The 55794-nt window shown below is 65.6% G+C and carries 49 protein-coding genes and 7 tRNA genes (1 of these 56 only partly in view); 28 read left to right on the forward strand and 28 right to left on the reverse strand.

What is annotated here, in order from left to right:
- Nucleotides 1-186: 186 nt before the first annotated feature.
- The 7 genes from F624_RS0127545 to F624_RS0127575 all read right to left on the reverse strand — a co-directional run bounded on the left by F624_RS0127545 (nucleotide 187) and on the right by F624_RS0127575 (nucleotide 9747).
- A tRNA-Thr gene (locus tag F624_RS0127545) sits at nucleotides 187-262 on the reverse strand.
- Nucleotides 263-274: 12 nt separating this feature from the next.
- Nucleotides 275-1282, reverse strand: a complete 1008-nt coding sequence (locus tag F624_RS0127550; protein WP_019577615.1) for a class 1 fructose-bisphosphatase — start codon at nucleotides 1280-1282, stop codon at nucleotides 275-277.
- Nucleotides 1283-1296: 14 nt separating this feature from the next.
- Nucleotides 1297-3984: an aminopeptidase N gene (gene pepN / locus F624_RS0127555; RefSeq protein ID WP_084679741.1), complete on the reverse strand. Its 2688-nt coding sequence runs from the start codon at nucleotides 3982-3984 to the stop codon at nucleotides 1297-1299.
- A gap of 47 nt (nucleotides 3985-4031) precedes the next feature.
- Nucleotides 4032-5136 (reverse strand): peptide chain release factor 2 gene (prfB, locus tag F624_RS0127560; protein ID WP_157443660.1). Its coding sequence is split into 2 segments (ribosomal slippage): nucleotides 4032-5054 and nucleotides 5056-5136, totalling 1104 coding nucleotides; the frame shifts between segments, so codons are not numbered across the junction.
- 185 nt (nucleotides 5137-5321) lie between these two features.
- Nucleotides 5322-6983, reverse strand: coding sequence for an L-lactate permease (locus F624_RS0127565; RefSeq protein WP_031256493.1), 1662 nt, complete (start codon nucleotides 6981-6983; stop codon nucleotides 5322-5324).
- Nucleotides 6984-7164: 181 nt separating this feature from the next.
- Nucleotides 7165-8709, reverse strand: a complete 1545-nt coding sequence (locus F624_RS0127570) for a methyl-accepting chemotaxis protein (RefSeq protein WP_019577619.1) — start codon at nucleotides 8707-8709, stop codon at nucleotides 7165-7167.
- A 123-nt stretch (nucleotides 8710-8832) separates the two neighbouring features.
- A complete protein-coding gene (locus F624_RS0127575) occupies nucleotides 8833-9747 on the reverse strand; it encodes an alpha/beta fold hydrolase (protein ID WP_019577620.1) in 915 nt (304 codons plus the stop codon).
- 198 nt (nucleotides 9748-9945) lie between these two features.
- On the opposite strand from F624_RS0127575, the gene F624_RS0127585 reads away from it, so the two are divergent.
- A complete protein-coding gene (locus F624_RS0127585) occupies nucleotides 9946-11007 on the forward strand; it encodes an aldo/keto reductase (protein ID WP_019577621.1) in 1062 nt (353 codons plus the stop codon).
- 47 nt (nucleotides 11008-11054) lie between these two features.
- On the opposite strand, the gene F624_RS0127590 is transcribed toward F624_RS0127585, so the two are convergent.
- From F624_RS0127590 to F624_RS0127600, 3 genes are all read right to left on the reverse strand, one after another.
- Nucleotides 11055-12485, reverse strand: a complete 1431-nt coding sequence (locus F624_RS0127590) for a M20 family metallopeptidase (RefSeq protein ID WP_019577622.1) — start codon at nucleotides 12483-12485, stop codon at nucleotides 11055-11057.
- Between the two features lie 64 nt (nucleotides 12486-12549).
- On the reverse strand, nucleotides 12550-13263 hold the full coding sequence (locus tag F624_RS0127595; protein WP_019577623.1) for a DUF6198 family protein: 714 nt from the start codon (nucleotides 13261-13263) through the stop codon (nucleotides 12550-12552).
- A gap of 180 nt (nucleotides 13264-13443) precedes the next feature.
- Nucleotides 13444-14424, reverse strand: a complete 981-nt coding sequence (locus F624_RS0127600) for a Bug family tripartite tricarboxylate transporter substrate binding protein (RefSeq protein ID WP_019577624.1) — start codon at nucleotides 14422-14424, stop codon at nucleotides 13444-13446.
- Nucleotides 14425-14604: 180 nt separating this feature from the next.
- Here F624_RS0127600 and F624_RS0127605 point away from each other — a divergent pair, with 180 nt between their 5' ends.
- The 3 genes from F624_RS0127605 (at nucleotide 14605) to plsY (ending at nucleotide 16801) form a co-directional block, all read left to right on the forward strand.
- Nucleotides 14605-15555, forward strand: a complete 951-nt coding sequence (locus tag F624_RS0127605) for a LysR family transcriptional regulator (RefSeq protein WP_043426888.1) — start codon at nucleotides 14605-14607, stop codon at nucleotides 15553-15555.
- 47 nt (nucleotides 15556-15602) lie between these two features.
- Nucleotides 15603-16094 carry a Cys-tRNA(Pro) deacylase gene (gene ybaK / locus F624_RS0127610; protein WP_019577626.1) on the forward strand — a complete coding sequence of 164 codons (492 nt, stop codon included), beginning with the start codon at nucleotides 15603-15605 and terminating at the stop codon, nucleotides 16092-16094.
- Nucleotides 16095-16168: 74 nt separating this feature from the next.
- The gene (gene plsY, locus F624_RS0127615) at nucleotides 16169-16801 is read left to right on the forward strand and encodes a glycerol-3-phosphate 1-O-acyltransferase PlsY (RefSeq protein ID WP_019577627.1); all 633 of its coding nucleotides are present in this window, start codon (nucleotides 16169-16171) and stop codon (nucleotides 16799-16801) included.
- A 45-nt stretch (nucleotides 16802-16846) separates the two neighbouring features.
- Here plsY and F624_RS0127620 read toward each other — a convergent pair whose 3' ends face one another.
- From F624_RS0127620 to F624_RS0127630, 3 genes are read right to left on the reverse strand one after another with little or no spacing between them, the layout of a single operon-like run.
- Nucleotides 16847-17839, reverse strand: a complete 993-nt coding sequence (locus F624_RS0127620; RefSeq protein WP_019577628.1) for an HD-GYP domain-containing protein — start codon at nucleotides 17837-17839, stop codon at nucleotides 16847-16849.
- Complete coding sequence (locus F624_RS0127625; RefSeq protein ID WP_019577629.1) at nucleotides 17836-18510, reverse strand: TIGR02281 family clan AA aspartic protease; 675 nt, start codon at nucleotides 18508-18510, stop codon at nucleotides 17836-17838. Before F624_RS0127625 ends, F624_RS0127620 begins: the two co-directional genes overlap by 4 nt.
- Nucleotides 18511-18535: 25 nt before the next feature.
- The gene (locus F624_RS0127630) at nucleotides 18536-19021 is read right to left on the reverse strand and encodes a YajQ family cyclic di-GMP-binding protein (protein ID WP_019577630.1); all 486 of its coding nucleotides are present in this window, start codon (nucleotides 19019-19021) and stop codon (nucleotides 18536-18538) included.
- 37 nt (nucleotides 19022-19058) lie between these two features.
- Here F624_RS0127630 and murB point away from each other — a divergent pair, with 37 nt between their 5' ends.
- On the forward strand, nucleotides 19059-20132 hold the full coding sequence (gene murB / locus F624_RS0127635) for a UDP-N-acetylmuramate dehydrogenase (protein WP_019577631.1): 1074 nt from the start codon (nucleotides 19059-19061) through the stop codon (nucleotides 20130-20132).
- A 32-nt stretch (nucleotides 20133-20164) separates the two neighbouring features.
- Here murB and F624_RS0127640 read toward each other — a convergent pair whose 3' ends face one another.
- From F624_RS0127640 to F624_RS0127675, 8 genes are all read right to left on the reverse strand, one after another.
- Nucleotides 20165-20530, reverse strand: coding sequence for a response regulator (locus tag F624_RS0127640; protein WP_019577632.1), 366 nt, complete (start codon nucleotides 20528-20530; stop codon nucleotides 20165-20167).
- Between the two features lie 18 nt (nucleotides 20531-20548).
- A complete protein-coding gene (locus tag F624_RS0127645; RefSeq protein ID WP_019577633.1) occupies nucleotides 20549-21106 on the reverse strand; it encodes a hypothetical protein in 558 nt (185 codons plus the stop codon).
- Complete coding sequence (locus F624_RS0127650) at nucleotides 21103-21840, reverse strand: methyl-accepting chemotaxis protein (RefSeq protein ID WP_019577634.1); 738 nt, start codon at nucleotides 21838-21840, stop codon at nucleotides 21103-21105. Before F624_RS0127650 ends, F624_RS0127645 begins: the two co-directional genes overlap by 4 nt.
- 19 nt (nucleotides 21841-21859) lie before the next feature.
- Complete coding sequence (locus tag F624_RS0127655; protein WP_019577635.1) at nucleotides 21860-24211, reverse strand: ATP-binding protein; 2352 nt, start codon at nucleotides 24209-24211, stop codon at nucleotides 21860-21862.
- Nucleotides 24212-24619: 408 nt separating this feature from the next.
- On the reverse strand, nucleotides 24620-25957 hold the full coding sequence (argG, locus tag F624_RS0127660) for an argininosuccinate synthase (RefSeq protein WP_019577636.1): 1338 nt from the start codon (nucleotides 25955-25957) through the stop codon (nucleotides 24620-24622).
- Nucleotides 25958-25977: 20 nt separating this feature from the next.
- The gene (ppnP, locus tag F624_RS0127665; protein WP_019577637.1) at nucleotides 25978-26295 is read right to left on the reverse strand and encodes a pyrimidine/purine nucleoside phosphorylase; all 318 of its coding nucleotides are present in this window, start codon (nucleotides 26293-26295) and stop codon (nucleotides 25978-25980) included.
- A 154-nt stretch (nucleotides 26296-26449) separates the two neighbouring features.
- Nucleotides 26450-27022: a glycine zipper 2TM domain-containing protein gene (locus F624_RS0127670; RefSeq protein WP_019577638.1), complete on the reverse strand. Its 573-nt coding sequence runs from the start codon at nucleotides 27020-27022 to the stop codon at nucleotides 26450-26452.
- Between the two features lie 132 nt (nucleotides 27023-27154).
- Nucleotides 27155-27526 (reverse strand): ArsC family reductase, encoded by a 372-nt coding sequence (locus F624_RS0127675; RefSeq protein WP_019577639.1) that lies wholly within the window; start codon nucleotides 27524-27526, stop codon nucleotides 27155-27157.
- Between the two features lie 48 nt (nucleotides 27527-27574).
- On the opposite strand from F624_RS0127675, the gene folC reads away from it, so the two are divergent.
- The 11 genes from folC to F624_RS0127730 all read left to right on the forward strand — a co-directional run bounded on the left by folC (nucleotide 27575) and on the right by F624_RS0127730 (nucleotide 34115).
- Nucleotides 27575-28900, forward strand: a complete 1326-nt coding sequence (folC, locus tag F624_RS0127680) for a bifunctional tetrahydrofolate synthase/dihydrofolate synthase (protein ID WP_019577640.1) — start codon at nucleotides 27575-27577, stop codon at nucleotides 28898-28900.
- Between the two features lie 12 nt (nucleotides 28901-28912).
- Nucleotides 28913-29836, forward strand: a complete 924-nt coding sequence (locus F624_RS0127685) for an SPOR domain-containing protein (RefSeq protein ID WP_019577641.1) — start codon at nucleotides 28913-28915, stop codon at nucleotides 29834-29836.
- A gap of 29 nt (nucleotides 29837-29865) precedes the next feature.
- Nucleotides 29866-30351, forward strand: coding sequence for a CvpA family protein (locus F624_RS0127690; protein ID WP_027475891.1), 486 nt, complete (start codon nucleotides 29866-29868; stop codon nucleotides 30349-30351).
- Between the two features lie 13 nt (nucleotides 30352-30364).
- On the forward strand, nucleotides 30365-31870 hold the full coding sequence (gene purF / locus F624_RS0127695; RefSeq protein ID WP_019577643.1) for an amidophosphoribosyltransferase: 1506 nt from the start codon (nucleotides 30365-30367) through the stop codon (nucleotides 31868-31870).
- A gap of 76 nt (nucleotides 31871-31946) precedes the next feature.
- On the forward strand, nucleotides 31947-33353 hold the full coding sequence (gene gltX, locus F624_RS0127700) for a glutamate--tRNA ligase (protein WP_019577644.1): 1407 nt from the start codon (nucleotides 31947-31949) through the stop codon (nucleotides 33351-33353).
- A gap of 96 nt (nucleotides 33354-33449) precedes the next feature.
- Nucleotides 33450-33525, forward strand: a tRNA-Ala gene (locus F624_RS0127705).
- A 35-nt stretch (nucleotides 33526-33560) separates the two neighbouring features.
- Nucleotides 33561-33636: transfer RNA gene (locus F624_RS0127710), tRNA-Glu, on the forward strand.
- Between the two features lie 47 nt (nucleotides 33637-33683).
- Nucleotides 33684-33760 (forward strand) — tRNA-Asp (locus F624_RS0127715).
- Between the two features lie 57 nt (nucleotides 33761-33817).
- Nucleotides 33818-33893: transfer RNA gene (locus F624_RS0127720), tRNA-Ala, on the forward strand.
- A gap of 21 nt (nucleotides 33894-33914) precedes the next feature.
- Nucleotides 33915-33990: transfer RNA gene (locus F624_RS0127725), tRNA-Glu, on the forward strand.
- A 48-nt stretch (nucleotides 33991-34038) separates the two neighbouring features.
- Nucleotides 34039-34115, forward strand: a tRNA-Asp gene (locus F624_RS0127730).
- 165 nt (nucleotides 34116-34280) lie between these two features.
- Here F624_RS0127730 and F624_RS0127735 read toward each other — a convergent pair.
- Entirely contained in the window at nucleotides 34281-35039 is a 759-nt protein-coding gene (locus tag F624_RS0127735; protein ID WP_019577645.1) for a 3-hydroxyacyl-CoA dehydrogenase, read from the reverse strand.
- Between the two features lie 191 nt (nucleotides 35040-35230).
- Here F624_RS0127735 and F624_RS32915 point away from each other — a divergent pair, with 191 nt between their 5' ends.
- Complete coding sequence (locus F624_RS32915) at nucleotides 35231-36184, forward strand: patatin-like phospholipase family protein (protein ID WP_031256498.1); 954 nt, start codon at nucleotides 35231-35233, stop codon at nucleotides 36182-36184.
- A 169-nt stretch (nucleotides 36185-36353) separates the two neighbouring features.
- Here F624_RS32915 and F624_RS0127745 read toward each other — a convergent pair whose 3' ends face one another.
- Nucleotides 36354-36908: a phasin family protein gene (locus F624_RS0127745; RefSeq protein WP_019577647.1), complete on the reverse strand. Its 555-nt coding sequence runs from the start codon at nucleotides 36906-36908 to the stop codon at nucleotides 36354-36356.
- Nucleotides 36909-37087: 179 nt separating this feature from the next.
- Here F624_RS0127745 and F624_RS0127750 point away from each other — a divergent pair, with 179 nt between their 5' ends.
- The 6 genes from F624_RS0127750 to F624_RS0127775 all read left to right on the forward strand — a co-directional run bounded on the left by F624_RS0127750 (nucleotide 37088) and on the right by F624_RS0127775 (nucleotide 43500).
- Nucleotides 37088-38017 carry a histone deacetylase family protein gene (locus tag F624_RS0127750; protein ID WP_019577648.1) on the forward strand — a complete coding sequence of 310 codons (930 nt, stop codon included), beginning with the start codon at nucleotides 37088-37090 and terminating at the stop codon, nucleotides 38015-38017.
- Nucleotides 38014-38475: an acyl-CoA thioesterase gene (locus F624_RS0127755; RefSeq protein ID WP_019577649.1), complete on the forward strand. Its 462-nt coding sequence runs from the start codon at nucleotides 38014-38016 to the stop codon at nucleotides 38473-38475. Before F624_RS0127750 ends, F624_RS0127755 begins: the two co-directional genes overlap by 4 nt.
- 216 nt (nucleotides 38476-38691) lie before the next feature.
- Complete coding sequence (pncB, locus tag F624_RS0127760; RefSeq protein ID WP_019577650.1) at nucleotides 38692-39861, forward strand: nicotinate phosphoribosyltransferase; 1170 nt, start codon at nucleotides 38692-38694, stop codon at nucleotides 39859-39861.
- Nucleotides 39862-39954: 93 nt separating this feature from the next.
- On the forward strand, nucleotides 39955-40938 hold the full coding sequence (locus F624_RS0127765) for a 2-hydroxyacid dehydrogenase (protein WP_031256501.1): 984 nt from the start codon (nucleotides 39955-39957) through the stop codon (nucleotides 40936-40938).
- A gap of 19 nt (nucleotides 40939-40957) precedes the next feature.
- A complete protein-coding gene (locus tag F624_RS0127770) occupies nucleotides 40958-42340 on the forward strand; it encodes a DNA recombination protein RmuC (RefSeq protein ID WP_019577652.1) in 1383 nt (460 codons plus the stop codon).
- Entirely contained in the window at nucleotides 42337-43500 is a 1164-nt protein-coding gene (locus tag F624_RS0127775) for an MFS transporter (protein ID WP_019577653.1), read from the forward strand. The genes F624_RS0127770 and F624_RS0127775 overlap by 4 nt, the downstream gene beginning before the upstream one ends.
- Nucleotides 43501-43553: 53 nt before the next feature.
- On the opposite strand, the gene F624_RS0127780 is transcribed toward F624_RS0127775, so the two are convergent.
- The gene (locus F624_RS0127780) at nucleotides 43554-44417 is read right to left on the reverse strand and encodes an LOG family protein (protein ID WP_019577654.1); all 864 of its coding nucleotides are present in this window, start codon (nucleotides 44415-44417) and stop codon (nucleotides 43554-43556) included.
- A gap of 97 nt (nucleotides 44418-44514) precedes the next feature.
- On the opposite strand from F624_RS0127780, the gene F624_RS0127785 reads away from it, so the two are divergent.
- Complete coding sequence (locus F624_RS0127785) at nucleotides 44515-45768, forward strand: MFS transporter (protein WP_157443661.1); 1254 nt, start codon at nucleotides 44515-44517, stop codon at nucleotides 45766-45768.
- A 35-nt stretch (nucleotides 45769-45803) separates the two neighbouring features.
- Nucleotides 45804-46754, forward strand: coding sequence for a M14 family metallopeptidase (locus F624_RS0127790; RefSeq protein WP_019577656.1), 951 nt, complete (start codon nucleotides 45804-45806; stop codon nucleotides 46752-46754).
- A gap of 10 nt (nucleotides 46755-46764) precedes the next feature.
- Here F624_RS0127790 and F624_RS0127795 read toward each other — a convergent pair whose 3' ends face one another.
- From F624_RS0127795 to F624_RS0127810, 4 genes are all read right to left on the reverse strand, one after another.
- A complete protein-coding gene (locus F624_RS0127795) occupies nucleotides 46765-48411 on the reverse strand; it encodes a methyl-accepting chemotaxis protein (RefSeq protein ID WP_019577657.1) in 1647 nt (548 codons plus the stop codon).
- A gap of 154 nt (nucleotides 48412-48565) precedes the next feature.
- Nucleotides 48566-49876 carry a TRAP transporter large permease gene (locus F624_RS0127800; protein WP_031256503.1) on the reverse strand — a complete coding sequence of 437 codons (1311 nt, stop codon included), beginning with the start codon at nucleotides 49874-49876 and terminating at the stop codon, nucleotides 48566-48568.
- A gap of 30 nt (nucleotides 49877-49906) precedes the next feature.
- Nucleotides 49907-50440 carry a TRAP transporter small permease gene (locus F624_RS0127805; RefSeq protein ID WP_031256505.1) on the reverse strand — a complete coding sequence of 178 codons (534 nt, stop codon included), beginning with the start codon at nucleotides 50438-50440 and terminating at the stop codon, nucleotides 49907-49909.
- Nucleotides 50440-51432: a TRAP transporter substrate-binding protein gene (locus F624_RS0127810; protein WP_019577660.1), complete on the reverse strand. Its 993-nt coding sequence runs from the start codon at nucleotides 51430-51432 to the stop codon at nucleotides 50440-50442. Before F624_RS0127810 ends, F624_RS0127805 begins: the two co-directional genes overlap by 1 nt.
- Before the next feature lie 147 nt (nucleotides 51433-51579).
- On the opposite strand from F624_RS0127810, the gene F624_RS0127815 reads away from it, so the two are divergent.
- The 3 genes in view from F624_RS0127815 to F624_RS0127825 are tightly spaced (at most 5 nt apart) and all read left to right on the forward strand, a layout consistent with a single transcriptional unit that may run on beyond the window.
- The gene (locus F624_RS0127815; RefSeq protein ID WP_019577661.1) at nucleotides 51580-52128 is read left to right on the forward strand and encodes a winged helix DNA-binding protein; all 549 of its coding nucleotides are present in this window, start codon (nucleotides 51580-51582) and stop codon (nucleotides 52126-52128) included.
- 5 nt (nucleotides 52129-52133) lie between these two features.
- Nucleotides 52134-52865 carry an aspartate/glutamate racemase family protein gene (locus F624_RS0127820; RefSeq protein WP_043426883.1) on the forward strand — a complete coding sequence of 244 codons (732 nt, stop codon included), beginning with the start codon at nucleotides 52134-52136 and terminating at the stop codon, nucleotides 52863-52865.
- 2 nt (nucleotides 52866-52867) lie between these two features.
- A protein-coding gene (locus F624_RS0127825; protein ID WP_019577663.1) for a hydantoinase B/oxoprolinase family protein crosses the window boundary here: on the forward strand, nucleotides 52868-55794 show its 5' portion. It continues 766 nt past the right edge of the window; only the first 2927 of its 3693 coding nucleotides appear in the window; the start codon lies at nucleotides 52868-52870; the stop codon falls past the right edge of the window.

Genomic DNA, 55794 nt, shown 5'->3' on the forward strand with positions numbered 1-55794 from the left:
TGACCCCTTGACCCCTTGACCCCTTGACCCCTTGACCCCTTGACCCCTTGACCCCTTGACCCCTTGACCCCTTGACCCCTTGACCCCTTAACCCCCCCTTGACCCCGTGTTGCCCTGCGCCCCCCATGGTGCCGCAGCAGCCGCCAAGAAAAAAGCCCTGACTCTTGCGAATCAGGGCTTTTCATTTGGTGCCGGAGAGATGAATCGAACACCCGACCTTCTCATTACGAATGAGCTGCTCTACCGACTGAGCTACACCGGCGTTAGCCCGCCATTATAGCGGGGTATGGTAGCTGGTGATGCGGTCGACCTCATTTTTTGAGCCCAGGATGACGCTCACGCGTTCATGCAACTGGCTGGGCTGGATGTCGAGGATGCGTTGGCGGCCGTTGGTGGCGGCGCCGCCGGCCTGTTCGACCAGCCAGCTCATGGGGTTGGCCTCGTACATCAGGCGCAGCTTGCCGGGCTTGTTGGGTTCGCGCTTGTCCCAGGGGTACATGAAGACGCCGCCGCGGGTCAGGATGCGGTGCACATCGGCCACCATGCTGGCGATCCAGCGCATGTTGAAATCCTTGCCGCGCGGGCCTTCCTTGCCTTGCAGGCATTCGTCGATGTAGCGCTTCACGGGTTCGTCCCAGTGGCGCATGTTGCTCATGTTGATCGCGAATTCCTTGGTGTCGGCGGGGATGCGCACGTTTTCCTGGGTCAGCACGAAAGAGCCTTGTTCGCGGTCCAGGGTGAACATGCTCACGCCGTCACCCACGGTCAGTACCAGGGTGGTCTGGGGGCCGTAGACGCAGTAGCCGGCCGCCACCTGCTGGGCGCCGGCCTGCAGGAAGTCCTGCTCGGTCACGCCGGGCGAGCCCTCGGGCTTCTTGAGCACGCTGAAGATGGTGCCGATGCTGACATTGACGTCGATGTTGCTCGAGCCGTCGAGCGGATCGAACAGCAGCAGGTACTCGCCCTGCGGGTAGCGGTTGGGCACCAGGTAGATGCTGTCCATCTCTTCGGAGGCCATGGCCGCCAGGTGGCCACCCCATTCGTTGGCTTCGATCAGGACTTCGTTGGCGATGATGTCGAGCTTCTTCTGCACTTCGCCTTGCACGTTCTCGCTTTCGGCGCTGCCGAGCACGCCGCCCAGGGCGCCCTTGTTGACGGCCTGGCTGATGCTCTTGCAGGCGCGGGCCACCACTTCAAGCAGCAGGCGCAGTTGCGAGGGGATGTGACCGTCGACGCGTTGCTGCTCGACGAGGAAGCGGGTCAGGCTGATTTTCGATGCCATGTTGATTTCTCTCCTTAATCGGCGAGGGCGCGGGTGACAACCTCGCGCACATCGTTGCTGAGTTCGGCCTTGGAGGCCACGCGGGCGATGGCTTCGCGGGCGGCGCTGCGGTAGGGCTCGGCCAGTTTCTTCCAGCGGTCCAGGGCGCGGGCCAGGCGGGCGGCCACTTGCGGGTTGATGGCGTCCAGTTCGATCACGCGGTCCGCCCAGAAGACATAGCCCGCCGCATCGCTGCGGTGGAAGGCGCCGGGGTTGGCGCTGCAGTAGCTGAAGATCACGCTGCGTGCGCGGTTGGGGTTGCGCAGGTTGAAGTCGGGGTGACCCATCAACTGGCGCACGGCACCCAGCACGTTGCCGCCGCGGTCGGGGGCGCCAGCCTGCAGCGAGAACCACTTGTCGATGACCAGGGCCTCGTTCTTGAACAAGGCATGGAAGCGTGCCAGGGCCGGCACGGCCAGTTCGTGGCCGCTGATGACGAGTGCGCTCAGGGCGTTGAAGCGGTCGGTCATGTTGCCCGCGTCCTTGAAGCGCTGCAGGGCCTTGCCGGGCCAGACGGTGTCACCGCTGTGGCGAGCGGCCAGGCACAGCATGGTCAGCGCCAGGCCGGCCAGGGCCCGCTTGCCCGACGATTCGGGGTCGGGGCGGTAGCCGCCGGTGTCGCGGTTGACCTCCCAGGCCTGCTGCCAGTCGGCCTGCAGGGCGCGTGCCAGTTGCTCGCGCATGGCTTCGCGCACGGCATGGATGCGTTGCGGGTCGACCACGTCCAGCTGTTCGGCCAGGTAGGTCTCGGACGGCAGCGTCAGCACCAGTTCCTTGAAGGCGGCATCGAGGTGGGGGTCGGCCAGCACCTGGCGCATGGCGCGCAGGTAGGCGTCGTCCAGCACCTCGGTGCCAGGGGCTTCTGCGGCGGTGATGGCCTTGATGGCGCGGGCCAGGGCCAGGCGTTGACCGGCTTCCCAGCGGTTGAAGGCATCGCTGTCGTGGGCCAGCAGGGTCAGCAGTTCGTCGTCGCTGTAGGCGTAGTCGAGCACCACCGGGGCCGAGAAGTCGCGCAGCAGCGAGGGCACGGGGGCGCTGTCGACGTTGATGAAGGTCAGTGTCTCGCTGGGCTGGCTCAGCACAAAGGTGCGCGTGCCGGTTTCGGCCTGCGGCCAGTGGGCCAGTTGCAGGGGCAGTTCGCGGCCCTGGGTGTCGAGCAGGCCCAGGTTCAGCGGAATCACAAAGGGTTCCTTCAGGGCCTGGCCCGGGGTGGGGGCGCAGTGCTGGCTCAGCGTCAGCGTGTAGGTGTGGGCCTCGGCGTCGTAGCGGCCGATGGCCTGGACGCGCGGGGTGCCGGCCTGGCTGTACCAGTGCTTGAACTGGGGCAGGCGCTGGGCCAGTTCCGAGCCCGGGTTGGCGTCGGCAATCGCCTGGGCGAAGGCGTCGCAGGTGACAGCCTGGCCGTCATGGCGCTCAAAGTACAGCTTCATGCCCTTGGCAAAGCCTTCGCGGCCCACCAGGGTCTGCATCATGCGCACCACCTCGGCACCTTTTTCGTAGATGGTGACGGTGTAGAAGTTGTTGATTTCGATGTAGCTGTCGGGTCGCACGGGGTGGGCCATGGGGCCGGCGTCCTCGGGGAACTGCGCGGTGCGCAGCACGCGCACGTCTTCGATGCGCTTGACGGCGCGGGCCGAGGGGCTGCCCGCCAGATCCTGGCTGAACTCCTGGTCGCGGAAGACGGTCAGGCCTTCCTTCAGGCTGAGCTGGAACCAGTCCTGGCAGGTGACGCGGTTGCCGGTCCAGTTGTGGAAGTACTCATGCCCGACCACGCTTTCGATGTTGCTGAAGTCGGCATCGGTGGCGGTGGCCTGGTTGGCCAGAACATACTTGGTGTTGAAGATGTTCAGGCCCTTGTTCTCCATGGCGCCCATGTTGAAGTCGCTGGTGGCGACGATCATGAAGCGTTCCAGGTCGAGCGGCAGGCCGAAGCGGGCCTCGTCCCAGGCCACGCTGGCCATCAGCGAGTTCATGGCGTGCTCGGTCTTGTCGAGGTCGCCAGGGCGCACAAACACCTGCAGCAGGTGGTCGTGGCCGGCACGCGAGCGGATGCGCTGCTCGCGCGCCACCAGCTTGCCTGCCACCAGGGCGAACAGGTAGCAAGGCTTCTTGTGCGGGTCGACCCACTTGGCGAAGTGGCGGCCTTCTTCAAGCTCGCCTTGCTCGACCAGGTTGCCGTTGGACAGCAGCACCGGGTACTTGGCCTTGTCGGCGCGCAGGGTGACGGTGTAGCTGGCCATCACATCCGGGCGGTCCAGGAAGTAGGTGATGCGGCGGAAGCCCTCGGCCTCGCACTGGGTGAAGAACGAGTCGTTGCTGACGTACAGGCCCATCAGCTTGGTGTTCTTGGCCGGGTTGCAGGTGGTGAAGATCTCCAGGTCGAAGGCGTCCGGGCCTTCGGGCAGGTTCTCCAGCACCAACTGGTTGCCGTCCATCTTGAACGAGGTGCCCTGGCCATTGACCAGCACGCGTGCCAGGTTGAGCTCTTCGCCGTCCAGGCGCAGGGCCTGGGCCGCCACCTCGGTGTTGCGGCGCAGGCGCATCTTGTTGAGCACGCGGGTCTTGGCCGGATCCAGGTCGAACGTCAGTTCAACCGTGTCGATCCAGTACGCGGGAGCGGTGTAGTCTGCACGGTGGATGGCCGTGGCTTGTCCTTCTCGCATCATGTGTTTCTTCCTGTGGGCCGGGGTGCCGGCTGGGGCTGGTGGGGTCAGACGCCTTGCTTGAGCGAGGCTTCGATGAAAGCATCCAGGTCGCCGTCCAGCACCTTCTGGGTGTTGGAGATTTCGACGTTGGTGCGCAGGTCCTTGATGCGGCTCTGGTCCAGCACATACGAGCGGATCTGGTGGCCCCAGCCCACATCGGTCTTGCTGTCTTCGAGCTTTTGTTGTTCTTCCTGGCGCTTGCGCATCTCGTGGTCATACAGGCGCGAGCGCAGGCGCTTCCAGGCCACGTCGCGGTTGCTGTGCTGGCTGCGGCCGTCCTGGCACTGCACCACGATGCCGGTGGGGATGTGGGTCAGGCGCACGGCCGAATCGGTCTTGTTGATGTGCTGACCGCCCGCGCCACTGGCGCGGAAGGTGTCGGTGCGCACATCGGCCGGGTTGATGTCGATCTCGATCGAGTCATCGATTTCGGGGTACACGAAGACGCTGGCAAAGCTGGTGTGGCGGCCGCCCGATGAGTCGAACGGGCTCTTGCGCACCAGGCGGTGCACGCCGGTTTCGGTGCGCAGCAGGCCGAAGGCGTATTCGCCCTCCACCTTGATGGTGGCGCTCTTGATGCCGGCCACATCGCCCGGGGTTTCGTCTTCCACGGTGGCCTTGAAGCCCTTGCGCTCGGCGTACTTCAGGTACTGGCGCAGCAGCATGCTGGCCCAGTCGCAGGCCTCGGTGCCGCCGGCGCCGGCCTGCAGGTCGAGGAAGCAGGGGCTGGGGTCGGCCGGCTGGTTGAACATGCGGCGGAACTCAAGCTGCTCGATGCTCTGGGTCAGGTGGGCGCACTCGGCCTCGATGGTCTCCAGACCGGCCTCGTCGCCTTCTTCCTTGCTCATGTCGTAGAGCTCGGTGTTGTCGGCCAGTTCGCTGCTCAGGCGGTCCAGCACCAGGACGACGTCGTCCAGGGCTTTTTTCTCTTTGCCGAGTTCCTGGGCCTTCTTGGGGTCGTTCCAGACGTTGGGGTCTTCGAGCGAGGCGGTTACCGTGCGCAGGCGTTCAGCTTTGGCAGGGTAGTCAAAGATACCTCCGTAACTCTTCGGTGCGCTGGCTCAGGTCTGCCAGGGTGGTGCCGATGAGGTTGACGCGTTCTGCTTCCATGATTTTTATCCTGTGAGTGTTCGGGGGCATGCCGCGAGGTGGCTCCGGGCGCCAGTGGCTGGGCATGCAAACCCTGCATTTTCTCACGGGTCGTGACAAGACTCCCGGGTGGCCTGTTTCTGGCCCAAATAAAAAAGGACCGCCGAAGCGGTCCTGGAGCAGGCTTGGGGCCCAGGCCCCTGGGCTCAGTGGATCACCATGAGGGTGAAGGGCGGCACATAGGCCTGCAGCGTCACGAACAGACCCACCAGGCAGGCCAGCGCCACCGAGTGGAAGAACACATAGCGCAGGATGTCGCCTTCGTGGTCGAACCAGCGGGTGGCCGTGGAGGCCACGACGATGGATTGGGCGTCGATCATCTTGCCCATCACGCCGCCGGAGCTGTTGGCTGCGCCCATCAGGTTGGGCGACAGGCCCAGCTGTTCGGCGGCCACTTTCTGCATGCCGCCAAACAGCACGTTGGCTGCGGTGTCGGAGCCGGTCAGAGCCACGCCCAGCCAGCCCATCAGGGTGCCGAAGAAGGGGTAGAACACGCCGGTGGCGGCAAAGGCCAGGCCCAGGGTGGTGTCCACGCCCGAGTAGCGGGTGAGCGTGCCCAGGGCCAGCATCAGCACGATGGTCAGCAGCGAGTAGCGCACCAGCCAGATGGTCTTGCCGTACGACTTGATCAGGGCCGGCAGGCCGTAGCCCATCACCAGGCCGCCGATCAGGGCCGACAGCAGGATGCCGCTGCCGGTGGCCGACAACAGGTTCAGCACGTACTCGGCGCTTTCGGCCGTGGGCTTGGGCACCACGGGCGGCATTTTCTCGATCAACTTGTGCAGGCCCTCGATGGCGAACTTCGGGGCGAAGAGGCTGTTCAGATAGGTCTTGGTGACCGGCAGGCCCCAGACGAACACAAAACCGGTCAGGATGACCCACGGCGTCCAGGCCTTGACCACTTCCGAGGTGGGGTGCTTGATCGGGGCCACGGGCTTCTGGGCCTGGCCGCCGGTGCTTTCGTGGCCCTTGAGCGAGACCGAGGTCCAGATCTGGGCCGGCCTCCAGAACTTCAGGAAGGTGACCAGCGCCACCATCGAGCAGATGGCGGCGATCACGTCCACCAGTTCGGGGCCCATGTAGTTGGACACCAGGAACTGCGGGATGGCAAAGCTCAGGCCAGTCACCAGCAGGGCGGGCCAGATCTGCTTCATGCCCTTCCAGCCGGCAAAGGCCCAGATCAGCCAGAACGGCACCAGCAGCGAGAAGAAGGGCAATTGGCGGCCGATCATGGCCGACACCGCGGCCAGGTCGTAGTCGTGCACCTTGGCCAGGGTGATCACCGGGGTGCCCAGGGCGCCGTAGGCCACCGGGGCGGTGTTGGCAATCAGGCTCAGGCCCGAGGCGGCCAGCGGCGAGAAGCCCAGGCCGATCAGGATGGCGGCCGTCACGGCCACCGGGGTGCCGAAGCCGGCCGCCCCTTCAAAGAAGGCGCCAAAGGCAAAGGCGATCAGCAGCAGTTGCAGGCGGCGGTCTTCGGTGATGCCGGCAATCGAATCCTGCAGCACCTTGAAGCTGCCGTTTTGCTCGGTCAACTGGTGCAGGAAAATGATGTTCAGCACGATCCAGCCGATGGGCAGCAAGCCGGTCAGGCCACCCAGAAACGCCGCCTTGCCGGCCATCTCGGCGGGCATGCCGAAGGCGAACACGGCGATGGCCAATGCGCTGAGCAGGCCCAGGCCGGCGGCAATGTGGGCCTTCAGGTGCAGAAAGCCCAGTCCGACCAGCATCACCACGACCGGCACCGCGGCCAGCAGGGTGGACAGGACCATGCTGCCTGTCGGGTTGTAAACCTGTTGCCAAACCATTTTTGTCTCCTGTTGTTGATGGGGCGGCGTCACTTTATCGAGACCGTCTGGGTTGTGGCTGTCGAGAAGCTGTCACAAAGGCTCAGATTGACTGAAAAATTTTCAAGCGGATGTTGCAGAAATTTTTGAAGACCGTTTTTGGTGTTTTCTGGGGTAAATGAAGAAAGTTGCCGTCATTTTGTCAACCGGGTATCACCTGAGTTCGGGTCTTGAAGAAGGCCACGGAGTTCACCAGGGCCACGGCTTGCTGCTTCAGGCTTTGCGCCGCGGCCGCCCCTTGCTCCACCAGGGCCGCGTTCTGTTGCGTGGTCTGGTCGAGTTGCTGCACGGCCTGGCCGATCTGGGCCACGCCCAGGCTTTGTTCCTTGCTGGCGGCGCTGATCTGGGCCACCAGCCGGGTCACGTCGGCGATGGCGCTGACCACCTCGGTCATGGTCGTGCCCGCCAGGCCGGCCACCTGGGCGCCTTGCTCCACCTGTTCATGGCTGGTCTGGATGAGTTGCTTGATCTCGCGTGCAGCGGCCGCGCTGCGCTGGGCCAGCACCCGCACCTCGCCGGCCACCACGGCGAAGCCCCGGCCCTGCTCACCGGCCCGGGCGGCCTCCACGGCCGCATTGAGCGCCAGGATGTTGGTCTGAAAGGCGATGCCGTCGATCACGCCGGTGATGTCGGCAATCCGGTGGGCGCTTTGCTGCATCTGCAGCACCGAGTTCACCACCGACTGCACCGCGCCGCCGGCCCGTTGCGCCGTGTCGGAGGCCTGGTTGGCCAGGGCATCGGCGCGCAGCGCGTGGTCGGCGTTGTGTTCCACCGTGGCCGCCATCTCCTCCATCGAGGCCGAGGTCTGCTCCAGCGCCGAGGCCTGCTGCTCGGTGCGCAGGCTCAGGTCGTTGTTGCCGGCGGCAATTTCGGCACTGGCATGGGCCACCCCCTCGGCCCCCGAGCGCACGGTGCTGACCACCTGGGACAGGCGGGTCTGCATGTCGGACATGGCCTGCAGCAGTTCGGCCACTTCGTCGCGGCCTGTGGCCCGCAGGGGCAGGCTCAGATCGCCATCGGCCACGGCCCGGGTGACCTGCACCGCGCGCCCCAGCGGGCGGGTGACTGAACGGCTGAACAACAGCGCACCCACGGCACTCAGCAGGCACACCAGCCCCATGACCGACAGGCTGATCCAGGTGCTGGCGCGGGCGTGGCTGGCCGCTGCCTCGCCTGATTCTTCGCTGGCGCGCCGGATCAGGGCCGTGGCCTGGTCCAGCAGGCGGGCGGGCTCGCGGTCGATGCCGGTGACGGCCTTGTCTCCGGCGGAGGGGTTGAACTGGGCCTGCTCAAACGCCTGCAGCCCTTGCCGGTAGGCCTGCCCCATGTGGTGGTGCGTCTGGCTGAACTGCTCCAGCAGGGCGCGGGCGTCGGGCTGTTCGATCCGGGCCGCGAGCTGACGCGCGCTCTGCTGCACCAGGGCTTCCTGCTTCTGAAAGGCCGCCCAGTAACGCTCGCGCTGGGCCGGGTCCTGGCCGCGCAGCAGCACGTTCTTCCATTCCTGGATCTGAACCTTGAACTCGCTGAGCAACTGGACCGCCCCCAGGGCGTTGTCGTGGTCTTTTTGCACCACCTCGCGGTACACGCCGATGGACTGGTTCAGCTGAACCAGGCCGAACAGGGCGGCTGCCAGCAGGGCGGCCAGGGCGCTGGCAAAGGCCAGCGGGAGTTTGATGCTCAGGCGCATGGTGCGGTTCTCCTCAAGCTCTGGCGAGAGCCGACTTGCCACCACCCAACGCTGTTTCAAATGCCCGCGCCAGCGAGCTTCATTGTGCAGAGATTTGTGATTAATGGTGATTTTTGGGGTGATTCACCCCAGAAAATCCGCTACCCGTGCGGCCAGGGCTTCGGGCTGGTCGTGGTGCAGCATGTGGCCGGCGTCGGCGATGCGGGCCACGCGGCAGTCGGGCACCCGCTGCAGGCGCTGGTGGTATTCGTCCAGGGTGTATTGGTCTTTCCACCACTGGCCCAGGCTGTCGTCCGAGGCTTCAACCGCCAGCAGCGGGGCGCTGATGCGGGCATACAGCTCCAGGGCTTCATCGACCCGGTACAGCTGCGCGCTGGTGACCTTGTGGCCCGCTTCGCCAAGGATCTGCCACTGGCTCTGCCCCTCTGGGCCGGCCACTTCGTGCGCCCAATGCTGGGCCAGCCACCGGGCCTTGTCGGCGCCCAGGCGGGGGTTGGTCTTCATCAGGCGCTGGGCCACGCCGTCCAGGCTGTCATAGGCCTTGAGGGCCATGGCGCCTGAGTGCACCTTCTTGAGTTCGTCCATCCAGCGGGCGTAGCGCCCCGGCGCCTGGGCCGGGCGGGTGGCGGGCATGCCGAAACCCTCCAGGTTGACCAGGCGGCGGATGCGTTCGGGGCGCGCACCGGCGTACATCATGGCCACGTTGCCGCCCATGCTGTGGCCCACCAGGTCGACCACCTGTGCGCCGGTGTAGTGGTCAAGCAGAAAGTCGAGGTCGCCCAGGTAGTCGGGAAAGCTGTAGTGATCACAGGCGGGCCCGGTGGTGAGGCCAAAACCGCGCCAGTCCGGGGCGATCACGTAGCGATCGGTGGGCAGCGCGTCGATCATGAACTGGTACGAGGCCGCCACGTCCATCCAGCCATGCACCATCACCAGAGGGGCTTGGCCGGCTTGCGGCGCGCCCCAGACGCGCACATGGTACTGATGGCCCCGGAGGGGGATGAATTCGCTGCGGGAGAGGCGTTTGGGCTGGTACATCGCGCGGATGATACGAAACGCGCTCACCTGACGTCAGTCAAGTCCAGGACAAGCCTGCAAGGCCCGCCAGCAGAAAAATCTGCCCGCCCGTACACTCTTTGCCGCCGTTGTTCGCCAAGCAGCCGGGTCCTTTGGAGGGCCTCTGGCCGGAGCCATCGGCGGCGCGGATTTCCATCAGACAGACCCATCGGAGTTTTCATGAACAAAGTCCAGCTCGGACAAAGCGATCTGCACGTCACGCCCATCTGCCTGGGCACCATGACCTTTGGCGAGCAGGTTGACGAGGCCAACGCCCACGCCATCCTGGACCGCTCGCTGGCGGCCGGCGTCAACTTCCTCGACACCGCCGAGATGTATGCGGTGCCGGCCCGTGCCGAGACCTGCGGCGCCACCGAAACCATCCTCGGCAACTGGTTCGCCAAGAACCCGGGTGCTCGCCAGCAGGTGGTGCTGGCCACCAAGGTGGCGGGCCCTTCGCGCGGCATGCCCTGGATCCGCGAGGGGGCCGGCATGACGGCGGCCGACATCGCGGCCTCCTGCGAAGGCAGCCTGCGCCGCCTGCAGACCGACGTGATCGACCTCTACCAGATCCACTGGCCCGAACGCAATGTGCCGGCCTTCGGCGCCATGTACTACGACCCCAGCAAGGAGCGCTCGGTCACCTCGATCCACGAGCAACTCGAGGCCCTGGGCCGCCTGGTGAAGGCGGGCAAGGTGCGCTATGTGGGGCTGTCCAACGAGACCCCTTATGGCGTGCATGAGTTCGTGCGCCTGGCAGAACAGCATGGCCTGCCCCGCGTGGCCACGGTGCAGAACCCGTACTGCCTGATCAACCGCAGCTACGAGAACGCCCTGGACGAAAGCTGCCAGCGCCTGAATGTGTCGCTGCTGGCCTACTCGCCGCTGGGCTTTGGCCTGCTGACCGGCAAGTACGACGCCAGTGGAACCGAAGGCCCTGAAGCACCGAAAGAGGGCCGCATCGCCCGTTACGAGTCGGTGCGCAAGCAGCGCTGGGGCCGCCCCGAGGCACTGGTGGCGGCGCGCCGCTACAACGCGCTGGCACGCGAGCATGGTCTCACGCCCACCCAGTTGGCGCTGGCGTTCTGCTACACCAAGTGGCAGGTGGCCAGCACCATCATCGGCGTGACTTCGGTCGCCCAGTTGGACGAAGACCTGGCGGCCTGGGGTACCACGCTGTCGCCCGAACTGCTGGCGGCGATCGACGCCATCCGTTGGGAACTGCGCGACCCCGCGATCTGATCGACGCAGTCGGCCTAATCGATGGATTCAGGCCGACCCGGTTGAGTTCAGGCAGTCGCCTGGGCCAGCGCCCCAGCCCGCCAGGGGGCGCCGGGTTCACCCAGGTCCCAGAACAGGCCGGCCATCAGGGCCAGGCCCTCACGGGCCACCGAGGCCAGCAGGTGCTCATTGGGGGCGTGCTGGGCGCAGGCCGGGTACGAATGCGGCACCCACAGCGTGGGCAGGCCCAGGCCTTCCGAGAAGATGTCATTGGGCAAAGACCCGGCCAGGTTGGGCAGCAGGCTGACCGCCTTGCCCGTGCTGGCCTGCATCGAGGCCAGGGCCCAGTCGATCCAGGGGTTGTCCAGGGCCAGTCGGGTGGCGGCGCAGCTCATGCCCATCTCCAGCCGAACGTCGGTGAAGCCGTGCGCGTCCAGGTGCTCGCGCAAGTGCTTTTCGGCGTTGCGCCAATCGGTGCCGACCACAAAACGCAGCTGACAGTGCGCCACGGCCGAGGCCGGGATGGCGTTGATCGGCCGCACGGCCGAGCCGGCGCCCAGGCCCAGCACCTCCAGCGTGTTCCAGCCCACCAGGCGCTCGGCCGGCGTCAGGCCCGGCTCGCCCCAGCCGGGGCTGAGGGCGGGGTCATCGGTGCCGCCGCCCACCGGCAGGTCGTGCAAGGCCTGGCGCAGGCGCTCTGGCGGGGCTGGCGGGCGCAGGGCGGCCACGCGCATCTCGCCTTGCGGGCCGATCAGGCTGGCCACCGCGTGGCTCACGCGGGTGCCCGGGTTGCTCAGCACGCCGCCCCAGTTGCCCGAGTGGTAGGCGCGCGGGCGGGGCTGCACATGCAGCGAGAAATTGATGGCGCCCCGTGAGCCCAGGAACAGGGTGGGGCGCTCGGCATGCACGCGCGGGCCGTCGCTGGCCAGGAACAGGTCGGCGCGCAAGGCTTCGCGGTGTTGCTGGCAGAACTCGGCCAACCCGGGTGAGCCGGCCTCTTCGCCCATCTCCAGCAGCACCGTCAGGTTGTAGCCCAGGCGCTGCTGGCGGGCCTGCAGGGTGTGGGCCAGTGCGCTGAGGTTGATGCTGTGCTGGCCCTTGTTGTCGGCCGTGCCGCGGCCATACCAGCGGTCGCCCTCGACGCTCAGTTGCCAGGGGTTCAGGCCCTCCCGCCACTGCGGCGTCTGTCCATTGACCACATCGCCATGGCCGTAGGTCAGCACGGTGGGGGCGGCCGGGTCTTCGATGCGCCTGGCCAGCAGGAACGGGCCGGCACCGGGCACCGGGTTGGGCAGGATCTGCACCTCGAAGCCCAGCGCCTGCAGCACGGGGCTCATCTCGTCGCTCAGGTAGCCCTGCAGGGCGGCCTGCGAGGCCTCGGTGGCGTCGGCGCCCAGGTCGCTTTCGGTGCGCCAGGCGACCCGGCGCGCCAGGGTGGCGGCCAGGGCGCCACTGTCAAGTTCGTGGCGGGCTTGCTGGATCAGTTGGTTTCGGGTCATGTCGGGCTTTCAGTGAGGTGGGTGGGCCTCCCCGACGCCCGAGCGGGCAGAACGGCGGGGCGGGTCAGGATCCGATGTAGCGGTCCTTGCGGTGGTTCATGGTCAGGATCAGGTTCAGCACCACGGCGCCGGCCACCGACAGGGCCACATTGGGCAGGGGGGCGGTCCACAGGGCCAGCAGCAGGATGGCGCAGTCGATGGCCATCTGGATGTGGCCGGCCTTCCAGCCCCGGCTCTCCTGCAGGTAGAAGGCCAGGATGCCGACCCCGCCCAGGCTGGCGCGGTGGCGGAACAGCATCAGAAAGCCGACGCCCAGCAGCACGCCACCGAGCACGCTGGCGTAGATCGGGTCGAGTTGGGCAAAACTGATCCAGTGCGGGGTCCATTCGGCCAACAGCGACAGCAGGGCCACCGCCGCAATCGTCTTGAGCACAAAGGCACGCTCCATGCGCTTCCAGGCCAGCACGTAAAAGGGCAGGTTGAGCACAAAGAACACCTTGCCGAAGCTGATGCCGCTGGCGTAGTGCACGATGAAGGCCAGCCCGGCCATGCCCCCCGTCAGCAGGTGGTCGTGCCCGTAGATGGCCACGCCCAGGGCGATCAGCAAGGTGGCCGAGAACAGTGCAAAAGCGTCTTCCGTGAGGCTGTGGGGCGCCACGCCGCTGACGGGGGAGCTGGGCGCAGGCGCTGCGGCTGGGGTGGATGCCGGGGGGGATTCCGGTTGCGGCATCGGCGCTGCGATCGGCGCCACTGTCTGGGCAGGTTCTGGGGTGTTCATGGCGAGGATTCTCCGCAAAGTCGTGCACGGCCTGCAGCAAGAGCGGGGCCAGGCCGTGGAAAGCCGGGTAGCAGACCACAGGGCGCTGCCCATGGACGTGATCCGGATCAGACTTTGTCGGAAATGCGGGGTTCGGCCTGCCGTGCCGCATCGCTGCCGCAGGGGATGTCATGCCCGGCCTCACTCCAATGTCAGGTGGGCGTGTGCCGCGGCGGCACGGAACTGGGTGATCTCCTGCTCCATCAGGCGGGTCATGGTGGCCGGGTCCTGGTACACCGGCTCCAGGGCCTGGGCGCGGAACTGCTTTTGCACCTCCGGCAGGGCCATCACCGCACGCAGCTCACGGCCCAGGCGCTCCAGCACGGGGGCGGGCGTGCCGGCGGGTGCGGCCATGGCATACCAGCCCTCGAAGCTGGCGTCGGGCAGGCCCAGCTCGGTCAGCGTGGGCACCTGGGGCAGCGAGCTCACGCGCGCGCGGCTGGGGGTGGCCAGCGCGCGCAGCTTGCCTGCCTTGATCAATGGGCCGGCACTGGCCACGGTGTCGAAGGTGGCCTCCACCTCGCCCGACATCAGGGCCGTGCTGACCTGGGCGCTGCCCTTGTAGGGGATGTCTTGCAGGGTGACGCCCGCGCTCAAGCCCAGCAACAGGCCGGCCAGGTGCGGTGCGGTGGCGCTGCCGTAGGTGGCATAGCGCACCGAGCCGGGTTGGCGTCGGGCCGCGTTCAGCAACTCCGGCAGGGTCTTGAAGGGCGACTGGGCCGGCACCACCACCACCAGCGGGGCCCGGGCCAGCACCGCCACGGCGCTGAGGTCCTTGAAAGGATCGTAATTCAGGCGGGGCTTCAGGGCCGGGTTCACCGAGAAGGTGGTGGAGCCCGACACCAGCAGGGTGTAGCCGTCCGGCGCGGCCCGGGTCACGGCCTCGGTGCCGATCAGGGTGGAGGCCCCGGGCTTGTTGTCGATCACCACCGCCTGGCCCAGGCGGGGCGCCAGGGCTTGCCCCATGGCCCGGCCCACGATGTCGGTGCCGCCCCCCGGCGGGAAGGGCACCACGATGCGCACCGACCGGCTGGGCCAGGGCTCTGCCGCCGCCAGGGCGGTCTGGCTCAGGCCGGCACAGCCGGCCAGGGCCAGGAGAGAGAGGGCGCAGCGGCGTTTCATGGCATTCCTTTTCTGCCGCGACGGGGGCGGCGAGGCTCAACAGAGGGGGGGATGAAGACTGGCTGGCCTCCATTAGAAGCCGATTGAGGGTTTGTCAGGGCATGGAACATGCTTGCTCTCATTAGAGAATTAACAAGGCATCGTTGCCTTTATCAGAACGTGTATCGCATGAAGACCTCCGTGAAACTGCCTTTGTTCAGCCTGCCCTTGCGCTACTTTGTGGTGGTGGCCCGCACCCGCAGCGTGAGCGAGGCGGCCCGTCAGCTGCATGTGGCGGCTTCGGCGGTGAGCCGCCAGATCAGCCTGCTGGAAGACGCGCTGGGCCTGGCGCTGTTCGAGCGCGCGCACCGGGGCATGACGCCCACCCCGGCGGGCGAGCGCCTGCTGGCCCACCTGACGACCGCCACCGAAGAGGGGCAGTTTGTGCTGGAGCAACTGGGCGGGCTGGCCGGCCGGGTGCGGGTGCGTCTGGCCTGCACCGAGGGCTTTGCCGCGGGCTTCATGGCCGGGGCGCTGCAGGCGTTTCGGCAGGCCCACCCGGGGGCCCAACTGGCGCTGCAGGTGGTGGCGCCCGACCAGGTCAACCAGCTGCTGCGCCAGGGCGAGGTGGACCTGGGGCTCAAGTACAGCCTCAGCCCGGAAAAAGACGCCGAGGTGCTGCACACCGTGCTGGCGCCAGTGCTGGCCGTGATGCGCCCCACCCACCCGCTGGCGGCCAAGGACCGCGTGCGGCTGGCCGACGCCGTGCGCTATCCACTGCTGTTGGGCGAGCCCGGCACCACCAGCCGGCGCCTGTTCGACCAGGGTTGTGCCTTGCAGGGCTTGCATTACGCACCGGCCATGGTGAGCAATTTCTCACCCACGCTGCTGTCGATGATGGGCGAACTGGACCTGATGCCCGCCGGCTACCTGACGGTGTCGCACGCCGTGGAGCAAGGGCAGCTCAAGGCTTTGCCCTTTGCCGAGCCGGGCCTGCAGCAGCGGCGCCTGTGCCTGCTGGCACAAAGTGGCCGGGCATTGCTGCCCCCGGTGCAGGCCCTGGCCGAGCTGCTGGTGGCCGGCGTGGGGGAGTTCGGCAAGCGCAAGGTGCGCGCCCGGGTGCCGCGCCGCCCGCCTGTGGCCGCGGCGTAACATGTCAACCCTGTTGTTTGCCGGGCCGTCAGGGCCTGGTTATTGCCATGGCCAAGAAAGAACACGTCTCTGAAACACCTGCCACCCAGTGGCTCAAGGCCCACCGTGTGGCCTACACCGAGCACCCCTACGAGTACCTGGAGCATGGCGGCGCCCTGCACAGCGCCGAGGTGCTGGGGCAAGACCCCTACACCGTGGTCAAGACCCTGATCATGCAGGACCAGGACGCCAAGCCCCTGGTGGTGCTGATGCATGGTAACCGCAAGGTGTCGACCAAGAACCTGGCGCGCCAGATCGGGGCCAAGTCGGTCGAGCCCTGCGCCCCTGAGGTGGCCAACCGCCACAGCGGCTATCTGGTGGGGGGCACCTCGCCTTTTGGCACGCGCAAGCAGATGCCGGTCTACATCGAGGAAACCATCCTGGGCCTGCCCCGCATCTGCATCAATGGGGGGCGCCGCGGGTTTCTGGTCGGCATCGATCCCCAGGTGTGCGTGGCCCAGTTGGGTGCCCGGCCGGTGCAGTGCGCGCTGGCAGAATGAGCGGCTGGATCCTGATCGGGCCGCCGTCGCGCCCGGATCAGGGCTTTTTGCAGATAGCACAGAGGTAGAACAAGTTGGAGATTCTTTACACACTGGCGGCCACGCTGTTGGCCTACCTGCTCGGTTCGCTGTCGTTTGCCGTCATCGTGAGCCACGTGATGGGCCTGAACGACCCACGCACCTATGGCAGCAAGAACCCGGGCGCCACCAATGTGCTGCGTTCGGGCAGCAAGGCGGCGGCCGTTGTCACGCTCTTGCTCGATGCGCTCAAGGGCTGGCTGCCCGTGGTGCTGGTGCGCTGGTATGGCCGCCGCTGGGGCCTGGACGACGGCACGGTGGCCCTGGTGGGGCTGGCGGCCTTTCTGGGCCATCTGTACCCGGTGTTCTTCCGCTTCCAGGGGGGCAAGGGCGTGGCCACTGCCCTGGGGGTGTTGTTTGGCGTCGATGCGGTGCTGGGCCTGGCGGCCGGTGCGATCTGGCTGTTGATGGCGGTGCTGTTTCGTTATTCCTCGCTGTCTTCGCTGACGGCGGCCGTGGCGGCTCCGCTGGTTTACGTGCTGGCCAGTGGCACCGCCTGGTATGCCGAGACGCCTGAGTTGCTGGCCCTGGTGGCCATGGCGGCTTTGCTGGTCTATCGGCACCGCGAGAACATCCAGCGCCTGCTGGCGGGTACCGAGTCGCGTCTGGGGCAGAAGAAGAAAGCCTGAGGTCTCTGGCCCACCAGGCCGGCCAGAACCATCCGGCGCGGCCTGTCAGAAGCCGCGGGGTTGTTGCGAGCGGGCCACCGAGATCATGACCGCGTGGTTGATCATGAGCTTGACTGCATCGGAGGGCACCGCCGCCTGGATGCGTTGCTCGCCCAGGGCGATGTTGCGCAGGCGCGGGTGCGGGAAGGGCTCGCCACGCGGGTCGATGAGGCTGGCCACCAGCGGTTGGTTGAGTTGCGCGGTGCGCCTCAGCACCACGGCCAGGTCCTGGTTGTCGAGCCTCACATAGGTGCCGGGCGGGCACAGGCCCACGTGCCGCACCAGGGCTTGGGCCACATCATCATGGCGTCCCTGACTGGCGCTGATGACTGCGCGCAGCGAGTCGGTCACGCTGCGGCCTGGGCGTGAGCGCCGCGGGCTGATCATGGCGGCATAGCGGTCGATCACCTGCAGGATGTGGGTCAGGCGCAGCACCGGATCGGGCACGCTGCCGGGCAGCGTCAGGGGCAGGTTCTCGTGGTGCGAGGCCACGATGGCCAGCCAGAGTTCGTCCTTGATGCCCACACGGGCCAGCAGCATGCAGCTTTTGACCGAGTGGGCGTCGATGTTGGTCTGCTGCTCGACCGAGGGGCGGGTGGTCTGCTCGGCCAGTTCGTCCTGCAGCGCCGTCATGGAGATGTTCATCGTCAGGGCCGCGGCCACCAGGCTGTCGCGTTGTGCGCTGGGCAGTTGCAGTTCCAGCGCGATGATGTGGCACAGCGCCGCGCACACCAGCGAGTGGGTGGTGCTGTAGCCCGCGATCGAGGTGCCCGCCATTTGAAACAACAGGTACAGCGCGGTGTCGGCGTCCTGTTCTAGCAGGTCCTGCATCCAGCGGTCGTACTGCCGCACCTTCTGATGAAAGCTGTCGACGTTGTCGGGCACGGCCAGCAGCATGCCCAACCCGGATTCCAGGTCGCTCCATTGGCTCAGTAGGTCCTCATAGCTTTCGCTTGGGCCATCCTGGGCCAGGTGCATGGGCAGGGTGTCGCCGCTCACAGTCGTTTTTCCAGCACCATCTGGTCACTGACCCGGTGCATCTGGAACCGATTCAGAAAGCTGTTGCCCAGCAGCACCACCGGCATGGCCATGGGCGTGACAACCGCTTCCACATCAAACACTTCGACATCGCCGATGCGCACGCTTTGCAACTGGAGGCGCCAGCCCTGTGCGGTGCCATTGGCGGTTTGCATCTGCACCGGCTGTCCACCGAGGAAGGCCAGGCCCATGCGCTCGGCATCGGGTCGGCCGATGGACACCACGGTGGCCCCGGTGTCGACCACGAACTGCATGATCTGACCATTGATGCTGCCCTGGCTCTTGAAGTGGCCGGTACTGTCGGAGGTCAGGGTGATGCGTTTGCCGTTGGCCGGGCGTGCCACGGCGCTGCCGGGCTTGACCTGCACCGGTGACTCGCCCAGGCGCAGCGTGAAGCGCTGGCCGTCCTGCTCAAGCAGGGCGCTGTCCTTGTCGAGCGACACCAGGCGCACGCCCTGGAAGGTTTCGCCCGGGGCCACGGCCTTGGGCGCAGAGGCCCCCACCAGCAGCAAGGCCCGTCCGCCCAGGATGCCCGAGAGCACCACCTGGGCCGAGGCAGGCAGGCTCAGGCCCCAGGCCAGCCCCATCAGGGCCAGGCCGACAAGCCGGGGCCGCAGTGAGGGGGGCGGCATGGACCGATGGGGCATGCGCAGCGGATCAGTCGCGGAAGTTGTTGAAGTCGACCGGGATGTCGGTGATGTCTTTGCGGATCAGGGCCATGGCGGTCTGCAGATCATCGCGCTTGGCGCCGGTGACACGCACCGCATCGCCCTGGATGGCGGCCTGGACCTTGAGCTTGCTGTCCTTGATCAGCTTCTGGATCTTCTTGGCAGCCTCGGATTCGATGCCGTTGCGCACCTTGACCACCTGCTTGACCTTGTCGCCACCGATCTTCTGGACGGCGCCCTTGTCGAGGAAGCGCACGTCCACATTGCGCTTGGTCAGCTTGTTGCGCAGGATGTCTTCGACCTGGTCGAGCTGGAACTCGGCGTCGCCGAAGAGGGTGATTTCCTTGTCCTTGAGTTCGATGGCGGCAGAGGTGCCCTTGAAATCGAAGCGGGTGCTGATTTCCTTGGCCGCGTTTTCAACGGCATTTTTGACTTCCACCAGATTGGCTTCGCAGACGGTATCGAATGAGGGCATGACAGGATGAACCAGGGCAAATGAGACAATGTTGCCGATGTTAGTCGAGAAAAATGTCCCGCTCCAGCCTTACAACACCTTCGGGATCGCGGCCCGTGCCCAGACCCTGGTGCGCGTGCGCGCCCAGGCCGATCTGAGCGAGCTGATGGCCGACCCCGAACTGGGCCCGGCGCCCAAGTGGGTGCTGGGCGGGGGCAGCAACATCGTGCTCACCGGCGATGTGCGCGATGTGGTGCTGAAGATGGAGATCAAAGGCCTGCGCGTGCTGGACGAAACCCCCCGCGCCTGGATTGTCGAGGCGGGTGCGGGCGAGGCCTGGCACGACACCGTGGCCTGGACCCTGGACCAGAACCTGCCCGGCCTGGAGAACATGGCCCTGATCCCGGGCACGGTGGGCGCCTCGCCGGTGCAGAACATCGGCGCCTATGGCGTCGAACTGCAGGACCGCTTTGAATCGCTCGATGCCTTCGACCTGCTGACCGGGCAGACCTTCACCCTGAATGCTGCCCAATGCGCCTTCGGCTACCGCGACTCGGTGTTCAAGCACCGGGCGCCTGCCTCGCCGCAGAATGCCTCACTGCCCCTGGGGCTGGGGCTGGCCGGCCGGGCCGTGATCACCCGGGTGCGCCTGCGCCTGCCCAAGCCCTGGAGGCCCGAGCTGGGCTACCTGGACCTGGAGCGGCGCCGCGTCCAGGCCGGCATCGAACGGCCCGAGGCGCGGCAGATCTTCGACTGGGTGTGCGACATCCGCCGCAGCAAGCTGCCCGACCCGGCCGAGGTGGGCAATGCCGGCAGCTTTTTCAAGAACCCCTCGGTCACGCCTGAGCAGTGTGCCGACATCATTGCCCGCGAGCCCCGCATCGTGCATTACCCCATGGCCGACGGCAGCATCAAGCTGGCGGCGGGCTGGTTGATCGACGCCTGTGGCTGGAAGGGCAAGTCGGTGGGCAAGGCCGGGGTGTACGACAAGCAGGCCCTGGTGCTGGTGAACCGTGGCCACGGCGCTGACAGCGTGACCGGCGGCGAGGTGATGACCCTGGCCCGGGCCATCCAGACCAGCGTGTATGAACGCTTCGGCATCCGACTGGAGCCCGAGCCCGTGGTGATCTGAACCCCGGCGCCCGGATCGGGGCGCCTGAGCGATCAAGCCACCATCTTCTTGAGCGAGGCGATCACGGCCGGGCCGTTGAAGGGCTTGACGATCCAGCCCTTGATGCCGGCCGCCTTGCCGCGCTCTTTCATGGCGGGTGAGTTTTCGGTGGTCAGCATGATGATGTTGACGCTGCCATTCTTCAGCTCGCTGCGCACTTTCTCGGCCATGGTCAGGCCGTCCATGTTGGGCATGTTGACGTCGCAGATGACCAGCTTCACGCCAGGGTCGCCCTTGAGTTTGGCCAGCCCGTCACGACCGTCGACGGCGAATGCCACGCCGAGGCCATTGGATTTCAGGAAGTCACCGACTTCATTGCGAACGGTGCTGGAGTCGTCAACGACGAGAATCTGTGCCATGGCTTGTTCCTTCTTGAGTCAAAACATTTCCAGTTCACCGGTGCCCTGTTCGGCCAGGTCGGGGATCTGGAAGTCGAAATCGAGGTCTTCTGATTCGCTCACGCAGAGCGTCAGAAACAGGGGCGGGCTGTCGGTCACGCTGAGCCGGAAGTGCTGCAGATGTCCGTACTTGAGGATGCCCAGGTGGGCCGTGCAGCGGCTGTCAACGATGTTGGGGGTGGACATGCCCACCCAGGGGAAGACCGAACCTAGATCGCGGTTGACGCCGCCGCAGCACAGGTTGCCTGCTTCGCAGATGGCATCCAGAAATGATTGCTCCGACATCTCTTCGGCCTTTTGCCGGCTGAGCCGGGCAAAGTGGCGGCGTGTTGCATCGTTGTGGCTGAAGTGCAGCACGATCAGCATGCGAAACGTCAGCGAGGCAATGCTCAGCAAGGCCGCGTGCGATTCGGGTGGCTGGCGCAGCTCGGGCAAGGTGACCAGTTCTGTCACCTCGTCGGGCGAGGGCGCCAAGGCGGCCTTCAGACCCTGCATCACCATCTTGTCGAAGCCTGCTTTGGCGCGGCTGCTGATCATGCGGTGGCGTCCTGTTCGCTGACAAGATTCAGGATCTTGCGGTTTTGCAGCTCCAGCCCGGTGACGGCGCCCACGATCATCTTGCCGCCGGCCTGCATGTCCTGGAAGGTGGTGGTGGTGATGAGGTCGTTCTCGTACAGGCTGCTGCGAAAATCCTGGGCCAGCTTTTCGGCGCGCACCGACAGCGAGCGCATCTCGTCAGCCACGACCGCGAAGCCCCGCCCCATGGTGCCGGCCCGCGCCGCCTCGATGGAGGCGTTGAGTGCCACGATCACCAATTGGCGTACGATGGAAGCGAATTCGTCGTTCTTGTTGTGCATGGCCCGGTTGTGGCCGAGCAGAAAGTCCATGCTGGCGTGCCAGCGCTCGTAGGTCTTGCCCACGTTGCGCAGTTCGGTGATGGAACGGTCCAGCGTGTCGCACTGGCTGGCGATCTGGGTCTGGGCCTGGCTGGCCTGGGCCTGGCTGTGCGTCAGGCGCAGCTGTTGCTCACCGATCAGCGCTTGCTGGCGGGCGTCCCATTGCCTTTGAGCGTCGTGCAGGCGCTGCTCCAGGGCTTCGATCTGGTCTTGCAGGTCGGCGGCTCTGGCCTGGGCGCGCTGGTTGCTGTCTTCCAGCAGTTGCCGCGGGACCATGGTCTGCAGGGTGGCGTTCAGCCTGTGGGCGCGCCAGCCCAGCAGCATGCTCATCACGATGGCGCCCATCAGGAGGGTCAGCATCAGCGTGGTCGTCATCTTGCGTGCCTTTTCTTGCTCAAGCGGTTTGCGGTCGTTGCTGAGCCGCGGCGTGCACGCCCAGCGAAGCGGGGAGATGGATCCGTGTCTCGAAGGGAACGTGCTCGCGCTGGGTCGCCTCGGCCAACAGCCGCAACTCGATGCGGCCACCGGCTGATTCGACAAACATCTTCACGGCGTCCATGCCGACACCGCGCCCGGACACCTCGGTGACCGTGCTGGCGGTGGAAAAGCCGGGGGCGAAGATCAGCTGGGCCAGATCCTGGGCTTCAGGGTGCTGGCTGGCATCGAGCAGGCCTTGCTCGATCGCCTTGGCCCGGATGCGCTGCAGGGCCAGGCCTTTGCCATCGTCGCTCAGCACCAGGTGCAGACCCTGGGCGTCCAGTTGCAGGTCGATCCGGATGGTGCCGGCAATCGGCTTGTCGGCTGCCACGCGGTCCAGAATGGGCTCGATGCCGTGGTCCATGGCGTTGCGCAGCAGGTGCATGAACACATTGCGCAACAAGGGGGCAGCGGTCGGACGCAGCAGCACGCCCTGATCGGCCAGGACCAGCTTGGGCGCCTCCTTGCCCAGTTCGAGGGCCAGCGAGGGCAGCGATTCGAACACGCTGGACAGGGTGTCCTGCAGCGATTTGCTGCCCAGGGTGGCCAGGCGGCTCTTGATGTCGCGGATGGCCTGCGCAGCAGCGCTCAGGTCGCTGGTGTCCACGCCCTCCAGCATTTGCAAGGTGTGCTGGATCTCGGCCTGCGACACGCTGTGCCCTGCGTCTTCGGTCGCGTCATTGCCGCGGCTGAGCTTGTCGGCGTTGAGCGTGGCGTATTCCTCCAGCGTGTGGCGGGCTTGGGCCAATTCATTCAGATAGCGCTCGTTGTCCCATTCCAGGGCCTCTTGCTGGCGCAGGTCGTCATAGCTTTGCTCGGCCTGGTGCAGCACGTCGGTCAGGGTGTGCAGACCGTAGGTGCGCGCGTTGCCCTTGACGGTGTGCATGTTGCGGAACAGCAGGCCCAGGTGCTGGCGCCGCGTGGCGTCGTCCTGGCTGGCGGCGGTTTCCAGGGTTTGCTGGTTCTCGTCGAGGAACTGGCGGGCACTGGCCAGGAAGCCTTTGAAGCGGTCCTGCGGCACCGACAGGATCTCTCCGATCATGGCCAGCTCGCGTTTCTGGGCATCGGCCGCCTTGGCCAGGGATTTGAGTTCGGTCACATCACGCACGCACAGCAGCAGGCGCTCGGTGCTGTCTTGCTCGTTGGTGATCGGCGACCAGATCAGGTCCAGGATCTTGACGCGGCCATCAGGCAGGGTCTTTTCCACCTCGCGGGGCAGCAAGTGGGCGTTGAAGTCGAAATTCATGCGGTCTTCGCCGATGCAGGCGGCCACCGCAGCCTCGACCTGCGATCGGGCATCGGCACCGAGGTTCACGCCGGCAAAAATCACCTCGATGAAATCGCGCCCGGCGATGTCTTCGGTCTCCAGTACGGTGCTCAGGAAGTCGGAGAACTCGGGGTGGATGGTGTTGCCGTTTTCGATCGTCAGAATGCCCTGGGGCACGTTGTGCAGCATGGCGTGGATGTCGGCAGTTTTCTGGCGCACCAGGGCGCTGCTTTCCTCGATCTTCTCGATCATGGTGTTGAATGCGGTGATCGAGCGCCCCACCTCATCCTGCCGGGTGACGGGCAGGCGGTGGGTGTAGTCCTGGCTGGTGGCGATCTCGGTCATCTTCAATTCCATGTCCTTGATCGGGTGCACCACCTGGCGGTACAGAATGCGGCCAATGGCCACCAGCAACACCACGGCCAGCACGGTGGCGATGGTCAGTGTGGTGGTGGTGCTGGTGAGGTGGCTGTTCATGCTCTCGATGGCCGCATCTTTGCTGCGGCGCTTTTCGATCTGCAGCGTGTCGAGCAGGGCCCCTTGCTCGCGCAGGTACTGGTCGACCGTGGCGCCCATGTTGGCCTCAGCCATGTCCTTCATGCCCTTGAGCTTGAAGTTGGCGGTGTCGTCGATGGCGCTGAAGTAGTTCTTCAGGCTTTCTGCGGCCTCTTTGACCAGGCCTTTCTGGGCGGTGCTGTCGGCCATCTCGAGTTGGTGGTCCAGCGCCTTTTGCAGGATCTCCTTCTTCTGGGCCAGTTCGTCGCGGGTGCGGGCCACGGTCTGTTCATCGGGGGCGGCCACCATGCTCATGGCGGCCATCTGCACATCCTTGAGCTGGCCTTGCAACTCCACCGAGTGCATGGCGCTGGGCACCACGCCCTCGGTCACGCTGCGCACCTCGGAGGCGCTGCCATGTGACTGGAACACGGCAAAGGCGCCGATCGAGCTGAGGGCCAGAAAGGTCAGGGTGATCAGCAACACGATGCGTTGACGTATGTTCATGACAGTGTCCTTCGCGAGAGTCGGTCCACCGGACACCGGATGCCGGCTTGTGGCCGAGGGGTGTGAACGGTGGTGATGGGTTGGGTGTTTTGCCCTGTCGCCTGTAGGGGGCTGCGTGAGCAGACTGAACAGGTGCCGGGCTTGGGGCTTGATCTTCCCGGGATGCCATGACCCCCCGATGGCGGAACCATGACGCCTGTATGAAACGGCGCAATGCATGGCCGGACGATGGCAGGTCAGGTGATTTTTATGACCACGAGATGCTGAGGTTGCTCAGGAATTGCAAAGGGTGATGCGAGGCATCAGAGTGCGCCCGGTGGGCTGCGAACGAAAAAAAAGCCAGTCGGCTGTTGGCCGCTGGCTTGTTGGGGGATGCCACCCGAAGGGCGGCATCAGAGGGGGGGGCGCTCAGTCCTGCTTGCGCGGCAGCGAGGGCAGGGGCGAGTTGCCGCCCAGCGACAGCAGGCCGGCATTGGTGTAGATGCCAAGCTTGTCGCGGGTGTCGACGATGTCGAGGTTGCGCATGGTCAGCTGGCCGATGCGGTCGGCGGGCGAGAACGGTGCGTCTTCGACCTTTTCCATCGACAGGCGCTCGGGCGCGTAGGTCAGGTTGGGGCTTTCGGTGTTCAGCAGCGAGTAATCGTTGCCGCGGCGCAGCTCCAGCGTGACGGTACCGGTGATGGCGCGGGCCACCCAGCGCTGGGCGGTTTCGCGCAGCATGATGGCTTGCGGGTCGAACCAGCGGCCCTGGTACAGCAGGCGGCCCAGCTTGAGGCCGTTGACGCGGTACTGCTCGATGGTGTCTTCGTTGTGGATGCCGGTGACCAGGCGCTCGTAGGCAATGTGCAGCAGGGCCAGGCCGGGGGCTTCGTAGATGCCGCGGCTCTTGGCTTCGATGATGCGGTTTTCGATCTGGTCGCTCATGCCCAGGCCATGGCGGCCACCGATGCGGTTGGCTTCCAGAATCAGTTCGACGGGGTCATTGAACTGGATGCCATTGAGGGCCACGGGCTGGCCTTCTTCGAAGGTCACGCTGACTTCTTCGCGCTTGACTTCAACATCGTCGCGCCAGAAGGCCACACCCATGATGGGGTTGACGATGCGGATGCCGCTGTTGAGGTTTTCCAGGTCCTTGGCCTCGTGGGTGGCGCCCAGCATGTTGGAGTCGGTCGAGTAGGCTTTTTCAGCCGACATCTTGTAGCCGAAGCCTTCGGCCGTCATGAAGGCCGACATCTCGGCGCGGCCACCGAGTTCGTCGATGAACTTCTGGTCCAGCCAGGGCTTGTAGATCTTCAACGCCGGGTTGGTCAGCAGACCGTAGCGGTAGAAGCGCTCGATGTCATTGCCCTTGAAGGTGCTGCCGTCGCCCCAGATGTTGACGTCGTCTTCCTTCATGGCGGCCACCAGCATGGTGCCGGTCACGGCACGGCCCAGCGGGGTGGTGTTGAAGTAGGTGACGCCCGCGGTGGAGATGTGGAAGGCGCCGGCCTGCAAGGCGGCAATGCCTTCGTGGGCCAGTTGGGTGCGGCAGTCGACCAGGCGGGCCTGTTCGGCGCCGTAGAGCTTGGCCTTGCGCGGGATCTCGTCGTAGTCGGGCTCGTCGGGCTGGCCCAGGTTGGCGGTGTAGGCGTAGGGCAGGGCGCCCTTCTTCTTCATCCACAGCAGCGCAGCGCTGGTGTCCAGGCCGCCGGAGAAGGCGATACCGACTTTTTGCCCCAGGGGCAGGTCTTGCAAAATGGTGGCCATGTTCGGTCCTTGTGGGTGGATCAGCCGAAGTGGCAGATGTAGTGGTAAGCCTCGGTCACGCGGATCTCGAACGAGGAGTTGCCAGGAACCTTGAACGATTCGCCGGCGCCAGCCTTGACCCACTCCGAGGTGCCGGCCAGCTTGTATTCGCACGAACCACCCACGCCTTCCATGATTTCCGGGGCGCCGGTGTTGAAGGTCAGCGTGGCGGGCAGGATCACACCGACGCTTTTCTGGGTGCCGTCGGCCAGGGTGAAGCCGTGGCTCACGCACTTGCCGTCAAAGTAGACGTTGGCTTTCGTGGTCAGGGCCACGTTCTGGATGGTTTCAGTGGTCATGGAGGTGAATCCGTTGGAGGTGAGGCCACAAGCCGACCTGCACCGGCAGGCGGTGCGCATGGGGTCGAATTCGGGCAAACCTCGATTTTAGGCCACGTCGCAGGCCTTCGGCCGGGCGCGCGGACTCACTGCCGCGCCCGGCGCGCATATTGCATCAATGTGCCGGGTAGGGTTGGGGCGTGCTGTTGTAGACCGGTGCCGTCACGGGCTGTGGGCCGGAAGCCGGGTAGCTGGGGTGGCTGACGCGCCCGTTGATGACGGGGCTCACCTGCACGGGCAGGTACTGGCCGGGGTCGTTGGGCATCTGAACCGTGTACTGGCGACCGGCGTATTCATAGCTCACGTTGTAGGCCACGGTGCGGTTCTCGTACATGGTCTGGGTACTGCAGTTCTGCACGTTGCGAACCTGGGGTTGGCTGGGGCCTTCAATCGAGTTGCCCAGCACGGCGCCCCCCACGACGCCCAGCACGGTGGCAATGGCCTTGCCACTGCCGCCCCCCACCGCGTTGCCGAGAGCCCCACCCGCGACCGCACCCATCGCCGCACCGGCGCCCGAGGTGCCGCCTGGCGTGGCCACCTGCTGGTTGGTGCAGACCTGCTGGGGAACTGCCACCTGCTGGATGATGGGGGTGGTGGAGAGCACACGGGCCATTTCCTGGGCCGATGCGTTGCCCGCCATCACGGCGGTGCTCAACAGGGCCAGGCCGAAGACAAAGTGCTTGTTCATGGAAAACCTCAGTTCAATTGTTGCTGGTTGAACGCTTGTGGGCGTTCCAGGGTTGACCCGCAGTCTAGAGAGCGGGTTCCTGAGGTGTGTCGGCGCGGCTGTAAAAGGATGTAACAGGAAGTGAGTCTGGCCTCAGCGGCCCAGTTGAGTCCAGGTTTCAGCCTTGAAACCCACGGTGAAGCGGGGCTGGGCCTGGGGTCCCCAGTCGACCACGGGGCGCTTGATCACGCTGGGCTGCTGCAGCATCAGGGCGCGCGCGCTGGCATCGTCCTGGACGCCGCTTTGCAGGGCCGGATCCAGCTTGCGCCAGGTGGTGCCCTGGCGGTTCACCAGCTTGTCCCAGCCCAGGGCTGGCAGCCAGGCGTCCAGCCCGGCTTCGGGCACGCCTTGTTTCTTGAAGTCATGGAAGTCAAACGCCAGGCCTTGCTCGGTGAGCCATTGGCGGGCTTTCTTGACGGTGTCGCAGTTGGGAATGCCGTAGACGGTGATCTTGGGGTGATTCATGGGCCGAGATGATGCAGCAGGCCGCGCTGCGCGACAATCCCGGGTCTTATGAGAAATCCCCTGCCTACCACCCTGGACGCCTGGCTGACCCACTGCGAGCAGCTGCACCCGAAAAACATCGAGATGGGCCTGGACCGTGTGCGCGAGGTGGCGCGCCGCATGGACCTGCGTTTTGACGTGCCTGTGATCACGGTGGCGGGCACCAATGGCAAGGGCTCGACCTGCGCCATGCTGGAGGCCATCCTGCTGCAGGCCGGCTACCGGCCTGGGGTGTACACCTCGCCGCACCTGGTGCATTTCCAGGAGCGTTGCCGGGTGCATGGCGAGATCGTCACCCCCGAAGCCTTGCTGCCGCATTTTGAAGCGGTGGAGTTGGCGCGCCTGCGCGGCGACGAGGTGTCGCTGAGCTACTTCGAGTTCACCACGCTGGCGATTCTGCGCTGCCTGTCGATGTCCGGGCTGGACGTGGCCATCCTGGAGGTGGGGCTGGGCGGGCGTCTGGATGCGGTCAACCTGATCGATACCGACTGCGCCATCATCACCAGCATCGACCTCGACCACATGGAGTACCTGGGCAACGACCGCGAGACCATCGGCCTGGAGAAGGCCGGCATCATGCGCACCGGGCGCCCGGTGGTGGTGAGCGACCCGCTGCCGCCGCAAAGTGTGCTGGACCGGGCGCTGGAGATCGGCGCGGACCTGTGGCGTTTCGGCACGGATTTCAATTTCTCGGGCGACAAGCTGCAATGGGGTTGGGCCGGCCGCGGGCGCCGCTACAGTGGTTTGGCCTATCCGGCGCTGCGTGGCGCCAATCAACTGGTCAATGCCTCGGGCGTGCTGGCGGCCTTGACGGCCTTGCGTGAGCGTCTGCCCATCACGGCGCAGGCGGTGCGCAACGGGCTGGCCATGGTGGAGTTGCCCGGCCGCTTCCAGATCGTGCCCGGCCAGCCGGCGCTGGTGCTGGACGTGGCGCACAACCCCCACTCAGTGGCCGCCCTGTCGGCCAACCTCGATGCGATGGGCTTTTACCCTTGTACCCATGCGGTGCTGGGTGCCATGGCCGACAAAGACCTGGGCCCCATGCTGGCGCGCATGGCCCCCCTGGTGGATCGCTGGTATTTCACCGACCTGCCGACCCCGCGTGCCGAGTCGGCCGCAGGGCTGCAAGCCAAGTGGCACGCGCTGCAGATGGTGGCCGGTGGCCGACGTGAGGTCAGCACCGCCACCTTCCCGGATCCGCAGCAGGCCTTGGCAGCGGCTGTGGCTGCCGCAGACCCGGCTGATAGAATCGTGGTCTTTGGATCGTTCTTCACGGTGGGTGGTGTTCTCAAAGACGGCATTCCCCGCCTTCACGCCAAACATCTGGACGCCTGACGCCCACACTTCATGGCTTTTTTCAAGTTTCGCTGGCCCCTGGGGGGCGCTTCCAAAGGCCGTGACGAGCGGCCACCGGCTTCATCGCAAGGTGACAGCGTGGAAGTGCTGCGCCGCCGCGCCCGCCACCGATTGATCGGTGCCGCCGTTCTGGTGCTGGCCGGTGTGCTGGGCTTTCCGCTGCTGTTCGATACGCAGCCCCGGCCGATCCCGGTGGACATTCCGATCGCCATCCCGGACAAGAACAAGTCGCCTGCCCTGGCTTTGCCCACCCCGCCGGTGGCGGTCAGCAGCGCATCGGATTCAGGCATAGGCCCTGATGAAGAGGTGGTGTCTTCCTCGAGCCCGCGCACAGAAACCCGTGCTGCCGTTGCCAAGCCTGCGGCCGAGCCGCGCAAGGAAGCCCCCAAGGCCGAGCCCAAGAGTGAGGTCAAGGTCGAGGCCAAAACCGAGGCTAAATCAGAGCCCAAGCCCGAGCACAAAGACAAGCCGGAGGCCCGCGTCGAGCGCAAGCCCGATCCCAAGCCGGAATCCAAACCCGAGCCCAAGCCTGAAGCCCGTGCCGTGGCCAAGGCCGAACCCAAGCCAGAACCCAAGTCTGACGCCAAATCCGACGGCAAGGCCGCTGATGATGCCGCCAGGGCGCGCGCCTTGCTCGAAGGCAAGAGTGCGGCCGACACTCAGCATGCACCTGCTGCGGCAGACAGTGCCCGTTTCATCGTGCAGGTGGGTGCCTTCAGTGACGCCACCAAGGCCCGCGACGCCCGCCTCAAGCTGGAAAAGGCGGGGCTCAAGACCTATACCCAGGTGATCGAGACCGGTGACGGCAAGCGCATCCGTGTGCGCGTAGGCCCTTTTGCGGGCAAGGCCGAAGCCGACAAGGCGGCATCTCGCATCAAGTCTCTTGATCTTCCCGCATCCATCCTGACCTTGTGATCAATGATGCAGGAGTCTGATGGATGGCTATGGCTGTAACGGACATGGTCCTGCTGGCCGTGCTGGGGGTGTCCCTGGTGATCGGTGCCTGGCGTGGTCTGGTGTATGAGACGGTGTCCTTGGCGGGCTGGGTGATTGCGTTTGTGGCGGGGCAGTGGTTTGCGCTGGACGCGGCGGCTTACCTGCCGCTCGGTTCGGCCGATGGGGCCTTGCGTTATGCCGCCGGTTTTCTGGTGGTGTTTGTGGCAGCGATCTTTGCCTCGGCACTGGTGGCCTTCATGGCGCAGAAATTGGTGGCCGCCATCGGCATGCGGCCGGCGGATCGGGCCATGGGGGCCTTGTTCGGACTGGTTCGAGGGGCGGTATTACTGCTCGCGGTGGCGGTGGTGATCCAGGTCACGCCGCTGCACGAGGGCGGATGGTGGCAGGAGTCAAAAGGTGCACCGGTGCTTGCGGCGGTGCTGGATGGTTTGAAGCCGGCTTTGCCGGCACAGTTTGGAAGATATCTTCCTTGATCGGGGTTTTGTCATGTGTGGAATCGTCGGCGTTGTCAGCAACGCCCCTGTGAATCAGCTTATCTATGATGCCTTGCTGCTGTTGCAGCACCGCGGCCAGGATGCGGCCGGCATCGTGACCCAGCAGGAGCGCAAATTCTTCATGCACAAGGCCAAGGGCATGGTGCGTGACGTCTTCCGCACCCGCAACATGCGGGCACTGCCGGGTTCGGTGGGCCTGGGCCAGGTGCGCTACCCCACGGCCGGCAATGCCTACAGCGAAGAAGAGGCCCAGCCCTTCTACGTGAACGCGCCCTTTGGCATCGTGCTGGTGCACAACGGCAACCTGACCAACGCCAAGACCCTGCGTTCGGAACTGTTCTCCACCGACCACCGCCACACCAACACCGAAAGTGACTCGGAGGTGCTGCTCAACGTGTTCGCCCACGAACTCGAGCGCGCCACCCGCGGTCTGCCGCTGCAGGCCGAAGAAGTCTTCACGGCTGTGCGTGCGGTGCACAAGCGGGTCAAGGGTTCGTACGCGGTGATCGCCCTGATTGCCGGCCATGGTCTGCTGGCCTTCCGCGATCCGCACGGTATCCGCCCCTTGGCCTTGGGCCGCAGCGCCGACGGCACCGTGATGGTGGCCAGCGAGTCGGTGGCCCTGGAGGGCACGGGCCATGTGTTCGAGCGCAATGTGAACCCGGGCGAGGCCGTGTTCATCGACCTCAAGGGCCAGATGTCGTCCCAGCAATGCGCCGACAACCCCAAGCTCAACCCCTGTATTTTTGAATTCGTCTACCTGGCCCGCCCCGACTCGGTGCTGGACAACATCTCGGTCTACCAGGCGCGCCTGAACCTGGGTGAGAGCCTGGCCAAGCGGGTGGTCTCCACCGTGCCCCCGAGCGAGATTGACGTGGTCATCCCGATCCCCGAATCCAGCCGGCCCAGCGCCACCCAGCTGGCCCACCTGTTGGGCATTCCGTACCGCGAAGGTTTCGTCAAGAACCGTTATGTGGGCCGGACCTTCATCATGCCCGGCCAGGGCGTGCGCAAGAAGTCGGTGCGCCAGAAGCTCAACGTGATCGGCAGCGAGTTCAAGGGCCGCAATGTGCTGCTGGTCGACGACTCGATCGTGCGTGGCACCACCAGCCGTGAGATCGTGCAGATGGCCCGCGACGCCGGCGCCAACAAGGTCTACATGGCCAGTGCCGCACCGCCGGTGCGTTACCCCAACGTCTACGGCATCGACATGCCCACCAGCTCTGAGCTGGTGGCCCACGACCGCACCGTGGAAGAAGTTCGCCAGATCATTGGCTGCGACGCCCTGATCTACCAGGACGTTGACGGCATGAAGGCCGCCATCGGCTCCCTCAACAGCAGCATCAGTGGTTTTGATGCTTCCTGTTTTGACGGCATCTATGTGACCGGTGACATCACCTCTGATGACATCGCCCGCCTCAATGAGAACCGGGTGGGCCAGGAAGAGGGCGAGCCCGATACCTCGCGTCTGGCCTTGCCCAACGCCCAGGAGGCCTGAGCCCGCCCCGGCCGTTTTCGCCTTTCACCCCGCCCTGGCCACTTCGGTGGCCAGTGGCCTTTCAGCACTGAACATCATGACCACCGCTTCCCCCTCTGTGCGCACCCGTTTCGCGCCTTCGCCAACCGGCTTCATCCACCTGGGCAACATCCGCTCGGCGCTGTATCCCTGGGCCTTTGCCCGGGCCAACCAGGGGGTGTTCGTGCTGCGCATCGAAGACACCGATCTGGAGCGCTCGTCCCAGGCGGCGGTGGATGTGATCATCGAAGGCATGAAATGGCTGGGCCTGGACCATGACGAAGGCCCCTTCTATCAAATGCAGCGCATGGAGCGCTACAAGGAAGTGCTGGCCCAGTTGGAGGCGGCCGGCCATGTCTACCCTTGCTACATGAGCGTGGCCGAACTGGACGCGCTGCGTGAGCGTCAGATGGCGGCCAAGGAAAAGCCCCGTTATGACGGCACCTGGCGCCCGGCGCCCGGCAAGACCTTGCCGCCCGTTCCCGAAGGTGTGCAGCCGGTGCTGCGCTTCAAGAACCCCCAAGAGGGCTCGGTGGTGTGGGAGGACAAGGTCAAGGGTCGCATCGAGATCAGCAACGACGAACTCGACGATCTGGTGATCGCCCGCCCTGACGGCACGCCGACCTACAACTTCTGCGTGGTGGTGGACGACATCGACATGGCGATCACGCACGTCATCCGTGGCGATGACCATGTGAACAACACGCCGCGTCAGATCAACATCTTCCGTGCGTTGGGCCAGGAACCCCCGGTGTATGCCCACCTGCCCACCGTGCTCAATGAGCAGGGTGAAAAGATGAGCAAGCGCAATGGCGCCAAGCCGGTGACCCAGTACCGCGACGAGGGCTACCTGCCCGACGCCATGGTCAACTACCTGGCGCGACTGGGTTGGTCGCATGGCGACGATGAAATCTTCAGCCGTGAGCAGTTCCTGGGCTGGTTCAACCTGGATCACCTGGGCCGCAGCGCCGCCCAGTTCGACGAGGCCAAGCTGCGCTGGGTGAATGCCCAGCACCTCAAGGCCCTGGATGACGCCACCCTGGCGGGCCTGGTGTTGCCCTTCGCTGCCAAGCTGGGTCTGTCTGGTCTGGACGATGGCCGCCTGCCAGCCATCTGCGGGCTGTTCAAGGACCGCTGCGACACGCTGGTGGCCCTGGCCGATTGGGTGAAGGTGTTCTACGCCGAAGAAGTCAGCCCCCAGGCTGACGAACTGGCCAAGCACGTCACCGATGCCGTGCGCCCTGCGCTCAAGGCCTTGGACGCCCGTCTGCAGGTCTGTGCCTGGGACAAGGCATCGATTTCTGCAGCCATCAAGGAAACACTGACCGAATTTGGCCTTAAGATGCCGCACTTGGCGATGCCGGTGCGTGTTCTCACGGCTGGTACGGCGCATACGCCGTCGGTCGATGCAGTGCTTGAATTGCTCGGTCGAGAAAAAATTTCGCTGAGATTGCGAAACGCCTAAAAATGTGACTATAATTTGAGGCTCAGGAGTTAACGACATAAATAAAACGATGTTGAAGACAAATGAGCTGACTTGAAGTCAGATCAAGCTAGATGTGGGGGTATAGCTCAGCTGGGAGAGCGCTTGCATGGCATGCAAGAGGTCATCGGTTCGATCCCGTTTACCTCCACCACAGTTTGTTTTGATGGTTAAGTAGTCCAAGGTTTTGACCCTATCGTCTAGAGGCCTAGGACATCACCCTTTCACGGTGAGTACCGGGGTTCGAATCCCCGTAGGGTCGCCAAGTTTGTAGCACTTGGTTCTGGAAACAGAACGCAAAGCTGCCTGCCAGGAGTGGTAGTTCAGTTGGTTAGAATACCGGCCTGTCACGCCGGGGGTCGCGGGTTCGAGTCCCGTCCACTCCGCCAGTCAAAGTCTTCGGGCGTTCACGTCAGAAGCGTTTTTTGGTTGAAAGCCAGAAAATTGGGGGTATAGCTCAGCTGGGAGAGCGCTTGCATGGCATGCAAGAGGTCATCGGTTCGATCCCGTTTACCTCCACCAATTTCGGTTAGTCCAAGGTTTGACCCTATCGTCTAGAGGCCTAGGACATCACCCTTTCACGGTGAGTACCGGGGTTCGAATCCCCGTAGGGTCGCCAAGTTTGCAGCACTTGGCTCTGTCTACAGAGCACAAAAGCTGTCTGCCAGGAGTGGTAGTTCAGTTGGTTAGAATACCGGCCTGTCACGCCGGGGGTCGCGGGTTCGAGTCCCGTCCACTCCGCCAAACCTGAAAAGGGTCACAGAGTCTTCTGTGACCCTTTTTTTTGTTTGCAAAACGCCCGGATGATGTCGTGCGCGATGGGGCTGGAAGAGTTGCCTGCCGAAGAAGCACTCCAAAGTGCTCTGCCAGACCGGATGGCAAGCGCATCCAGCCTGGCAGGCCAAGGAATCAGCGCGGCGCCAGTCGGATCGCGCCGTCGAGGCGAATCACTTCGCCGTTGAGCATGTCGTTTTCAATGATGTGCTGGGCCAGACGGGCGTAATCGTTGGGGGTGCCCAGGCGCGACGGGAAGGGCACGCTGGCGGCCAGTGCGTCTTGCACTTCCTGCGGCATGCCGAACAGCATCGGGGTGCCGAAAATGCCCGGGGCGATGGTCATGTTGCGAATGCCGTTGCGTGCCAGATCGCGGGCAATCGGCAGGGTCATGCCCACCACGCCGCCCTTGGAGGCGCTGTAGGCCGCCTGGCCGATTTGGCCGTCATAGGCTGCAACCGAGGCGGTCGAGATCAGCACACCGCGCTCGCCGGTGGCTTCGGGTTCGTTCTTGCACATGGCGTCGGCCGCCAGGCGAATCATGTTGAAAGTGCCCACCAGGTTGACCATGATGGTTTTGCTGTAAACGGCCAGGGCGTGCGGGCCGTTTTTGCCAACGGTCTTTTCAGCCGGGGCGATGCCCGCGCAGTTCACCAAGCCCACCAGTTTGCCCAGGGATGTGGCCTTGGCGACCACAGCTTGGCCATCGGCTTCCTGGCTGACGTCGCATTTGACGAAGGCACCACCAATTTCGCGGGCCACCGCTTCGCCCTTGTCGGCTTGCATGTCGGCGATGACCACCGTGGCACCGTTGGCGGCCAGCATGCGTGCCGTGCCTTCGCCCAAACCCGAGGCGCCGCCCGTGACGATGAAAACCCGATCCTTGATTTGCATGTTGTCTCCTTGAGAGTGATGTGATGAGTGACGTTTACGTAAACGTCAATTATGGCATCGTCGATCATGCGGGCAACGTGTAGACGGCACAATGCCGGACTTGCCCTGATGGCACCAGATGCGCGCCTCACAGGGCCAGCTTGCACTTGTTCGTATTGAATCTTTCCATGAAACCTGTCTTGAATGCCCCGATGCGGGCAGCGCCTGCCCGTGTCCGTGTCCGTTCTTGGGCGCTCGGCCTGTGTGCCGCGCTCTTGCTGGCGGCCTGTTCGACCGCGCCCGAAGTCAAACCGGGCGCCACGCGCAATGACGCCGCCTCTGTTCCGACGCCACCTGCCGTGCCAGAGCCTCCACCGCGTCCACCCTTGAAGGTGGGGCTGGCTTTGGGGGGCGGTGCCGCCCGCGGATTTGCCCATATCGGCGTGATCCAGGTGCTGGAAGAGGCGGGTATCAAGCCCGATCTGGTGGTGGGCACTTCGGCGGGCAGTGTGGTGGCGGCGCTCTATGCCAGTGGCAAGACGGGGCCCCAGATGCAGCAGGTGGCTGAAACCATGGAGGAGGCGGCCATCACCGACTGGACGCTGCCTTTGTTCAGCCGCGGCATGCTCAAAGGCGAAGCCCTCGCACGGTATGTGAACAATCTGCTGGGTAATCGCCTGATCGAGGACATGAAACTGCCCTTGGGTGTGGTGGCGACGGATCTACAGACCGGGCAGGGCGTGTTGTTCCGGCGGGGCAACACGGGCACGGCGGTGCGAGCGTCAAGTGCCGTGCCCTCGGTCTTCCAGCCGGTGAGCATCGGGGGCCACGACTATGTGGATGGCGGTCTGGTATCGCCTGTGCCGGTGCGCTTTGCGCGCCAGATGGGGGCGACCTACGTGGTCGCGGTGGACATTTCCAGCCCGCCGGAAGGCAATCAGGCCAATGATTCGCTGCAGATCCTGCTGCAAACCTTTGCCATCATGTCCAAGAGCATCAACAACTGGGAGCTCAAAGAGGCGGATCTGGTGGTGCGGCCTGCATTGCCGGGGGTGAAGAGTGCTGATTTCGGGGCGCGGCGCCGTTCCATCGAAGCCGGTCGCCTGGCCATGCAGCAGGCTCTGCCAGGCTTGAAGGCTGCGTTGGCGCTGGCCCGTCAGCCCTGACCGAGCCCTGAATGCATGCGCTGTGCTGTGCCGAGCATAAAAAAGCCCAGTCGGTGACTGGGCTTTGAAGGGATCCCTGAGCCGTAGGCATCGAAGAGATCCGAGGAGACAACTGAGAAAACAGGCTCCGGATTCGGGTGGTCCGCTGGCCAAGGCCAGCGGAGGACCATCAACGCTTCTTGGCAGCGGTGGTGCCGGTCTTGGCGGCGTTCACGGCGGTGGCAGCCACGGCGTTGAAGTTGGCTTCGGCCACGTCGGAAGCTTGCTTCACAGCCTTTTGCACCGATTCGAAAGCGTTGTTGGCAGCAGCCACAGCGCTCTTGATCACGGCCACAGCGGTTTCAGAGCCGGCGGGGGCGTTCTTGGAAGCGTTGTCCACCAGGCCCACGAAGGACTTTTGCACTTCGCTGGTCTTGGATTCGACAGCCTTGCCGAACTCGGCGCCGGTGCCCGAAGCGATGTCGTACAGGTGACGGCTGTAAGCAGCGGTCTTTTCAGCCAGGGGCTGGAACAGGCTGGCTTGCAGAGCCAGCAGCTCTTGGGCGTCCTTGACGTTCAGCACGGCTTGGGTGTGGGTGGCGGCTTCTTGCAGGGCGGCACGCGAAGCGGTCACGTTCAGTTCAACCAGCTTTTCGATGCCTTCGAAAGCCTTGGTGGTCAGGCCAAACAGGGTTTCGACGTTGGCCTTGTGAGCAGCCAGGATTTGTTCAGTGGTCAGAGACATAGGGACTCCTATTAAAAAAGTGAATTGGAATTTCCTCTGCCCTGAACCGACTAAGTCATGTTGCAGTGCAGCATGGGTTGAAGTATGCGGGTGTCATTTCGCCTTGGCAAGTGTTTTTTGCTGCGTTGCAACAATTTAGATCTCATTTTCTAATTACTGACATCGGACACCATCGTTTCATGCAAGCCTTCTACGCAGATCACTTTGTCCTGCCCCTGCCTGAGGGGCACCGTTTCCCGATGCAGAAATATCGCCTGCTCAGGGGCCGCCTGGTGGCGGAGCTGCCTGAAGTGGTGCTGTGCGAGGCACCTCGGGCGACCGATGGCGAACTTGCCTTGGCCCATGACCCGGCTTATGTGGAGGCTGTGCAGACGGGCAGCCTCTCGCCAGCCGCTCAGCGCGAAATCGGCTTTCCCTGGAGCGAGGCCATGGCCGAGCGCTCGCGTCGCTCGGTGGGGGCCACGGTAGCGGCCAGCCGCCTGGCCTTTTCAGATGGCATCGCAGCCAATCTGGCAGGCGGCACGCACCACGCCGGGGTCGCGCAGGGCGGTGGCTTCTGTGTCTTCAACGACCTGGCCGTGGCCGCCCGTCTGATGCAGGCGGAATGGTTTCGGCGCGCCCGGCGAGCGCTGCAGGTGCTGGTGATCGACCTCGATGTGCACCAGGGCAATGGCACTGCGGCCATCTTTCGCGATGACCCCACGGTCTTCACCTTGTCGCTGCACGGCGAAAAGAACTTTCCTTTCCGCAAGGTGCCCGGTGATCTGGATGTGGACCTGCCGGACGGCTGCAGTGACGACGCCTACCTGCAAGCCCTGGAACTCGCCTTGCAGGAGGTGGAACACCGCTTTGATCCAGGTTTTGTGTTGTACCTGGCCGGTGCCGACCCGCACGAGGGCGATCGTCTGGGCCGCCTCAAGCTGAGCCATGACGGCCTGGAGGCCCGCGACCGCCGGGTGTTCAGCTGGGCTTTCGAGCGTGGCCTGCCCCTGGCCTTTGCCATGGGTGGCGGCTACGGTCACGATCTGCAGACCACGGTGCAGGCCCAGTTCAACACTTACCGCGTGGCTGCGCAATTTCATGCGCGCTGGCAAAATCGTCGTCGATGAACACTGCCGCCACCCCCAGCGCTGCGGATCGGCCCAGCCCCGAGCCCCGCAGCGCCTACGCCACCTTTCGCACCATCACCACCCGCTGGATGGACAACGACGTTTACGGCCACGTCAACAACGTCGTTTACTACAGCTGGTTCGACACCGCCGTCAACGCCTACCTGATCGAGCAGGGCGTGCTCGACATCCATGCTGGCAGCACCATCGGTCTGGTGATCGAAACCCAGTGCAATTACTTTGCCCCCCTGGCCTTCCCGCAGAACATCGAGGCCGGCATCCGTGTGGCCCGGCTGGGCGGGTCCAGCGTGCGCTATGAGGTGGGTCTGTTTGCCGAGGGCGAAGACCTGTGCGCGGCCAAAGGCCATTTCGTGCACGTCTATGTGGATCGCGAGACCCGCCGTCCGGTGCCCGTGCCCGAGTCCTTGCGTGCCGTTCTGACCGGTCTGCAGCGTTGAGGGGCAGGGGCCGTGCCGCAGGCGTTCGCAGCCCGGCAAGGCCGCCTTGGCCCATCGCGCAGGCCCGCTCGGCGCAGGCCTGTCTGCAGGTGCCACAATGAGGGTTGGCAAGGGCCTTGAGCCCCTCACGACAACAGAGACTGATTCCCCGCCGTGCACTGTGGCCCCTGGCCCGATGCACCTCGAACCGCAGCGGCAGGCCAGCCGCGACACACCATGATCATCACCAGCCTTCTCGACACCGACCTGTACAAGTTCACCATGATGCAGGTGGTGCTGCACCAGTTTCCGGGGGCTCAGGTCGAGTACCGCTTCAAGTGCCGCAATCCTGGCATCAACCTGGCCCGCTATGCCAACGAGATCCGCGATGAGATCCGCTCGCTGTGCAGCCTGCAGTTCCAGGACGCCGAGCTGGCTTATTTGCGCTCGATGCGCTTCATCAAGAGCGACTTTGTCGATTTTCTGGGGCTTTTCCGGCTCAACGAGAAGTACATCACCATCACGCCGCTGCCCAGCGACGAGATCGACATCACCATCCGCGGGCCCTGGCTGCACACCATCCTGTTCGAGATCCCGGTGCTGGCCATCGTCAACGAGGTGTACTTCCGCAACACCCAGCCCGTGCCCGACTTCCCGGAAGGCCGGCGCCGCCTCGATGTGAAGATCGCCCAGCTCCAGGGCGAAGGCCTGTCCAACCTCAAGATCGCCGACTACGGCACCCGGCGCCGCTTTTCGCGAGCCTGGCATGAAGAGGTGCTGCGCGTGCTCAACAGCCGCCTGGGCCACCAGTTTGCCGGTACCAGCAATGTGCTGGCCGCCATGCGCCTGGGCATCACCCCGCTGGGCACCATGGCCCACGAATACCTGCAGGCCTGCCAGGCCCTGGGGCCGCGCCTGCGCGACAGCCAGGTGTTCGGCTTCGAATCGTGGGCCAAGGAGTACCGCGGCGACCTGGGCATTGCGCTCAGCGATGTCTATGGCATCAATGCCTTCCTGCGCGACTTCGATATGTATTTCTGCAAGCTGTTCGACGGCGCGCGTCACGACAGCGGAGACCCCTTCGCCTGGGGTGAGCGCCTGATCGAGCACTACCGCAACAACCGTGTCGACCCCGGCACCAAGACCCTGATCTTCAGCGACGGCCTGACCATTCCGCGCACCATCGAGTTGTACCAGCAGTTCCGCGGCCGATGTCTGCTGGCCTTCGGCATCGGCACCAACCTGACCAACGACCTGGGCTGCGAGCCCCTGCAGATCGTCATCAAGATGACCCGCTGCAATGGCCAGCCCGTGGCCAAGCTGTCCGACAGCCCCAACAAGAACATGTGCGATGACGAGAAATACCTGGCCTACCTGCGCCAAGTGTTCGAGATCGCGCCTCCCTGAATCCAGCCGTTCTCGGGGTGCTGACCGGGCCTGATGCCGGGCCAGCACCGTTTTTTGCCCAACCGCCTGTCCGTCGTCAGCAAGCCCATCGCCATGTCCAAACCCAAGATTCTTGTGGCCCGCGCCATCTTCCCCGAAACCCTGGAGCGCCTCAGCGCCCACTTCGAGGTCGAGGCCAACCAGGCCGACACCCTGTTCACCCCCGATGAACTGAAGGCCCGGCTGGCCGACAAGCAGGGCGTGTTCACCACCGGCAGCGAGCGCATCGATGCGGGCCTGCTGGCCGCCTGCCCGGCCCTCAAGATCTGCGCCAACATGGCTGTGGGCTTCAACAACTTCGATGTCGAGGCCATGACCGCCCGTGGCGTGCTGGGCACCAACGCCCCCGATGTGCTGACCGAAACCACGGCGGATTTCGGCTTTGCCCTGCTCATGGCCACCGCCCGCCGTGTGACCGAGAGCGAGCACTATCTGCGCCGTGGCGAGTGGACCCGCTGGAGCTACGACATGTTTGCCGGCACCGAGGTGCATGGCAGCACCCTCGGCATCATCGGCATGGGCCGCATCGGCCAGGGCATCGCCCGCCGGGGCGCCTTCGGCTTTGGCATGGACGTGATCTACCACAACCGTTCGCGCCTGTCGCCCGAGCTCGAAGCCGACTGCAAGGCACGCTACGTGGGCAAAGAAGAACTGCTGCGCAGCGCCGACCATGTGGTGCTGGTGGTGCCCTACAGCGCGGCCTCGCACCACACCATCGGCGCGCCCGAACTGGGCTTGATGAAGCCCACGGCCACGCTGATCAACATCGCGCGGGGCGGCATCGTTGACGACGCCGCACTGGCTGTGGCCTTGCGCGAGCGCCGTATCGCCGCGGCCGGCCTTGACGTGTTCGAGGGCGAGCCCAAGGTGCACCCGGATCTGCTCGCCGTGCCCAACGTGGTGCTCACGCCGCACATCGCCAGCGCCACCCTCAAGACCCGCCTGGCCATGGCCAACCTGGCCGCCGACAACCTGATCGGCTACCTGGTGCATGGCAAGCCCCTGACCCCGCTGAACCCGGCCGTGCTGGCCGCCTGAGCAGAGAGCGAGCGACGACTTGGACCTGTGGATCTTCGGGGGGCTGTATGGCCTGCTGCTGGCCCTGCTGCTGACGCTGCTGGTGGCGGTGTTGCGGCGCCCGGCCAACTCATCTGAGGCCGTGTTGGCGGCCATCAGCAGCAGCGCCGAGCGCACCGAGCGCGAGCTGCGGCGTGAGCTGGCCGACAGCGCCCGCGGCACCCGCCAGGAGCTGAGCCAGTCGCTGGCCACCTTCCAGCAGACCCTGCTGCGCCAGGGCGCCGAGGCCACCCGCAGCCAGAACGCCCAGCTCGATGCCTTTGCGCAGCAACTCACCCTGCTGCAGAAATTGCTCACCGACACCCTGGCCCAGCAAGTGCAGGGCCTGAGCGAGTCCAATGCCCGCCGCCTGGGCGAGCTGCGTGCCACCCTGGAGGCCGCGCTGGCCCAGCTGCAGCAAAGCAATGCCGCCAAACTCGACGAGATGCGGCAGACCGTCGACGAGAAACTGCAAAGCACCCTCGAAACCCGACTCGGCCAGAGCTTCAAGCAAGTGGCCGATCGCCTCGATCAGGTGCACAAGGGCCTGGGCGAGATGCACACCCTGGCCCAGGGTGTAGGCGACCTCAAACACCTGCTCACCAACGTCAAGACCCGGGGCATGTTCGGTGAGGCGCAGCTGGCCGCCTTGCTGGAGCAGGTGCTGGCCCCCGACCAGTACGCCGAGCAGGTGGTCACCCGCCCCGGCAGCCGCAACCCGGTGGACTTTGCCATCCGCCTGCCTGGGCGGGCCGAGGACGGGGCGCCGCTGTGGCTGCCGATCGACGCCAAGTTCCCCAACGAGGATTACGAGCGCCTGCTCGACGCCCAGCAGCGCGCCGACGCCCCGGCGGCCGAGCTGGCCGCTCGCGCCCTGGAGCTGCGCATCCGCACCGAGGCGCGCTCGATTGCCGAGAAGTACATTGAGCCGCCGCACACCACTGACTTCGCCATCCTGTTCCTGCCCTCCGAAGGCCTGTATGCCGAGGTGTTGCGCCGCCCCGGCCTGATCGAGGTGCTGCAGCGTGAGCACCGCATCACCCTGGCCGGCCCGACCACGCTGATGGCCATGCTCAATTCACTGCAGATGGGGTTTCGCACGCTGGCACTCGAAAAGCGTTCCAGCGAGGTCTGGCAGGTGCTGGGGGCCGTCAAGACCGAATTCAACAAGTTCGGCGAGGTGCTCAGCAAGGTCAAGGAGCAGACCCAGACCGTGCTCAACACCCTGGACCGGGCCCAGACCCGCAGCAACGTCATGAACCGAGCCCTCAAGAAGGTCGAGGCTCTGCCCGAGCCCGAGGCCGCGCGCTGGTTGCCTGAGCTCGCCCAGCCCGAGGCGCTGCAGGCGCCAGACGCCCCGGATGCGGCGGAGGGCCCCACTTGAAGCGGCGTCTCAATCAGGAGCTGGCCCGGCTCATCACCGCCCAGGTCTGCATCCATGCCGCCATGGCCGGCATGCGCATGGCCACGCCCTTGCTGGCCTTGCAACAGGGCTACAGCGCGGCCTCGGTGGGGGTGCTGCTGGCCTTGTTTGCCCTGACCCAGGTGTTTCTGGCCTTGCCCGCGGGCCGCTTTGCCGACCGCCATGGTCTGCACAGGCCCCTGGCCCTCTGCGTGGGCGTGTCGTTTGCGGGCTCGGCCGTGGCCGTGGCCTGGCCGCATTTCGCCTCACTGTGTCTGGCCGCCCTGTGCACGGGCGGTGCCGCAGGGGCTGCCGTCATTGCCTTGCAGCGCCACGTGGGGCGACTGGCCGAGGGCCCGACCGAGCTCAAGAAGGTCTTCAGCTGGCTGTCGCTGGGCCCGGCGGTGTCCAACTTCGTCGGGCCTTTCTTTGCTGGCCTGATGATCGACCACTTCGGCTTTCGGGCCGCCTTCGGCCTGATGGCGTTTCTGCCCTTGATGTCCTGGTGGTGGTCGCGCTCGGTGCGGGCCCTGCCCGCGGTCGAGCAGGTGCCCGAACACCGGCGCCGGCCGGCCTGGGTGCTGTTGCGCGATGTGGGCTTCAGGCGCCTGCTGTTGATCAACTGGTGCCTGTCCTCCTGCTGGGACGTGCACACCTTCGTGGTGCCCTTGCTGGGCCACGAACGCGGGCTCAGCGCCTCGGTGATCGGCACCATCCTGGGGGCGTTTGCCGTGTCGGCCTCAGGCGTGCGGGTGTTGCTGCCCCTGTTTGCCGAGCGGGTGCACGAGTGGGCCGTGATCATGTCGGCCATGCTGACCACCGCCTTGCTGTTCGGCGTCTACCCCTTGCTGCAAGGGCCCTGGGCCATGGGCCTGTGCTCGGTGCTGGCGGGCTTTGCCCTGGGTTCGGTGCAGCCCATGATCATGAGCACCCTGCACCAGATCACGCCGCACGACCGGCACGGCGAGGCCCTGGGCCTGCGCCTCATGACCATCAATGCCTCCAGCGTGCTGATGCCCATGCTGTTCGGCTCGGCCGGTGCGCTGGTCGGGGTGGGTTCGGTGTTCTGGGCCTCGGGCCTGCTGGTCGGCGCAGGCTCCAAGCTGGCCTGGGGCATGCGGGGCCAGGACCATCACGCTTGATGGCCCCAGCGCTGCAAGGGGCTGGCCGCGCGCCCTGACCCCTTGCCGGTGGCTCACAGCCCGTAGAAGGCCTGGATCTGCTGCCAGGCCTGCAGCGGCTCGTCGGCGAAGTGGAACAAGGCCAGGTCTTCCTCCGAGATGGTGCCTTCCTCGACCATCACGTCAAAGTTGATCAGGCGCTTCCAGTAGTCGGTGCCGAACAGCACGATGGGCACCGGCTTGGCCTTGCGCGTCTGCACCAGGGTCAGCACTTCGAACAGCTCGTCCAGTGTACCGAAGCCCCCGGGGAAGGCCACCAGCGCCTTGGCGCGCATCATGAAATGCATCTTGCGCAGCGCGAAGTAGTGGAACTTGAAGCACAGGCTGGGCGAGATGTAGGGGTTGCCTTTTTGCTCGTGGGGCAGGGCGATGTTCAGCCCCACGTTCAGAGCGCCCATGTCGTGCGCGCCACGGTTGGCGGCTTCCATGATGCCGGGGCCGCCGCCGGTGCAGATGTAGAGCCGGTCTTCCTTGGGGCGCTTGTCGCTCTCGGCGGCCACCAGGCGGGCGAACTGCCGGGCCAGGTCGTAGTAGCGTGCGTTGCGCACCGCCTGCACGGCGCGGGCGATGGCCCGCGGCTCGCCAGCGGCCTGGGCCTTGTCGAGCGCGGCCTGGGCCTCATCGGGCGCCAGGTAGCGGGCGCTGCCGAACACCACCACCGTGTTGTTGATGCCCTGGGCCGCATGGGCCAGATCAGGCTTGAGCATCTCCAGCTGGAAGCGGATGCCCCGCGTTTCGCGGCGCAGCAGGAACTCCGGGTCTGCGAAGGCCAGACGGTAGGCGTCTTCGTCGAGCGAATAGCCGTTGTTGGCGTGGTTTTGCAGTTCGGCCCAGGCATCAGCCAGGCGACGGTCATTGAGTTGGGTATTGGCTTCCATGGAGAATCATTGTGCCGCTGCTTTATGCGTTTTATGTGCGGTGCACAACGGTTTTTGCGTAGGCGCCACAGGGCAGTTGACTGCTATGCTGCCACCCATGACAAATGCGGCTGCAGGGGCCGGCGCTGCAGGCGCGCCCCGTTTTTCCGAGCTGTTGCAACAGCGCGCCTTCATCCGGTTCTGGTTCACGCGGCTCAGTGCCACCACGGGCAATCAGATGCTCATGGTGGCCGTGGGCTGGCAGATGTACGAGCTGACCGGCCAGGCCTGGGACCTGGGCCTGGTGGGGCTGTACCAGTTTCTCCCCGCACTCCTGTTGACCCTGGTGGCCGGCCATGTGGCCGACCGCGTGCACCGCGCCCGCATCGTGGCTGCCTGCGTGCTGGCCCAGGGCCTGGTCGCTGCGGTGCTGGTGGTGGCCACGCTGGGCGGCTGGGTCAGCCGCGACTGGCTGCTGTGGCTGTCGGTGGTGCTGGGCACGGCCCGCGCCTTCCAGATGCCGGCCCAGCAGGCCCTCACCCCCGTGCTGGTGCCGCCCGCCATGCTGCCGCGGGCCATGGCCTTCTCGTCGGCCGGCATGCAGGCCGCCATCATTGGCGGCCCGGCGCTGGGCGGGGTGATCTTCGTGGCCGGCGCCACCGCGGTGTACCTGTGTTGTGCGGCCCTGTTTGCGCTGGGCATCGTGCAGATCCTGCGCGTGCACTATGAGCACGATCCACCGCCGCAAGAGCCGGTCTCCCTGGGCACGCTGATGGCCGGGGTGCGATTCATCTGGGAGCGCAAGGTGGTGTTGGGGGCGGTGTCGCTCGACCTGTTCGCGGTGTTGCTGGGCGGTGCCGTGGCCTTGCTGCCGATCTATGCCAAGGATGTGCTGCATGTCGGGCCCTGGGGCCTGGGCTTGCTGCGTGCGGCGCCCGCCGCCGGGGCCCTGCTGATGTCGGTGCTGCTCACCCGTTGGCCCATGGACCGCCATGTGGGGCGCAAGCTGCTGCTGGCCGTGGCCGTGTTCGGCCTGGCCACGCTGGTGTTCGGTGTGTCCACCAGCCTGTGGCTGTCGCTGGCGGCACTGGCCGTCTCCGGTGCAGCCGACATGGTCAGCGTGGTGGTGCGCCAGACCCTGGTGCAACTCGAAACCCCGGACGCCATGCGCGGCCGCGTGAGCGCGGTCAACTCGGTGTTCATCGGGGCCAGCAACCAACTGGGCGAGTTCGAATCGGGGGCCACGGCTGCCTTGCTGGGCCCGGTGGGCTCGGTGGTCTTGGGCGGGGTGGGTACCGTGCTGGTGGCCGCCTTGTGGTTCAAGGGCTTTCCGCAACTGGCGCAGCGCGACCACATGCAGGCGCGCCGCTGAGGCCGGTGTTTTCTCCGTCAACAGGGGTTTTCAAGATGAGCGATTCCAAGCAGGCCGCAGGGCCGGTGTTCGAGGTGCTGCCGCGCGATCTCAGCGCCTACCGGCAAGGCAATGTGGGCATCGACTACGTGCACCGCTTCGAGTCGGGCCAGCCCGGCCCGCATGTGCTGATCAATGCGCTGACCCACGGCAATGAGCTGTGCGGCATGGTGGCCGCCACCCATTTGCTGGACAGCAGCGTGCGCCCCCTGCGGGGCACGCTGACCGTGTCGTTTGCCAACGTGGCCGCCTACGAGAGCTTCGACATCGAGCGGCCCTTCGAGAGCCGCCAACTGGTGCACAACCTCAACCGCGTCTGGTCGGCCGCCGAGCTCGAAGGCAGCGACGACAGCCCCGAGCTGCGCCGCGCCCGCGAACTGCGGCCGGTGGTGGCCGCGGCCGATCACATTCTGGACATCCACTCCACCAGCCAGGACGTGCAGCCCTTCTGGGTCTACCCGGCCTATGCACGCAACGCCGAGGTGGCCTTGGCCGTGGGCTTGCCACCGGTGCACATGGTGATGCCCAGCGGCCTGGGCTCGGGCACCCCGCTGATCCAGCACGGGCGCCATGGCGAGGCCGACAGCGATGCTGGCGCCGCCTTGGTGGTGGAATGCGGCCAGCACTTTCTGCAATCGGCGGCCGACACCGCCACCGCGGCGGCCCTGGGCTTTCTGGCGCACTTCGGTCTGATCGAGGCGGCCAGCGTTCCTGCCCATCGACCCCAGCCCCGGCGCTACGAGTTGCTCCAGACCTGCCTGGTGCAGACCTCCGATTTCGCCTTCACGCGGCCCCTGGTCGGCTTTGAAAGCTTTGCCGAGGGCGAGCTGATCGCCCGCGATGGCCCGCACGAGATCCGGGCCCTGTGCGACGACTGCACGGTGATGATGCCCACCCGCGCCCCGGTGGTGGGGCGCGAAGCGGTGTACCTGACCCGTCCCCTGTGAAGCGTGCGGGTCAGCGGCCCGTCTGCAGGGTGAACTGAGCCATCGAGCCACTCAGGCGGGTGGCCTGCTCGGTCAGGCTCTGGGCGGCAGCGGCGCCTTGCTCCACCAGGGCCGCGTTCTGCTGGGTCATCTGATCCAGCTCGCCGATGGCCGAACTCACCCGCTGCAGTTCCTGCGTCTGCTCGGCCGTGGCGGCGCTGATCTCGGCCATCAGGGTGCTGACTTGCTGCACGCTGCCCACCAGCTCGCTCATGGTGCTGCCCGCGGTGCCGACCAGGGCGGTGCCGTCGCGCACCTTCTCGACGCTGGCGCCGATCAGGTTCTTGATTTCGTGGGCGGCGGTCGCGCTGCGTTGGGCCAGACTGCGCACCTCACCGGCCACCACGGCGAAGCCGCGGCCCTGCTCGCCGGCCCGGGCCGCCTCGACGGCCGCGTTCAAGGCCAGGATGTTGGTCTGGAAGGCAATGCCATCGATCAGGCCCACGATCTCACCAATCTTCTGGCTGCGCGTCTGGATCTCGTTCATGGTGTCCACCACCTGCTGCACCACGGCACCCCCGCGCCCGGCCACTTCGGTGGCGGTGCGCACCAAGGCCGTGGCCTGGTGGGTGTTGCCCGCATGGGTGCCCACCATGTGGCTGAGCTGGTCCATGCTGGCGGCCGTCTCTTGCAGCCGGCTGGCCGTGTGCTCGGTGCGCTGGCTCAGGTCCTGGTTGCCCAGGGCCACTTCGGCGCTTGCCGTGTGGATGGCCTCGCCTGCATCGCGCACGTCCACCACCACCCGGTTGAGGGCACCCACCATCTGGTTCAGGGCCTGCAGCAGGCTGCCGATCTCGTCCTGGCGCTGGTGGTCCATGCGCACCGTCAGATCGCCAGCGGCCACCCGGGCCGCGGCGCGTGAGGCCTCGGCCAGTGGCTGCACGATGGAGCGGCGCAGCAGCCAGGCGCAGGCCGCTGCCAGCAGCAGCACGGCAGTGACGGCGATGGCGCTGATCCACTGGGCGCGCTGGGCATTGCCGATCATGCTGTCGGCATCGGCACGGGCACTGGCTTCCGACAGGCCGAGCAGGGTGTCCAGGCTGGCCAGGTAGCTCTTCAGTGCCGCGGCGTGGTCACTGATCTCCTTCTGGCTGATCACCTTCGACTCCAGCGCGTTCTGCACCAGTTGCTGGCGCAGCTGCACATAGGCGGTCCGCTGCTTCAGGGCGCTGTCCACGGCCTGCTGGGTGGCGCTGTCGGCGCTGCCCGCCTGCTGCTGGATCGATTGGACCAGCGTGTCGTCGCGCTGAGCCTCGCCGCGCATTTCATTGGCCACCGGAAACACATCGTTCGAGCCCGTGGCCCGCAGGGCCAGTTCGCCCAGCTTGATCGACTGGGTTTTCCAGTCGCGCACGGCACGCTCCAGCGGCCAGCGCTGTTGCGCCAGGCGCTGGGCCTGGGCGGTGGTGGCGTCGCCGGTCAACCAGGTGGTGGCCCCCAACAAGGCCACGGCCAGGCCCAGCAGGCCAAAGCTCAGGCCCAGCTTCTGACCGATGCTGAAGCCATGCCGTGTGGGGGTGGGGGGCTGACCCGTGGGCCCCTGGCTGTGGCTCAGTGGGCTCGGGTGGAGCTTGGGGCTCAGACTGGGGCGGGTGGGCGATGCGATGAGTTGGGTCATGCGAAGTCGGGAAGGTGGAATCAACGGAAAAGAATCTGCCAGAACCATGCCAGGGCCATGACAGCCTTGGTGCGGTGTGGGCCTCAAAGCAAACAGCCCCAGGCCGCCTGGGGGGCGACGCGGGGCTGCTGACCAGGCCCGGGGGGCGGCGGGTCTACTTCTCTTTGCCCATCACGAGGTCGGGCAGGATGGTGACGATGTCGGGGAACACCGTGATCAACACGATGCACACCACCAGGCAGGCAAAGAACGGGATCGCGGCCTTGGCGATCACGTTGCTGTCCTTGCCCGTCATGTTCTGCAGCACGAACAGGTTGAAGCCCACCGGCGGCGTGACCTCGGCGATTTCCACCAGGAGCACGATGAAGATGCCGAACCAGACCAGATCGAAGCCGGCCTTCTGGATCATGGGCAGCACCACCGCGCTGGTGAGCACGATCATGCTGATGCCGTCCAGGGCCGTGCCCAGCACCAGGTACACCACCACCAGCACGCTGATCAGCGCAAAGGGCGACAGGTGCATCGACTCGACCCACTCGGCCAGTTCACGCGGGATGCCGGTGAAGGCCATGGTCTTGGTCAGAAAGGCGGCACCCGCCAGGATGAACATGATCATGCAGCTGGTGCGCGTGGTGCCCATCAGCCCTTCCTTGAAGTTCTGCCAGGTCAGCGAGCGGCTCCAAAGGGCCAGGCCCAGCGAACCCACCACGCCATAGGCCGCGCATTCGGTGGCAGTGGCATAGCCGGCAATCAGCACCCAGCAGATGAACACGATCAGGGCCGCGCAAGGGATCAGGTTGCCTGACTGGCGCAGCTTCTGCATGAAGCTGCTGGGCGGGTCGGCGGCGGGCACCTTGTCGGGGTTGCGCAGGCTCCACCAGCCGATGTAGCCCGAGAACAGACCCATCAGCAGAAAGCCCGGCAGAAAGCCCGCCAGGAAGATGCGGATGATCGAGGCATCAGCCGCCACCGCATACACCACCATGGTGATCGAGGGTGGGATCAGAATGCCCAGCGTGCCGGCGGTGGCCAGCGAGCCCAGGGCCAGCTTTTCGTCGTAGCCGCGCTTCATGAGTTCGGGCAGCGCCACTTTCGAGATCGTGGCGCAGGTGGCGGCCGACGAGCCCGACACCGAGCCGAAGATGCCGCACCCCAGGATGGTGGTGTGCATCAGGCGGCCGGGCACGCGGTTGAGCCAGGGGCGCAGGCCCTCGAACATCTCTTCGCTGAGCTTGGTCCGGAACAGGATCTCACCCATCCAGATGAACAGGGGCAGGGCGGCCAGCTCCCAGCTGGCATTGCTCTCCCAGAAGGCCGAGAACAGGTTCTTGCCCGGCGCCGTGCTGGTGAAGAAGGCCTGACCGACCCAGCCGCAGATGGCCAGCGTCATGGCGATCCAGACGCCGCCCGAGAGCAGCACCATCATGAGCAGCAGCAAGATGCCACCCACCATCAAAATATCCATGTTGTACTTTCTTGTTGGAGGGGAGGGGGCTCAGACTTCGGACGAGAAATCGCCGCGCGCATGGCGCTCTTCGACCTCGCGCACAAAGGTGGGCACGCCGCCGCGCAGCACGATCACCAGTTCGTCCACCACGGCCACCAGCAACAACACCGAGCCGATGGCAAAGCTCATCTGCGGGATCCACATCGGGATGGGCAGCAGGCCCTGGGCGATGTCGTTGAACTCCCAGCTCTCGTAGGTGAACTGGCAGGCCGACCAGGCCAGGTAAGCCGTGGCCACCGAGCCGATCACCAGCGAGATGATCTCCAGCATGCGGCGCTGGCGGCTGGGCACTTTCTCCAGCAGCAGCGTCACGCGCACAAAGTCACCATGCTTGAAGGCATGGGGCATGGCGAAGAAGGCGGCCGCGGCGCAGAACCAGGCCACCACGTCGTTCATGGCGCCGGTGCGCACGCCGAATTCACGCAGCACGCTCTGCGTGATCATCAGCACGCAGATCAGCGCGATGAACGCGGCGCCCAGGGCGCCGGAGGCAATGTAGAGGCGATCGAGAAAGCGTCGCATCACTTCTTGGCCGCAGGGGCGGACTTGCGGTAGGCGGCAATGATGGCTTCACCGTCCGGGCCGGCCTTCTTGATCCAGTCGCTCAGCATGATGTCACCCACCTGCTTCAGGTCGGCGGTCAGCTTGGCCGGCGGCGGCATGATCTTCATGCCTTTCTCGGTCAGGGCCTTCTTGTACCAGTCGTTCTTTTCCTGGCTCAGGGCCCAGCCGCGGGTTTCAGCCTCGGCAGCGGCCTTGGTGACGGCGGCCTGGGTGGCCGGGTCCAGCGCGTCGAACGACTTCTTGTTGACGATGATCGCGTCCTTGGGCAACCAGGCCTGGGTGTCGTACCAGTACTTCAGGCTTTCGTAGGTCTTGGAGTCGTAGCCTGTGGAGCCCGAGCTCATGTAGCTTTCGATCACGCCTGTGGCCAGGGCCTGCGACAGCTCGGCAGCCTGGATGGTCACGGGCTGGGCGCCGATCAGCTCAGCCACCTTGGCGGTGGCCGGGCTGTAGGCGCGCCACTTGATGCCGCGCAGATCGGCCACCGAGGCGATTTCCTTCTTGGTGTAGATGCCTTGCGGGGGCCATGGCACGGTGTAGAGCAGCTTCATGCCCTGGGCGTTGAGCAGCTTTTCCAGCACGGGCTTTTGCGCGTCATACAGGCGCTTGGACTCGGCGTACGACGAGGCCAGGAAGGGCACGCCGTCGGTGCCGTAGATGGGGTTTTCGTTCTCGAAGTTGGCCAGCAGGATTTCGCCGATCTGGGCCTGGCCGCCTTGCACGGCGCGCTTGATTTCGTTGGCCTTGAACAGCGAGGCGTTCGCGTGCACGGTGAGCTTGAGCTTGCCGCCAGTCGCCTTGTCCACGTCCTGCGCGAAGTGGCTCAGGTTTTCGACGTGGAAGTTGTTGGCAGGGTAGGCCGTGGGCAGGTCCCACTTGGTCTGCGCCATGGTGGCGCCCGAGGCCAGCACCAAACTGAGAGCCGTGAAAGAGAAATAGCGACGCTTCATGTGTGCTCCGGAAAAAAGTTTGACGTGAATGTAATCGGCCGGCAGGTCGCCTTCATGGGGGTTATTACTTAACGTCAATAAAACGTTGGTAAATTGTCATTGTGCTGCCTACAATCTGAGCATGCAACATCAATGCCAGCTGGGAGGATGACCATGACAGCCAAGCCCACCGCTCCCCCCACGGGCGCCACCGAGCGCGCCCTCATTGTGTCCTCTGCGCACCTGGTTTCAGAACAGAGCGCCGAGATGAGCGAATTCGAATTCGGGCTGGTGGTGGCCGGCAATGCGTTCCACCGCTGGATCGTGCACTGCATGAGTGCAGCCGGCCTGCAGGACCTGACGCCGCTCGATGTATTGGTGTTACACCACGTTACGCATCGGGCGCGCAACAAGCGCCTGGCCGACATCTGTTTCATCATGAATGTCGAAGACACCCACCTCATCAATTACTCGCTCAAGAAGCTGCAGAACCTGGGCGTGGTGATGGCCAGCAAGAACGGCAAGGAAGTGACCTATGCCTGCACCGAGGAGGGGCTGGCCCGGGTGGCCCGCTACCGCGAGATCCGCGAGTCGTGCCTGATTGGTGCCTTGCAGGCCGACGATGCACTGAATCGGGACATCGGCGACCTGGCCCGGCTGCTGCGCGTGCTGTCGGGCATGTACGACCAGGCGGCCCGGGCGGCGGCCTCGCTGTGAACCCCATGGCAGCCCAGCGGCGGCTTGGCCTGATCCTGCTGGACACGCGCTTCCCGCGCCTGTCAGGCGATCTGGGGCGGCCCGACAGCTACCCCTGGCCGGTGATCACCCAGGTGGTGCCAGGCGCCGTGCCGGCCCAGGTGGTGTGCTCGGCGCAGGCCCTGCAGGCCAGCGGGCTGGCCGACCGTTTTGTGGCCGCGGCGCGCAGCCTGGTGGCCGAAGGCGCCGATGCCATCACCACCAGCTGCGGCTTTCTGGTGCTGCTGCAGGCGCAGCTGCAGGCCTCGGTTGCTGTGCCGGTGCTGAGCTCCAGTCTGCTGGCCCTGCCGGCGCTGTTGCGCCGTCAGCCCCGGGTGGGCGTGCTGACCATCCGGGCCGATCGGCTGGGCCCCGAGCACCTGCTGGCGGCCGGTGTGCCAGAGAGCCGCCTGAGCGATGTGTTGCTGCAGGATCTGCCTGAAGACGGGCATTTTGTGACCTCGATCCTGGGCAATGGCGTGGCGCTCGATGAAGCCCGTGCCCGCCTCGAAGTGGTGCAGGCCGCCCAGGCGCTGCAGGCCCGCGCCCCCGATTTGCGCCAGGTGGTGCTTGAATGCACCAACCTGCCCCCCTATGCCCAGGCCGTGGCCGATGCCACGGGCTGGCAATTGAGCACCTTGCTGCAATCCCGCCGCCTGCTGGGCGAACGGGCGCTGGCGCAAGCCCCCTTCATCAACCCCTTTGAAGCCGACTTCTGACCATGCAAGCCACTGTTTCGCCCACCCCCAATCGCTGGCAATTCTGGATCGACCGTGGAGGCACCTTCACCGACATCGTGGCGCGCAAGCCGCTGGCTGACGGAGGCTTCACCCTGGTCACGCACAAGCTGCTGTCCGAGAACCCTGAGCAGTACCGCGACGCGGCGGTGGCCGGCATCCGCCACTTGCTGGGCCTGAAGGCCGGCGAGCCGATCACGCCCGAGCAGGTCGAGTGCGTGAAGATGGGCACCACCGTGGCCACCAATGCCCTGCTGGAGCGCAAGGGCGAAGCCACGCTGCTGGTGACCACGCGTGGCTTTCGTGATGCCCTGCGCATCGCCTACCAGAACCGACCGCGCCTGTTCGATCGCCACATCGTGCTGCCCGAGCTGCTGTACACCGAGGTCATCGAAGCCGACGAGCGTGTGGGCGCCCAGGGCGAACTGGTGCAGCCGCTGGACGAGGCCCGGCTGCGGGCCGATCTGCAGGCTGCCTACGACCGGGGGCTGCGCAGCGTGGCGATTGTCTTCATGCACGGCTACCGCTACACCGCCCACGAAAAAGCCGCCCAGGCGCTGGCCAGCGCCATCGGCTTCACGCAGATCAGCAGCTCGCACGAAACCAGCCCGCTGATGAAGTTCGTGAGCCGGGGCGACACCACGGTGGTCGATGCCTACCTGTCGCCCATCCTGCGCCGCTATGTGGACCAGGTGGCCTCGGAGATGCCGGGCGTGCGCCTGTTCTTCATGCAATCGTCGGGCGGCCTGACCGATGCCCATGTGTTCCAGGGCAAGGACGCGATTCTGTCCGGCCCGGCCGGGGGCATCGTGGGCATGGCCCGCACCGCCGGCCTGGCGGGGCACGACGACGTGATCGGCTTTGACATGGGCGGCACCTCGACCGACGTGAGCCACTTCCGGGGCGGCTTGCAAGGCGAGTTCGAGCGTGAGTTCGAAACCCAGGTGGCCGGGGTGCGCATGCGCGCGCCCATGATGAGCATCCACACGGTGGCGGCCGGTGGCGGCTCGATCCTGCAGTTTGATGGTGCACGCTTCCGCGTGGGCCCTGAAAGCGCCGGGGCCAACCCGGGCCCGGCCAGCTACCGCCGCGGCGGCCCGCTGGCCGTGACCGATGCGAACGTGATGGTGGGCAAGGTGCAGCCGCGCTACTTCCCGTCGGTGTTCGGCCCGCAGGCCAATGAGCGGCTGGACGCCGAGGTGGTGCAGCAGCGCTTTGCCGAGCTGGCCCAACGCGCCGGCCGCACGGCCGAGGAAGTGGCCGAGGGTTTCATCCAGATCGCCGTGCAGCAGATGGCCAATGCGATCAAGAAGATCTCGGTGGCCCGGGGCTACGACGTGACCCGCTACACCCTCCAGTGCTTTGGCGGTGCCGGTGGGCAACACGCCTGCCTGGTGGCCGATGCACTGGGCATGACGCGGGTGTTTGTGCACCCCCTGGCTGGCGTGTTGTCGGCCTACGGCATGGGCCTGGCCGATCAGAGCCTGATCCGCGAGCAGGCGGTCGAGTTGCGCCTGCAGGCCGAGGCCTTGACCGACATCCAGGCCCGGCTGGACGCCCTGGCCCAGGGCGCCGAGGCCGAGCTGGGCCGCCAGCAGGTCAGCGCCGGTGGCATCACCACGCACCGCCGTGTTCATGTGCGCTACGAAGGCAGTGACTCGGCCCTGGTGGTGGCCTACCGGCCTGGTGAATCGGTCGAGCAGACCCTGGCCGGCATCCAGGCCGGCTTCGAGCAGGCCTACCGGCAGCGCTTCGCCTTCCTGATGGCCGGCAAGGGCCTGGTGGTCGAGGCCGTGTCGGTCGAGTCGGTGGTGGCGGGCGACGCACCCGCCGAGCCGCAGCACGCCCTGAACCCGGTGCGCGAGGTGCCGCGCCGCGAAACGGTGCGCATGTACTCGGGCGCCCAGTGGCACGACGCCGCGCTGGTGGTGCGTGAAGACCTGCGCCCCGGCGATGTGATCCCGGGGCCGGCCATCATTGCCGAGAAGAACGCCACCACCATCGTCGAGCCGGGCTGGGAGGCCACGCTGACGGCGCTGGACCACCTGGTGCTGGAGCGCCGCGAAGCCCGCGCCATCACCTACGCGGCCGGCACCACGGCCGATCCGGTGCTGCTGGAGGTGTTCAACAACCTGTTCATGAACATCGCCGAGCAGATGGGCCTGCAATTGCAGAACACCGCCTACTCGGTGAACATCAAAGAGCGGCTGGATTTCAGCTGCGCCTTGTTCGACGCCGCGGGCAACCTGATCGCCAATGCCCCGCACATGCCGGTGCACCTGGGCTCGATGGGCGAGAGCATCAAGACCGTCATCCGCGAGAACGCCGGCCGCATGCAGACCGGTGATGTGTACGCCCTGAACGACCCCTACCATGGCGGCACCCACCTGCCCGATGTGACCGTGATCACCCCGGTCTACCTGGGCCAGGCGGCCGACGAGCAGCCGCTGTTCTACGTGGGCTCGCGCGGGCACCACGCCGACATCGGGGGCATCACGCCCGGCTCGATGCCTCCGTTCTCGACCCGCATCGAAGAAGAGGGCGTGCAGATCAACAATTTCAAGCTGGTCGATCGCGGTGCCTTGCGCGAGGCCGAGATGGTGGCTTTGTTGCAAAGCGGTGAATACCCGAGTCGCAACCCCGCCCAGAACCTGGCCGATTTGAAAGCGCAGATCGCCGCCAACGAAAAAGGCGTTCAAGAGCTGCGCAAGATGGTGGCCCAGTTCGGCCTGGACGTGGTGCAGGCCTACATGGGCCATGTGCAGGACAACGCCGAAGAGTCGGTGCGCCGTGCCATCACCCGCCTCAAGGACGGCCGCTTCACCCTGCCGCTGGACAACGGCGCCCAGATCGCGGTCAGCATCCGCGTGAATGGGGCCGAGCGCAGCGCCGAGATCGACTTCACCGGCAC

Origin of the sequence: Curvibacter lanceolatus ATCC 14669 (assembly GCF_000381265.1) — a bacterium.
Classification (GTDB): domain Bacteria; phylum Pseudomonadota; class Gammaproteobacteria; order Burkholderiales; family Burkholderiaceae_C; genus Curvibacter; species Curvibacter lanceolatus.

Bases quoted from the DNA above. Each gene is read 5' to 3' on its own strand.
- F624_RS0127750 (WP_019577648.1), top strand. From the start codon at position 37,088: ATGCAAGCCTTCTACGCAGATCACTTTGTCCTGCCCCTGCCTGAGGGG.
- murB (WP_019577631.1), top strand. From the start codon at position 19,059: ATGTTAGTCGAGAAAAATGTCCCGCTCCAGCCTTACAACACCTTCGGG.
- F624_RS0127655 (WP_019577635.1), bottom strand. From the start codon at position 24,211: ATGAACATACGTCAACGCATCGTGTTGCTGATCACCCTGACCTTTCTG.
- F624_RS0127595 (WP_019577623.1), bottom strand. From the start codon at position 13,263: ATGAACACCCCAGAACCTGCCCAGACAGTGGCGCCGATCGCAGCGCCG.
- gltX (WP_019577644.1), top strand. From the start codon at position 31,947: ATGACCACCGCTTCCCCCTCTGTGCGCACCCGTTTCGCGCCTTCGCCA.
- F624_RS0127780 (WP_019577654.1), bottom strand. From the start codon at position 44,417: ATGGAAGCCAATACCCAACTCAATGACCGTCGCCTGGCTGATGCCTGG.
- F624_RS0127820 (WP_043426883.1), top strand. From the start codon at position 52,134: ATGGCAGCCCAGCGGCGGCTTGGCCTGATCCTGCTGGACACGCGCTTC.
- F624_RS0127735 (WP_019577645.1), bottom strand. From the start codon at position 35,039: ATGCAAATCAAGGATCGGGTTTTCATCGTCACGGGCGGCGCCTCGGGT.
- F624_RS0127800 (WP_031256503.1), bottom strand. From the start codon at position 49,876: ATGGATATTTTGATGGTGGGTGGCATCTTGCTGCTGCTCATGATGGTG.
- F624_RS0127575 (WP_019577620.1), bottom strand. From the start codon at position 9,747: ATGTACCAGCCCAAACGCCTCTCCCGCAGCGAATTCATCCCCCTCCGG.
- F624_RS0127570 (WP_019577619.1), bottom strand. From the start codon at position 8,709: ATGCGCCTGAGCATCAAACTCCCGCTGGCCTTTGCCAGCGCCCTGGCC.
- pepN (WP_084679741.1), bottom strand. From the start codon at position 3,984: ATGCGAGAAGGACAAGCCACGGCCATCCACCGTGCAGACTACACCGCT.
- F624_RS0127585 (WP_019577621.1), top strand. From the start codon at position 9,946: ATGAACAAAGTCCAGCTCGGACAAAGCGATCTGCACGTCACGCCCATC.
- F624_RS0127650 (WP_019577634.1), bottom strand. From the start codon at position 21,840: ATGACGACCACGCTGATGCTGACCCTCCTGATGGGCGCCATCGTGATG.
- F624_RS0127805 (WP_031256505.1), bottom strand. From the start codon at position 50,440: ATGCGACGCTTTCTCGATCGCCTCTACATTGCCTCCGGCGCCCTGGGC.
- folC (WP_019577640.1), top strand. From the start codon at position 27,575: ATGAGAAATCCCCTGCCTACCACCCTGGACGCCTGGCTGACCCACTGC.
- pncB (WP_019577650.1), top strand. From the start codon at position 38,692: ATGATCATCACCAGCCTTCTCGACACCGACCTGTACAAGTTCACCATG.
- F624_RS0127745 (WP_019577647.1), bottom strand. From the start codon at position 36,908: ATGTCTCTGACCACTGAACAAATCCTGGCTGCTCACAAGGCCAACGTC.
- F624_RS0127810 (WP_019577660.1), bottom strand. From the start codon at position 51,432: ATGAAGCGTCGCTATTTCTCTTTCACGGCTCTCAGTTTGGTGCTGGCC.
- F624_RS0127550 (WP_019577615.1), bottom strand. From the start codon at position 1,282: ATGGCATCGAAAATCAGCCTGACCCGCTTCCTCGTCGAGCAGCAACGC.
- F624_RS0127785 (WP_157443661.1), top strand. From the start codon at position 44,515: ATGACAAATGCGGCTGCAGGGGCCGGCGCTGCAGGCGCGCCCCGTTTT.
- F624_RS0127765 (WP_031256501.1), top strand. From the start codon at position 39,955: ATGTCCAAACCCAAGATTCTTGTGGCCCGCGCCATCTTCCCCGAAACC.
- F624_RS32915 (WP_031256498.1), top strand. From the start codon at position 35,231: ATGCGGGCAGCGCCTGCCCGTGTCCGTGTCCGTTCTTGGGCGCTCGGC.
- F624_RS0127675 (WP_019577639.1), bottom strand. From the start codon at position 27,526: ATGAATCACCCCAAGATCACCGTCTACGGCATTCCCAACTGCGACACC.
- F624_RS0127690 (WP_027475891.1), top strand. From the start codon at position 29,866: ATGGCTGTAACGGACATGGTCCTGCTGGCCGTGCTGGGGGTGTCCCTG.
- ppnP (WP_019577637.1), bottom strand. From the start codon at position 26,295: ATGACCACTGAAACCATCCAGAACGTGGCCCTGACCACGAAAGCCAAC.
- F624_RS0127815 (WP_019577661.1), top strand. From the start codon at position 51,580: ATGACCATGACAGCCAAGCCCACCGCTCCCCCCACGGGCGCCACCGAG.
- argG (WP_019577636.1), bottom strand. From the start codon at position 25,957: ATGGCCACCATTTTGCAAGACCTGCCCCTGGGGCAAAAAGTCGGTATC.
- F624_RS0127600 (WP_019577624.1), bottom strand. From the start codon at position 14,424: ATGAAACGCCGCTGCGCCCTCTCTCTCCTGGCCCTGGCCGGCTGTGCC.
- ybaK (WP_019577626.1), top strand. From the start codon at position 15,603: ATGGCCAAGAAAGAACACGTCTCTGAAACACCTGCCACCCAGTGGCTC.
- F624_RS0127640 (WP_019577632.1), bottom strand. From the start codon at position 20,530: ATGGCACAGATTCTCGTCGTTGACGACTCCAGCACCGTTCGCAATGAA.
- F624_RS0127565 (WP_031256493.1), bottom strand. From the start codon at position 6,983: ATGGTTTGGCAACAGGTTTACAACCCGACAGGCAGCATGGTCCTGTCC.
- F624_RS0127630 (WP_019577630.1), bottom strand. From the start codon at position 19,021: ATGCCCTCATTCGATACCGTCTGCGAAGCCAATCTGGTGGAAGTCAAA.
- F624_RS0127645 (WP_019577633.1), bottom strand. From the start codon at position 21,106: ATGATCAGCAGCCGCGCCAAAGCAGGCTTCGACAAGATGGTGATGCAG.
- F624_RS0127685 (WP_019577641.1), top strand. From the start codon at position 28,913: ATGGCTTTTTTCAAGTTTCGCTGGCCCCTGGGGGGCGCTTCCAAAGGC.
- F624_RS0127790 (WP_019577656.1), top strand. From the start codon at position 45,804: ATGAGCGATTCCAAGCAGGCCGCAGGGCCGGTGTTCGAGGTGCTGCCG.
- F624_RS0127670 (WP_019577638.1), bottom strand. From the start codon at position 27,022: ATGAACAAGCACTTTGTCTTCGGCCTGGCCCTGTTGAGCACCGCCGTG.
- F624_RS0127590 (WP_019577622.1), bottom strand. From the start codon at position 12,485: ATGACCCGAAACCAACTGATCCAGCAAGCCCGCCACGAACTTGACAGT.
- F624_RS0127795 (WP_019577657.1), bottom strand. From the start codon at position 48,411: ATGACCCAACTCATCGCATCGCCCACCCGCCCCAGTCTGAGCCCCAAG.
- purF (WP_019577643.1), top strand. From the start codon at position 30,365: ATGTGTGGAATCGTCGGCGTTGTCAGCAACGCCCCTGTGAATCAGCTT.
- F624_RS0127755 (WP_019577649.1), top strand. From the start codon at position 38,014: ATGAACACTGCCGCCACCCCCAGCGCTGCGGATCGGCCCAGCCCCGAG.
- F624_RS0127625 (WP_019577629.1), bottom strand. From the start codon at position 18,510: ATGCCGCCCCCCTCACTGCGGCCCCGGCTTGTCGGCCTGGCCCTGATG.